Below are 55,540 nucleotides of genomic sequence, written 5' to 3'. Positions count from 1 at the left end.
TCCGCGACACGACCACCATCGCCAGCAGCACGACGAGGTAGGCCAGGAACCCGATCAGCAGCCCGACCCCGTACGCGCCGAACAGCGCGCTGCCCGCCGGGAACAGGGCGAGCACCGCTCCCGGCGCGCAGCAGGGCCAGTCGGGCGTCGCGGGTCGCCTCGCCGGCGGTCGCGCCGCGGGCGAGCAACGCGGGCAGCAGCCCGTCGGCGAACGCGCACGCCTGCTGCTCGCGCACGTCCACCTCGGTACCGACCACCCCCGCCGCGCCCGCCCAGAGCAGTCGGCCCACCAGCGGGAAGTCCTGGCCGACGCCCAGCGCGGCGGTGCTGCACCCGTTGAGCAGCACCAACGGCCGGGACCGCCACCGGCGGCGGAAGCCGCGGTCGAACTCGTACGAGGTCAGCGGGGTCTCGTCGAGGCGCAGCGCGACGTAGCCGACGCCGTTGGCGATGCCGCCGTGGCAGTACAGGTAGATCAGGCTCGGCTGGCTCGCGCGCAGCCCGTCCAGCAACGCCGCGCGGTGGTCGGCCTCCAGCCAGGAGACGCCGGGCAGCGCGTCCCGCACCCGGGTCAGGTGCGAGTCGAGTGCGGTGAACGCCGGGTCGGTCGCCCGCCCGAGCACCACCGCGGGCGGCGTCGGGTGCTCGGTCGGGCACGGGGGACGCGGTGCGGATCGCGTACCTCTGCGGCGGCATCCCGATCGCCTGGAGCGCCTACAAGATCACTGCGAGCGGCGGGACACGGTGTCCCGCCGCTCGTCGGTACGGGTCGCTAGACCTCGGCGTCCAGCATGTCCGCGGTCACCGCGGACTCGGTGTCGGGCATGCCCAGTTCCTTGGCCCGCTTGTCCGCCATCGCCAGCAGCCGCCGGATGCGGCCCGCCACCGCGTCCTTCGTCATCTGCGGCTCCGACAGCTGGCCCAGCTCCTCCAGCGACGCCTGGCGGTGCGCCAAGCGCAACTCGCCCGCCGCGGCCAGGTGGTCCGGCGCCTCGGCGCCCAGGATCTCCAGCGCGCGCTGCACCCTGGCCGCCGCCGCCACCGCCGCACGCGCCGAACGCCGCAGGTTGGCGTCGTCGAAGTTGGCCAGCCGGTTCGCCGTCGCCCGCACCTCGCGGCGCATCCGGCGCTCCTCCCACGCCAGCACGCTGTCGTGCGCGCCCAGCCTGGTCAGCATCGCGCCGATCGCGTCGCCATCCCTTATAACCACCCGCTCCGCGCCGCGCACCTCCCGCGACTTCGAGCCGATGCCCATCCGCCGCGCCGCGCCGACCAGCGCCAACGCCGCCTCCGGCCCCGGGCAGGTCACCTCCATCGAGGACGACCGCCCCGGCTCGGTCAGCGAGCCGTGCGCCAGGAACGCGCCGCGCCACGCCGCCTCGGCGTCGCACACCCCGCCCGACACCACCGGCGCGGGCAGCCCGCGCACCGGCCGACCGCGCGGGTCCAGCAGCCCGGTCTGCCGGGCCAGGCCCTCGCCGTCCTTGACCACGCGCACCACGAACCGGGTGCCCTTGCGCAAACCGCTGGACGTGACGGTGAACACGTCGGACTGGTGCCCGTACAGCTCGTGGATCTCCCGGCGCAGCCGCCGCGCCGTGGAGCCCAGGTCCAGCTCCGCCTCGACGACCACCCGCCCGCCGACGATGTGCAGGCCGCCCGCGAACCGCAGGAGCGAGGCGACCTCCGCGCGGCGGCAACAGGTCTTGGAGACGGCCAGCCTGCTCAGCTCGTCCTTCACCGCAGACGTCATCGCCACGGTGCCTCGCCTCCCCTGGTCGTACGATCTTCCTGGAGGGTTGTACTCGACGCCCCGCCGGTCCTGTCACCAGGGCCGGCCAACGCCCGCCGGATGCTCAACGCCAGCGCGGTCGGGTCGTGCCGGTCCGGCGCGCCCGCCACCGCGATCGGAGCGAGGTGCGCCGCGGCCCCGAGAGCTGCGGCGGCCCGGCCCAACCGGTCCGGAACCGGCACCGCGCCGACGTCCGCGATCACCGCGTCCACCCGCAGGGCGGGCGCGTGCTCGCACAGCACGTCGAGGTGCAGCTCCGGCGAGAAGCCTTCTGTTTCCCCCGGTTGGGGGACGAGGTTGAGCACCACGACCTTCCTGGCCGACGTCCGGATCAGCGCGTCGTGCAGCTCCGGCACCAGCAGGTGCGGCAGCACGCTGGTGAACCACGAGCCCGGCCCGAGCAGCACCACGTCCGCGCCGAGCACCGCCTCGACCGCCTGCGGGCAGCCGCGCGGCGCCTCACCCGGGCCGCCCGGACCGTAGAGCCGGATGCGCTGCACCCGGCCCGGCGTGGTGGCGATCGCGACCTGGCCGCGGATGCGGCGCACCACGTCGGCGTCCTCGTCCAGCCCGGTCACGTCGGCCTCGATCGACAACGGCTCGGTGCACATCGGCAGCACCCGGCCGCGCACGCCGAGCAGCCGTCCGGCCTCCTCCAGCACCGCGACCGGGTCGCCCAGCTGCTCCAGCAGACCGGCCAGCACCAGGTTGCCCACGGCGTGGCCGGCGAGCGCGCCGGTGCCGCCGAACCGGTGCTGGAACAGCCTCGCCCACAGCGCGCTGGACTCGTCCGGGCCGGCCAGCGCCACCATCGCCTTGCGCAGGTCACCGGGCGGCAGCAGGCCCAGCTCGCGGCGCAACCGCCCCGAGGAGCCGCCGTCGTCCGCGACCGTCACCACGGCCGTCACGTCGCCGGTCACCCTGCGCAGGGCGGTGAGGGTGGCGTGCAGCCCGTGCCCACCGCCCAGCGCTACCGCTTTCCAGCTCACTCGCGTCCCAGGTCCCGGTGCACGACCTTGACCGCCATGCCGTCCTCGCTGGCCAACCTGCCCGCCAGCTCCTCGGAGATGGCCACGCTGCGGTGCTTGCCGCCGGTGCAGCCGACCGCCAGCGTCAGGTACCGCTTGCCCTCGCGCCGGTAGCCGGCGCCGATGAGCCGCAGCAGCTCGTGGTAGCGGTCCAGGAACTCCTCCGCGCCCTCCTGCGTGAGCACGTAGTTGCGCACGTCGCCGTCCAGGCCGGTCTGCTCGCGCAGCTCCGGGATCCAGAACGGGTTGGGCAGGAACCGCACGTCCATCACCAGGTCGGCGTCCATCGGCAGGCCGTACTTGTAGCCGAACGACAGCACCGTGACGCGAGTGCGGGTGGCCGACTCGGTGCCGAACGTGTCCTCGATCTTGGCCCGCAGCTGGTGCACCGACAGCGCCGAGGTGTCCAGCACCAGGTCGGCCTCCTCACGCAGCGGCGTGAGCAGGATCCGCTCGTTCTCGATGCCGTCGGCCAGCCGCCCGTCGGCCTGCAACGGGTGGCCGCGCCGGACCGACTCGAACCGGCGGATCAGCACGTCGTCGGTGGCCTCCAGGAACAGCACCTTCGGCTTGTAGCCGCGCGCGTCCAGGTCCTTGATGACCGCCGCCAGGTCCTCGGTGAACGCGCGGCTGCGCACGTCCATCACCACCGCGACCCTGGTGATGGCGCCTCTGGCCTGCGCGCCCAGCTCCACCATGGTGGCGATCAGCTCGGGCGGCAGGTTGTCCACCACGAACCAACCGAGGTCTTCCAAGCACTTCGCGGCGGTGCTGCGGCCCGCTCCGGACAGGCCCGTCACCACCGCGACTTCGATGCCGGACTTCTCGCCGGCCGGTCCGCTCACTTGTGCTCCCGTCGGTGTTCGATTCCTGGCTCCGCCGTCAGTCGCCCGATTGTCGATGCCGTCGACGGTCCTTCGGTACCGGCCGCGCCCAGCGTCGCGTGCACGGCCTCCGCGGTGCGCCGGCCCACTCCGGGCACCACGCTGATCTCCTCGATGCTCGCCTCACGCAACTTCTTCAGTGAGCCGAAGTGCTTCAGCAGCGCGGCCTTGCGCGTCTGACCAAGACCCGGCACCTCGTCCAGCGCGGACGTCGTCATCCGCTTGGACCGCTTCTGCCGGTGGTAGGCGATCGCGAACCGGTGCGCCTCGTCGCGCACGCGCTGCAACAGGTACAGGGCTTCGCTGGTGCGCGGCAGGATCACCGGGTCGGGCTCGCCGGGCACCCAGACTTCCTCCAACCGCTTGGCCAGGCCGACCACCGCCACATCGGTGATGCCCAGCTCCGCCAGCACGTCGGAGGCTACCTGCGCCTGGGGCGCGCCGCCGTCCACGACCAGCAGGTTCGGCGCGTAGGCGAACTTGCGCGGCTTGCCCGTCTCCGGGTCGATGCCCGGCGTCGGGCCTTCGCGGTTCTCCTTGAGGTACGCCTGGAACCGCCGCCGCACCACCTCGGCGATCGAGCCGACGTCGCCCTGGTCGGCGCCCTCGCGGACGGCGAACCGGCGGTACTCGGACTTGCGCGCCAGGCCGTCCTCGAACACCACCAGCGAGGCCACCACGTCGGTGCCCTGCACGTGGCTGATGTCGGTGCACTCGATGCGCAGCGGCGCGGTGTCCAGGCCCAGCGCCTCCTGGAGCTCCTGCAGGGCCGCCGACCGGGCCGTCAGGTCGCCCGCGCGGCGCAGCTTGTGCTGCTGGAACGCCTCCTTGGCGTTGCGCTCCACCGTCTCCATGAGCGCCCGCTTGTCACCGCGCTGCGGCACGCGCAAGACCACCCGGCTGCCGCGCAGGTCCGACAGCCACTTCTCGACCGCCTCGGCGTCGTCGGGCAGTTCCGGCACCAGCACCTCGCGCGGCACCGGCGCCGACTCCACACCGCTGACCTGGGCGGACTCCACCTGCTCGCCGTAGAACTGGGTGACGAACTGGTCGACCAGGCCGGTCACGCCGGTCTCGTCCACCTTGTCGACCACCCAGCCGCGCTGGCCGCGCACCCGGCCGCCGCGCACGTGGAAGACCTGGACCGACACCTCCAGGTCGTCCTGCGCGAACGCGACCACATCGGCGTCCGTGCCGTCACCGAGGACCACCGCCTGCTTCTCCAAGGCGCGCTTGAGCGCGGCCTGGTCGTCGCGCAGGCGGGCGGCCTTCTCGAATTCGAGCTCCTCGGCGGCGGCCGTCATCTCGCGTTCGAGGCGACGCACCATCGAGTCGGTCCTGCCGGCGAGGAAGTCGCAGAAGTCCTCGACGATATCGCGGTGCTCGTCCGCGTCGACCCGGCCCACGCACGGCGCGGAGCACTTGTCGATGTAGCCGAGCAGGCAGGGGCGGCCGATCTGGCCGTGGCGCTTGAACACGCCGGCCGAGCAGGTGCGCGCGGGGAAGACGCGGAGCAGGAGGTCGAGGGTTTCGCGGATCGCCCAGGCGTGCGCGTAGGGGCCGAAGTAGCGCACGCCCTTGCGGCGCGGGCCGCGGTAGACGTGCAGGCGCGGGAACTCCTCGTTCAACGTCACGGCGAGGACGGGGTAGGACTTGTCGTCGCGGTAGCGGACGTTGAAGCGGGGGTCGAACTCCTTGATCCAGTTGTACTCCAACTGGAGCGCTTCGACCTCGGTCCCGACCACGGTCCACTCGACACTCGCCGCGGTCGTCACCATCTGCCGGGTGCGCGGGTGCAGGCCCGCGACGTCGGCGAAGTACGAGTTCAGCCGTTGACGCAGGCTCTTGGCCTTGCCGACGTAGACCACACGACCGCCGACGTCGCGGAACTTGTACACGCCGGGGGCTTCGGGGATGGTGCCTGTCGCAGGGCGATAGGTCGACGGATCGGCCACGGCCCCAGCCTACGTGCGGCCACCGACAATCCATCGCGAGGCCGACCCCGCCCCGGACCGACCAGGTCTGCTACCGGACGCGGCGGGAGCCGGGTGGTCGGTGGCGCGGGTGTTGCTCGCGTCGCCGACCGCCCGGCTCCCGCCGTGGTGCCGTTGACCGTGCGTCGGACTCGGCTGGTCAGGCCAGGACGATCTGGCCTCCTTCTACCTTGACCGCGACCTCGGTCAGACCCTTGGTCGCCGGGCCCTTCGTCACCGCGCCGTCGGAGGCGTTGAACTGGCTGCCGTGGTTGGGACAGGTGATCACGCCGGACTCGGGCGGTTCGACGGCGGTGCCGGCGTGTGGGCAGGCGGCGTCGTAGGCCTTGATCGTGTCGCCGGTGCGGACCAGCACCAGTGGTTTGCTGGTGGACGGGTTGCCGGCGATCAGGCCGCCGCCGTCGGGGACATCGGCGAGCGCCGCGATCGACGCGGGGCCGCTCGGGGTGCTGCCGCCGCTGGGGGTCGTACCGCCCCCGGTGGTGCCGGCGCCGGTCGTCGTCTCGCTGCTGCACGCGGCCAGGCCGCCGGGCACGGCAAGTGCGACGAGGATGCCGCACATCATCGAGCGACGGGACAGCCCTGCCTTCTCAACGGAACTCAAAACAGGTCCTCCGCTACGTGGTGGGGTAGTTGTTCGGGATTACACACGCAATACGACACCACCAGTAGGGGGGTTCATCACTCCGCGTTCTTCGGAACGTTCTTCAGGAAATCAACACGTCCGCCCCGGACACGATCACCGCGACCTCGGTCAGCCCCCGCGGCGAGGGCCCGGACAGCACCGCCCCCGACGCCGGGTCGAACGCGCTGCGGTGCGTGGGGCACGTGATCACGCCGGCCGCGGGCGGGTTCACCGTCGTGCCCTGGTGCGGGCAGGCCGGGTTGAACACCCGGACCTCCGACTCCGAAGGCCTGACCAGCAGCAACTGGCCGTCAACGCCGACGTCGACCAACGCCCCGGACCCCACCGGCACGTCGGCGAGCCCGGCGATGCGGTCCCCCGGACGGGCGGAACCGACGCCGGGCCGACGTGCGGGCGCACCGGTGCCGCAGGCGGTCACGGGCACGCAGGCGGTCAGGGCGAGCAGTCCGCACAGCAGCGTCCGTCGGTCCACCCGCCCATCCTCGCCTACTGGTCCTTCGTCACCGCCGTCCGGGCCAGCGCCAGCACCGCGGTGAACGGCGGGAACCAGTGCCGCGAGTGCGACGGCGGGTTGGCCCACCTGAGCGACCCGTAGCGGGTCATGGTGGGCGGCAGCGCGATGCGCTGCGGCGAGCGGACGAACTGGACCTCGGCGGGCGCCTTCAGGTGCGTGGGCAGCAGGGCGACCAGCTCGGCGAGGAAGATCCAGTGCTCCCGCGGGCCGGGTATGACGGTGACCGGACCCGCGAGCATCCTGGCCTTGAGGTCGGCCAGGACCCGCGAGCCGATCCGGGCCGGCATGGCGATCGCGGTGGTGGCCGGGCCGAGCGGCAGGAAGACGCCCTGCTCGGTGACGGACACCTTCCAGCCCAACAGCCGGTAGCCCGCGATCGCCTCGCCGAGTGCCTGCTGGTGCGCGCGATCACGTGGCCCGAAGCGCGGTCCGGTGTCTGCGGTGCTGGCGGCAGTGATACTCATCGGCGGAGGTCCCTCCCCGGTCGGGTGGAGCGGGCGGTGTGCGCGGGGCCGCGAGGTCGTCCCGGCACTGGCACACACGCAGCGTCCGACGATCCGGCGCGCCACACCACACCGTCGTCGGGTCGAATCCATGCACCGGATGGATTCCGCTCATCCGCCACACGGCGTCACGGGGCCTCCAACCGGGGGTCTACCGCGTCTTATGCAGCAAATGCATGGACTCCTGATCACATCTCTATACACTGGTGACCACGCTCAGTGACGGGAGCGAGCCATGGAACGGAAAGCTCGGAGAGCACCCAGTACCAGGCGCGTATGTCCGTTGTGCGGGGCGTTGATCGCCGCCGACAACACCGACCGGCTCTGCCAGCGTTGTCGCCGCAACGCGCGGACGGAGCTCTACGGACCGCCCGAGGTCACCGGGGACTTCTGGGATCACGAGGCGATGGCCCCCGCGTTCGCCGACCGGAACATGGGTGCCCTCCTCGCCGCCTACCGGCACCACCCCCAGCACGTCAGCCGCGTCACCCAAGACCGCATGGCGTCCTGGTTGGGGATCTCCCAGGCACAGCTGTCGCGGTACGAGACCGGTGAGAACCCGATCGACCGGATCGACCGCCTGCGCCACTTCGCGCAGGTGCTCGGCGTCCCGGCCGACCGGCTGTGGTTCGACCGCGTCGGAATCCCAAGCCAGGCGGGCCCCGATCGCGGTGCCCCGCCCGATGTGCTCGGCGCGGCGTGGGACGCGTCGAGCATTGCCAGATCGGTCGAGGAGACGGCGAGGAACGACTTGGCGATCAGCAGACGAGCGGCGCTCACCGGAGCCGCCGCGGTGGCGATGGGTCCCGCACTGGTCGAACCGTTGCAGCGGTGGCTCCACCCTTTGCAGCCCCTGTCCAAGTGGTCGTCCAGCGCGGCGATCAGCGAGGAGGAGTTGGCGGCGCTGCAGCGCGTCGCCGACGGGCTGCGCGGGTGGGGCGGACGAGGCGGGTACGGGTTGGCGCGCAAGGCGGTGCTCGGGCAGTTGGAGGAACTGGCCGAGCGGTTGTCGCGCGCACCGGCGGGGCCGACGACGGAACGGGCCTTCTTCATCGGGGCCGAACTGTCCAAGGTCGCGGCGAGCATGTCGTGGGACGCGGGCATGCACGACGCCGCGCAGCGGTACTACGTGCTCGGCGTGCGCATGGCGAAAGCGGGGCGCAACGATCCGTTCGCCGCGCTGTGCCTGGCGGCGATGGCACGGCAGATGTTCGACCTCGGCCGCCCCGAGGACGGATTGGAGCTGGTGCAGCTGGGCCAGTACGGCACCAGGCGCACCGCCACACCGACGTTGCAGGCGCTCCTGCTGACCCGCGAGGCGTGGGCCTACGCCCAGATGGGTCAGGTCCGGGAGTTCCACCGCGCGGTCGGGCAGGCGCAGGACAGCTTCGCGCAGCGGCGGCCGGGTTCGGACCCGTGGTGGCTGGACACGTTCGACGAGGCGGAGCTGGAAGGGGTCATCGGCGCCCGGATGCGGGACCTGGCCGGGCACGACCCCAAGCAGGCGCCGGGTGCCGAGCAGCACATCCGGCGGGCGCTGAGCCTGCGTGACCCGGCCCGGGTGCGCAACCGGGCGTTCGACGTCATCGGGTTGGCCCGCACGAAGATGGTGGCGGGCGAGCCCGAGGAGGCGTGCGGGCTGATCCAGGAGGTGCTGCCGACGGCGGCCGGCCTGGCGTCCGGGCGGGTGGTGCGGAAGCTGCAGGACTTCGCCAAGGAGGCCGAGCGGCACCGCGACCTGGCGGTCGTGCGGGACGCGCGGGAGGCGATCCGCGGAGTCCGGACGGCCTAGCGATGCGGGTGGGAATCACCGGGCACAGCAAGCTGGCGCCCGATTGCGTCGACGCCGTGCGCACGGAGATCCGTGCGGCGTTGGAGGCCGAGGCGGCGGGCGGGTCACCCCTGGTCGGGGTGACCTGCCTGGCGCCGGGCGCGGACCAGCTGTTCGCCCGGGTGGTGCTGGAGCTGGGCGGGCGGGTCGAGGTGGTGCTGCCCGCGATGGACTACCGGGAGAAGCTCAAACCGGAGAAACGGGCGGAGTACGACGAGCTGCTGGCGCGGGCGCACGTGGTGAGCGTGCTGCCCAACGAGCTGTCCGGGCGGCACGCGTACGTGATGGCGAACGAGCGGATGCTCGCGTCGGTCGAGCTGCTGATCGCGGTGTGGGACGGCCAACCGCCGGACGGGCGCGGCGGCACGGCGGACGTCGTGGAGACCGCGCGGGCGTCGGGCGTGCCGGTGGTGGTCGTGTGGCCGGAGGGCGCCAGCCGCGGCTAGCCGTAACGGGAAGCGGACCGTAGTTGTCCGCGATGGCCGGCAGACTTCGACACATGCTGGAAACCTCGGCTCGTCTGCTCAAGCTGCTGTCGTTGTTGCAGGTGCGCCGGGACTGGACCGGTGCGGACCTGGCGCAGCGGCTGGGTGTGGACGTGCGGACCGTGCGCCGGGACGTGGACAAGCTGCGCAACCTCGGCTACCCCGTGAACGCGTCACCGGGTGTGGCGGGCGGCTACCAGTTGGGTGCGGGGGCCGAGTTGCCGCCGCTGCTGTTGGACGACGACGAGGCCGTGGCGGTCGCGGTCGGGTTGCGGACGGCGGCGAACGGGACCGTGGCGGGCATCGAGGAGACGTCCGTGCGGGCGTTGGCCAAGCTGGAGCAGGTGCTGCCGTCCCGGCTGCGCCGTCGGGTGAACGCGCTGCAGGCGCACACCATCTCGCTGATGGGCGCCGTCACCCGGGTGGATCCGGCCACGCTCACCGCGATCGCCGGCGCGTGCCGCGACCACCAGCGGCTGCGGTTCCCGTACGCCGGGCGCGACGGCGGCACGCGGCGGCACGTGGAGCCGTTGGGCCTGGCCCACACCGGGCGGCGGTGGTACCTGGTGGCGTGGGACGTGGACAAGGCGGACTGGCGCACGTTCCGGGTGGACCGGATCGAGGAGGAGCCGACGCTCGGTGCCCGGTTCACGCCGCGTGAGCCGCCGGCGGAAGACCTGGCGTCGTACGTGTCGCGGCAGTTGTCCGTCGCGCCGTACACCCACCAGGCGCGGTTGGTGATGCACGCGCCGTACGACGTGGTGGCGTCCCGGACGTCGAAGACGTCGGTGCACCTGGAGCGGATCGACGACGAGCGGACGTTGCTGACCGTCGGCACGCCGTCGTTGGAGGAGCTGGGGCTGTGGATCGGGATGATCGGCGTCGACTTCGAGGTGGAGGGTCCGGAAGAGCTGAAACAGCACCTCCGGACCCTCGGCGAACGCTTCCTGCGGGCCTCCGGCCAGACCTGACCGGCGGGGTACGGGTTACGGGGTGCGGGCCAGGCGGTAGGCGGCGGCGCCGATGAGTTCCAGGGAGATCTGGAGGCGGTCGGTGCTCACGTTCTGCGCGATCGTGTCCTCGGGGGTGTGGTAGAGCGGTTCCAGCTCGTGCGGGCCGCCCTCGCCGCGCCAGCTGAAGTTCGCCGCGGCGATCTTGCGCTCGTGGAACGGCACGTGGTCGCTGCTGCCGCGCGGCACCGGGCCGTGCACCTGCGCGCCGTAACCCAGGCGGGCGGCGGCCGCGGCGACCTGCGCGGTGGTGGCGTTGTCGCCGCCGTCCACCGAGAGCAGCCAGTACGCGGTGGCGGGGCCGTGGCTGGTGGCGACCATGTCGTTCTGGAACACGCCCGCGATGCGCGTGGCCTCGGCGTCGGCCAGTTGGCTCACGTAGTAGCGCGACCCGAGCAGACCCTGCTCCTCCGAACCCCACAGCGCGAACCGCAACGCCTTGTGCGTCGGCAGGTAGCGCAGCACGCGGGCCAGTTCGAGGGTCAGCACGGTGCCGCTGCCGTCGTCGTTCGCGCCGGGCGAGCCGGGCACGCTGTCGTAGTGCGCGGTCACCATGACCACGCCGTTGTCCCGGCCGGGGAACGTGGCCGACCGGTCGGCGATCACGTTGTACGAGGTCAGGCCCGCGAAGTGGGTGGTGGCCACGCTCACCGTGACGGCACCGGCCGCCCGCAGCCGCTCCACGTGCACCTGCGCGATGCCCAGCACCGGCACGGTGACGTTCGCGGTCAACGTCGGCGAGAACGCGCCGGTCTTGCCCGCCGGCGCCACGGTCACCCGCCCGATCAGCACCGCCGCCGCGCCCAGCCCCACCGCGTCCAGCACCGCGGTGGACCCGGCCGGCACGTTCACCAGCAGCGCGATCTTCCCGGTCAGGTCCGCGGGCAGCGACGCGCCGTTGTCCAGGTCCACGACCGGGCCGGTGGCGGTCGCGCCGAGCGCGCCGAACCGGGACGCGCCCGCGTTCCAGGTGTCCGACCCGACGGTCAGCTTGGACAGGTACTTGTCGGGCACGGTGAACGGCTGGAGCGTCACCTGGTACCGCAGATCACGCAGCACGGACGCGAGGTAGTCGCGGGCCCGGTGCTCGGACTCGGTGCCGCCGATGCGCTGGCCGATCCGGTCGCTGAGCACCCGCATGTGCTCCATCGCCCGGCGCGCCCGCACCCGGCCCACCACCGGGTAGTCGCCCAGCGCCAGGTCCGGCGCGCCGGACGCGCCGAGCCGCTGTGCCCGGGCCGCCGGGTTCAGGCCGAGCGTGACCGCTCCCGCCACCGCCGCCGCACCGGTCAGGAGTGAACGTCTGCGCATGTGAGGGCCCCCCAAGGTCGTAGATCACCCGAACCTAGGCAGGGGTCCGCACCCCGACAAGGGTGCCGATGGCTGACACCGGTCCACCATCGGCACCACGACGATCAGGGGTTACGCGGACGCGTCACACCGGCTAGAGCGGTCGGTCGGTGGCGGCGCGGTGGAGTTCGCGGAGCGCGCGCACGGCGGCCACCGCGTGATCGCGGTCCACGGCCTGCACGGCCATGATCGACACGTACTCGTCGTCGGGCAGTTCCAGCCGGGCCCACGACGCGCCGTCGGGGAACGACACGTGCAGCACGTCCGTCCACGCGAACCGGTGCGCGGTCACCACGTTGCGCACCTCGACGCCCTCGGCGTCGGCACGCACCCGCGGCCGGGTCAGCAGGAGGACACCGCAGGCCAGCAGGACACCCAGGCAGATCATCGCGATCTGGTCGGAGGCCCGGAAGATCACACCGGTCGGCGTGTCCCCCAGCAGCAGCCCGACCACGGTGAACACCACGACCAGGAACACCGCGCTGATCCCGGCGACCAGCCGGATCTTCTTGGGGCGGAACTCGACGGCGGCCACGGCGGTCTTCACGACTCCGCTCGCAGCCCGCGCAGCACGAGCGCCGTGTCCAACGCCGCCACGCACGCCTCGAAACCCTTGTCCTCCACCGAGTCCGGGAACCCGGCACGGGCCAGCGCCTGGTCCTCGTCGTTGGTGGTGAGCACCCCGTTGCCGACCGGCGTCGAGGAATCGAGCGCGACCCTGGTCAACCCCGCGGTCACCGCGTCGCACACGTACTCGAAGTGCGGCGTGCCGCCCCGGATCACCACGCCCAGCGCCACCACGGCGTCGTGCGTGCGGGCCAGCTCCTGCGCCACCACCGGCAGCTCCACCGCGCCCGCGACCCGCACCACCGTGGGCGACGGGATACCGGCCTTCGAGGCCGTGGCCAACGCCCGCTCGACCAGGTTGTCGGTGATCCTGGTGTGCCAGCGCGTGGCCACCACGGCCAGCGTCAGCCCCGCCGCGTCGGGGACGGCGTCCTCGGGACGCCCTTCGCCGCTCATTCCGCTCCCTCCGTGGTCGACACCACCGCGCCGCCCTGGCTCAACGCCTCGTACTGCTCCAGCTGGTGCAGCTCGTGCCCCATCCGGTCGCGCTTGGTGCGCAGGTACCGCAGGTTCTCCGGGTTGGGCGAGATCGGCAGCGGCACCCGCTCCAGCACCTTGAGCCCGTAACCCTCCAGCCCCACCCGCTTGGCCGGGTTGTTGGTCAGCAGCCGCATCGACTTGATGCCCAGCGAGCACAGGATCTGCGCGCCGGTGCCGTAGTCGCGGGCGTCCGCGGGCAGGCCGAGGCCCAGGTTCGCGTCCACCGTGTCCGCGCCGTCGTCCTGCAGCTGGTAGGCCTGCAACTTGTGCATCAGGCCGATGCCGCGGCCCTCGTGCCCGCGCATGTAGAGCACGACACCGCGCCCCTGCGCGGCCACCACCTCCAGCGCCGCGTCCAGCTGGGGGCCGCAGTCGCAGCGCAGCGAGCCGAACACGTCGCCGGTCAGGCACTCGGAGTGCACCCGGACCAGCACGTCCTCGCCGTCCCCCAGCTCGCCGTAGACCATCGCGATGTGCTCGATGCCGTCGAGCTTGCTGTCGTAGCCGACCGCGGTGAACGTGCCGTGCGCGGTCGGGATGCGCGCCTCGGCGACCCGCTCCACCTGGGTCTCCATCCGCCGCCGGTAGGCGATCAGGTCGGCGATGGTGATCAGCACCAGGTCGTGCTTGCGGACGAACAGCTCCAGGTCGTCGCGTCGGGCCATCGTGCCGTCGGCGTTGGCGATCTCGCAGATCGCACCGGCCGGGCGCAGGCCCGCCATCCGGGCCAGGTCCACCGCCGCCTCGGTGTGGCCCGCGCGGCGCAGCACGCCGCCCTCCTTGGCGCGCAGCGGGAACACGTGGCCGGGACGCACCACGTCCCGTGCGGTCGTCGCGGGGTCGGCGAGCAACCGGATCGTGCGCGCGCGGTCGGTGGCGGAGATGCCCGTGGTGACGCCTTCACGGGCATCGACCGACACGGTGAACGCCGTGCCCATCCGCTCGGTGTTGTTCCCGACCATCAGGTCGATGCCCAGCCGGTCCAGCGCCTCGGGCTCCATCGGCGTGCACAGCAGGCCCCGGCACTCGGTCATGGTGAACGCGACCAGCTCCGGCGTGGCCTTCTCCGCGGCGAAGATGAGGTCGCCCTCGTTCTCGCGGTCCTCGTCGTCCACGACCACGACGGGCCGGCCCGCAGCGATGTCGGCTATGGCCCGTTCGATATCGGCGAAGTGGTTCACCGGGCCTCCTCGGCGCGGAGGTGGGTGCCCTGGGAATAGGGTGCGGTGAGCCGCTCGACGTACTTCGCCAGCACGTCCACCTCCAGGTTGACGTGGTCGCCCGGCGCGCGCCGGCCGAGGGTGGTCAGCTCCAGCGTGGTCGGGATGAGACTGACCGAGAACTCCTGCTCGGACACCGCCATGACGGTCAGCGACACGCCGTCCACGGTGATCGAGCCCTTCTCCACCACGTACCGCGCCAGCCCCGGCGGCAGTCCGATGTGGACGACCTCCCAGTGCTCGGACTTCTCCCGGGCCAGCACCACGCCGGTGCCGTCCACGTGGCCCTGCACGATGTGGCCGCCCAGGCGCTGGCCGACGGCGGCGGCGCGCTCCAGGTTGACCTTGTCGCCCTCGGTCACCTTGGCCAGACTGCTGCGGGTCAGCGTCTCGCGCATCACGTCCGCGGTGAACGCGCCTCCGGCGACGTCCACCACGGTGAGGCACACGCCGTTGACCGATATCGAATCGCCGTGTTTCGCGTCGCTGGTCACCAACGGGCCCGCGATGGTGACGCGGGCCGCATCCGGCAGATCGGCGACGGCGACGACCTCACCCAACTCCTCGACGATCCCGGTGAACACCGTTCCTCCTCTAGCGTCCGGCGCCGGATGGCATTACCGCGGAAACCCGTACGTCCGGTCCGCACATACTGACCTGCTCCACGACCAGTGCCACGGCGCCGGTGACGGTCGACACCCCGGCGTCCCGCAGTGCGGACGGGCCGTCGCCCAGGAACTTCGGGGCGAGGTAGGCGAGCACCCGGTCGATGCGGCCCGCTCCCGCGAACGCACCCGCCAGCGTAGGCCCGCCCTCCAGCAGCACGTCCACCACACCCCGCGCGGCCAGCGCGCCGAGCACCACGTCGGGGTCGTGCGTGCGCAGGTGCATGGTCTCCGCCTCGTCGTCCAGGACACGGGCCCCCGCCGGCAGGTCGCCGAGACCGACGACGACCCGCAGCGGCTGCCGGGTCACATCCTGCCCCGGACGCGTTCCCCGCGCGGTAAGTCTCGGGTCATCGGTGCGGACCGTGCCGGTGCCGACCATGATCGCGTCGATCTTCGTGCGCAGCTCGTGCACTTCGGCGCGGGACTGCTCGGAGCTGATCCAGCGGCTGGTGCCGTCGGCGGCGGCGACGCGGCCGTCCAGGGTGGCGGCGTACTTCCACGTCACGTGCGGGCGGCCGGTGCGGGCGTAGTGCAGCCAGGCGCGCAGCGGGCCGCGTTCGACCTCTTCGGCGAGCAGGCCGGACTCGACCCGGACGCCGGCCGCGCGCAGCACGTCCGCTCCCCCGGCCGCCTTCGGGTTCGGGTCCGCGACGGCGTGCACCACGCGTGCCACGCCCGCGTCGAGCAGCGCCTGCGTGCACGGCGGGGTGCGGCCGTGGTGGGCGCACGGCTCCAGCGTGACGAACGCGGTGCCGCCTCTGGCCCGGTCACCGGCCTGGGCGAGGGCCACGACCTCGGCGTGCGCCCCACCGGGCGGCCGGGTCGCGCCTTCGCCGACGGGTTCGCCGTCGGCGTCCAGGACCACGCAGCCGACCGGGGGGTTCGGGCTGGTGGTGCCGCGGACCCGTTCACTGGCCGCGATGGCCAGCGCCATCGCCTCGTCCGCGTTCACCGGGCCCGCGTCGCCTGCGCGCGCAGCCGCTCCAGGGCCGCACCGGGGTCCGCGGCGTCGTAGACGGCGGAACCGGCCACGAAGCAGTCCACGCCCGCCTCGGCCGCCTGCTCGATGGTGTCGGCGTTGATGCCGCCGTCGATCTCGATGACCAGCTTGAGGTGGCCGGTGTCGACCAGGCGGCGCGCGGCGCGCACCTTGTCCAGCACCTCGGCCATGAACGACTGGCCGCCGAAGCCCGGCTCCACCGACATGACCAGCAGCGTGTCGTAGTGCTTGAGCACCTCGACGTAGGGCTCCAGCGGGGTGCCCGGCTTGAGCGACAGGCCGGCCTTCGCGCCCGCCGCGCGCAGGTTCTTGGCCAGCTGCACCGGGTCGTTGGCGGCCTCGACGTGCACCGTCACGTTGTACGCGCCGGCCTCCGCGTACGGGATGGCCCAGCGGTCCGGGTCGTCGATCATGAGGTGGCAGTCCAGCGGCAGGTCGGTCGCCTTGCGCAGCGATTTCACCACCGGCAGGCCGATGGTCAGGTTCGGCACGAAGTGCGCGTCCATGACGTCCACGTGCAGCCAGTCGGCGGACGCCACGGCGGCGGCCTCGTCGGCGAGTCGGGCGAAATCGGCGGACAGGATGCTCGGGGCGATCATCGGCTGGACCACGGCTGGTGAGTCTAGGCTTCCTCGATTGCCCGGACCTCACGGGAGGCATGTTCCACCTCACCACCCCCAACGCCCGTCCGCCCGCTCCGACCTGCCTTTTTCCGACTACTCACGCAGGTAGTTCCCTCGCGGTGTGGTGGCCATTACGTTCGAGGCCGAGGGCAGCAACTGGGGAGCACTGGGGATGAATGCCGAATTCCGTCACAAGATCGCACTGGTCACGGGAGCCTGTTCACCGCTGGGCGCCGAGGTGGTCGAGTCGCTGGCCAGGCAGGGCGCGCTGGTCGCGGCCGTGGACAGCGACGGGGCGAGACTCGCGGACCTGGTCGAACGGCTCCAGGACCAGCGGCTGCGGCTCGCCGGGCGGCAGATCGACGTGACGTCGAGCGCGGCCGTGGACGCGTTGGTCGACCAGGTGGAGCGCGAGTTCGGCGCGATCGACGCGCTGGTGGCGATGGCGGGCGCGCTGCGGCCCGGTCCGGCGCTGTCCATCACGGACGAGGACTGGGCGCACAGCTTCGCGGTGAACGTGGACGGCGTGTTCAACGTCTCGCGGGCGGTCGCGTCGCGCATGGTCGGGCGCGGTCGCGGGACGATCGTGATGGTGCCCGCGCACGTCGTGGCGGTGCCCCGGTCGGGCATCGCGGCGTACGCGGCGTCACGGGCGGCGGCGGTGGCCTACACCGAGTGCCTGGCCGTGGAGGTCGCGCCACACGGGGTGCACTGCGCGGTGGTCGCGCCGGCGGACGTGCGGCGGGTGGCCGACGAGGTGCGGTTCCTCCTCGCGGACACCGTGTCGGACCCGATGTCGGACGCCCTCGGGGCGTGAAATCGCGGGCGTGAAGTCGCGGGCCTGAAGTCGCGAGCGTGAAGTCGCGGTTGGTCAGACCGTCGAGGTCTCGGCGGTCTCCTGCTCGTGCGCCAACCGCGCCAGCTCCACCCGCGAGCTGATCCCGAGCTTCTTGAAGATGCCCCGCAGGTGGTAGTTCACCGTGTGCGGTGACACGAACAGCTGCTTGGCCACCTGCCGGTTGGTCATCCCGGCCCCGACCAGCCGGGCGATATCGCGCTCCGGCTCCGACAGCCGCCCCCAGTCCTCGCCCGCGGCGGCCGCGGCGGTCCGCCCGGCGCGCCGGCGCAACCGGACCACCTCGCCGTCCGCGCCCATCCGCTCGAAGATCCGCAACGCCAGCGTGGCGTGCGCCGACGCCCGGTCCGGCTGCCCGGTCTCGGTGAGCAGCGCGGCCAGGTCCTCGTTCGCGTTCGCCTTGGCCCACGGGTGGCTGTGCCGTCCCGCCGCCGCCAGCAGCTCCTCCGCGTCGCGGTCCAGCAACGCCCGCGCGTGCCCGGCGGACACCGCCACGGCGTCGAAACCGGGGTTGTCGGCGGCCAGCCGCTCGGCCGCGCCGACCACGTCACCGGCCAGCCCGCTGTCGCCCACCGCCGACGCCTGCCGCACCAGCCACGGCGCGGCGCCCGGCTCCTCGATGAGCATCCGGCGAACGCCGTCGAGGTCGGCCATCCGTTCGCGGGCCAGTTCGGCGGCCCGCCCCGGCCCGCCCTGGGCCTGGGCCAGCAGCAGCTCCACCCAGTCGTACTGGCCGGAGTGCAGCACCGCCTCGCCCGCCGCCAGATCGGCCCGGTAGCGCCGCACGTGCTCGGCGGCCGCGGCAACCTCGCCCCGGTGCAACGCCACCGTCGCCAGCACGGTCGAGGCCAACGGCACCAGGATGCGCAGACCCCGATCACGGGCGGCGGACAGACCGCGGCGGGCCGCGACCAGCGCCTGGGCCAGCTTCCCGGCCTGCGTGAGCACCCTGGCCCGCGCGATCGTCCGGGCCGTCGGCGCGCCGGTGGTCACCGCTTCGTCATCGTCGTCGGGGACGTCGTCGCGCACCAGGCGTTCGGCGTTCTCGAACTCGCCCAGCGCCGACAGCTTCAACGCGAACGACACCGCCGCCTGCGACTGCCACCACGCGGTGGGCCGGTCGAGTTCCCAGCGAGTCGACTCGCGGCCCCAGTACATGCCCTCGGCGAGGTTCCCGGCGTTCCACTCCAGGCACGAGTGGACGGTCGCGGCCATCACCACGTCCGCGTCGCTGGGCTCCCGGTCGCGCGCGCTCAGCACGGACAGCGCGTGCGCGCCCGCCTGGCTGCCGGTGGCGAAGTACAGCGACAGCAGCCGTCCGGCCGAGGCCAGCCGGCGCAGCGGCTCGGACTCGCCGGTGCCGGCCAGCACGTGCTCCATCTCGGACGCCGCATCGGCGGGCCGGCCGTCGGCCAGCAGGATGCCCGCCAGCACCACGTGCAGCTCGGCGGCGGCGCCGGCGCGCACCCGTCGCGCCAGGCTGCCGCGGGCCAGCGCGATGGCGGAGCCCAGCTTGCCGCCGGCGGCCAGCGTGCGGACACCGTGCACGGCGAGCGTGCCCGGGTCCTCGACTTCGTGCTGCGCGGGCTTCTCCGGCGCGTCGCGCAACGGCGTGTGCAGCACCGCCGCGTCGTGCCGCAGGGCGTACAGCACCGACTCGGGCATCGACTCCACGACCGCCCGCCACACCAGGTCGGAGCCGAACTCCAGCCGTTCGTCGATGCACACCACCAGCCCGGAGGCCAGCACCTCGTCCACCGCCGGCAGCAACGCGGCCGCGGTCTCGCTCATCATCGTGGCCACCTCGTGCAGCAGGAACGACCTGCCGATCACGGCGGCCACCCGCAGCACCTGGGTGGCCTTGGCGGACAGCACGTCGACCTGCCCGCGCACCAGGCTGCTCACCCGGCGCGGCAGCCACCCGCCGCGCAGCCGGGCCACACCGTCGCGCACCTCCAGCTGCCCCTCCTCGCGCAGCCCGGTGACCAGTTCGGCGACCAGGCGCGGGTTGCCTCGGGCGGCAGCGATGAACGACGCCAGGTCCCAGTGCGGTGTCGCGTGGAGCAGGTCGGTGACCATCCGCTCGATCACGTCTTCGCCCACCGGGCCGAGCGGCAGCACGTCGCCGTGCGCGGTCAGGGCGCGCTGCACCTCGACGCCGGCCAGGGCGCCGGACAACGCGACCAGCGCGGTCACCCGCCGTTTCCGCAGACGGGGCAGCAGCGCGAGCAGGGCGGCCGGGTCCTTGTGCGCCTGGTCGACCGCGATCAGCGCGCGTGCGCCGCGATCGACCTCGGCCCGGTCCAGCGCCCGCCCCACGTCGACCGACGCCGCCAGCTGCTCACCGGAGACCAGGACGACGGTATGACCGCGGTCACGGGCGGCGTCCACCGCCTCGTGCAGCAGGAGTGTCTTGCCGGAGCACGGCGGGCCGTCGATGGCCAACAGGCCACCGGGTGCGGACAGGAAGCGGAGAACCGAAGCCCATTCACGATCCCGGCCGTACAATTTCGACACAATCAAGACTGCTACGTGTCTCGACTGGCTGTCAATTCAGCCGCACGCGTTGTTCGAGCGGTTTTCACCGAATGCGACGAATGGCGCAACCCGATCGAGAACACGCGTCACCGACGCCGGATCGGCCGCGAACACCACTCCGGCGGAACGCAACACCGCCAAGTGGCCCTGATAAGCGGGATGTGCTGCCTGGTCCTCGGACACCTGCGGCAGCACCACCATCGGGGTGCGGCGGCCCAACGCCTCGCACAACACCGTCAGCGCCTGGTTGTCGCCGATGCCGAGGGCGAGCTTGGCCAGCGAATTCGCCGTCGCGGGCGCGAACACGAACGCGTCCGGCACCGGGTGCGGCTTCGGTTCGGTCGGCAGCCGCGGCGTCCAGCGCACCGGCAGGTCCGTGGTGGCGGCGAGCGCCGCCAGCTGCGGCTCCAGCCAGCGGGCGACGGTCGGGGTCAGCGTGACGGCCAGCCGCCAACCCCGTCCGGCCAACGGCCGGGCGAGGTCGTCGACCAGCCACTGCTCCACCCCGCCCGCCGCGGACGCGACCAGACCGAGCACCGTCACACGGGCCGCCGCAGCACGGCGCAGAACATCGCGTCCGTCCCGTGCTTGTGCGGCCACAGCTGCACCTGCGGCCCGTCACCCAGATCGGGCACGCCGGGGAAGAACTCGCGCGCGTCCACCCACTCCGCCTCGGTGCGGCGGGCCACGTCGGCGACCACGCCCACCGTCTCGGACAGGTGCGGCGTGCACACCACGTACGCCACCACGCCACCCGGCCGGACCAGGGTCAACGCCGCGGTGAGCAACTCGCGCTGCAACCGGGCCAGCGGCGCGACGTCCGACGGCTGCCGCCGCCACCGCGCCTCCGGCCGCCGGCGCAACGCGCCCAGCCCGGTGCACGGCGCGTCCACCAGCACCCGGTCGAACCCGCCCTCCTCCAGGCCGGACTCGCGGCCGTCGGCGACGTGCACGGTCATCGGCACGTCACCGGCCGCCTTGCGGATCAGCTCCGCCCGGTGCGGCGCCTTCTCGACCGCGTCCAACGTCGCGCCGGACAGCGACGCGAGGGCGCCCAGCATCACGGCCTTGCCACCGGGGCCCGCGCACAGGTCGAGCCACCGCTCGTCACGGCCTTCCAGCGGCACCCGGGTCAACGCCACCGCGCACAGCTGGCTGCCCTCGTCCTGCACCGTCGCCAGCCGCTCGCGCACCGCTTCCAAGTCGCCCGGGTCACCCGAGCCCGCCTCCAGGTGCACCCCGTACGGCGAGAACGGCGCGATGTCGCCGCCGGTCATCGCGGCCAGCTCCTCCGCGCTGCACTCGCCGGGCCGGGCGGCCAGGTGCACGGCCGGGCGCATGTCGTCGGCGGCCAGCGCGTCGCGCAACGGCTCACCGCGACTGCCCAGGGCCTCGGCGAACGCCTGCGCGATCCACCTCGGGTGGGCGTGGGCCATGGCCAGGTAGCCGATCGGGTCGGTGTCCTCGTCCGGCGCGACCTCCTCCACCCAGCTCGCCTCGTCCTGCCCGGTGACCCGGCGCAGCACGGCGTTGGCGAACCCGGCCGCGCCCGAACCGCGGTCGGCACGCACCAGGTCCACCGTGGAGGCGACCGCGGCGTGCGCCGGGATGCGGGTGCGCAGCAGCTGGTAGGCGCCGAGCCGCAGCGCGTCCAGCACCGCGCCGTCCACTTCGGACAGCGGCCGGTCGGCGCACGCGGCCAGCACGGCGTCCAGCAGGCCCTGCGCGCGCAGCGAGCCGTAGGTCAGCTCGGTGGCCAGGGCCGCGTCACGGCCGGTGATCTTGCGTTCCCGCAGGATGCCGGGCAGCACGAGGTTGGCGTAGGCGTCACGCTGGCGCACCGCGCGCAGGGTGTCCAACGCGGCCTGGCGCGCCGGGTCCTCCGCCGGCGGCCGGGCCGGGCTGCCGGTGCGCCCGCGCGGCGGGTGGGCCCGCTGCGGTCGGGATGGACGGGAAGACCTCTGGGTCATGAAATCCGCTCCCCCGCCTCGATCCGGACGCCGCGCGCCCAGTCGGTCGCCGACATCCGCTTCTTGCCCTGTGCCTGCACGTCGCCCAGCACCACCGGGTCGGTGGCCGTGCCGACGAGCACGCGTTTGCGCTCCACCCGGATCTCACCGGGCGCGAGGGGTTCCTCGGACTCGGCCGGGACGACCGGGCCGAGTTTGAGCCGTTCACCGCGGAACTCCGCCCACGCGCCGGGGTCCGGCGTCACCGCGCGGGCCACCCGGTCGATCGCGGCGGCGGGCATGCCGAAGTCCAGCCGGGCGTCGTCCACGGTCACCTTCGGCGCGTAGCTGACGCCCTGGTCGGGCTGCTCCACCGCGCGCAGCGTGCCGTCCTCGATGCCGTCCACAGTGGACAGCAGCAGCTTCGCGCCGGACTCGGCGAGCCGACCGAGCAGCTCACCTGCCGTGTCCCGCGCGCGCACCTGCTCGGTGACCACGCCGTACACCGGGCCCGCGTCCAGCTCCTTGACGATGCGGAACGTGGTCGCGCCGGTGATGTCGTCGCCGTGCCGCACGGACGCCTGCACGGGCGCCGCGCCCCGCCAGGCGGGCAGCACCGAGAAGTGCAGGTTCACCCAACCGTGGGTCGGGATGGACAGAGCGGACTCGGGCAGCAGTGCGCCGTAGGCCACCACCGGGCACAGGTCCGGCTCCAGCTCCTTCAACCGGGCCTGGAACACCGGGTCGCTCGCCTTGGCCGGCGTCAGCACCTCGATGCCGCGCTCGTCGGCCAACGCCGCGACCGGGGACCGCTCCACCCGACGACCACGCCCGGCCGGCGCGTCCGGCCGGGTCACGACGGCAACGACCTCGTGCCGCTCGGAGTCCAGCAGCGCCCGCAGCGACGGCAGCGCGACCTCGGGCGTGCCCGCGAAGACCAGCCGCATGTCAGACCCCTCCGTACGGCAGGTGGGGACTCGGTCGAGCCGGCCGGGTTTTCTGGACGAACACGCACTCTCCTCGCATCGGAGCCGTCTGCCTCTGCCGAGGCGACGATCAGACCGCAGACAGCAAGTCTAGGAGAGTGCCGCCAGGCCGGCTTACCCCACGCGATCAGCCACCGAACAGGGGGTGGGGCGATTGCTTGATCGCGGGGACGCCGCCGTCGAACCAGGACTGCTGGCGGATGGCTTTCATGGCGTCCTTGCGGGTCTGGTCGTCCAGGCGGTCCAGGAAGAGCACGCCGTCGAGGTGGTCGGTCTCGTGCTGGATGCAGCGCGCCAGCAAGTCGGTGCCCTCGACCTCGATCGGCTCGCCGTGCATGTTCCAGCCCTTGGCCACGACGTGGAGGTGGCGGCGGCAGTCCCACGACAGGCCGGGGATGGACAGGCAGCCTTCCGGGCCGTCCTGCTGCTCGTCGCCCACGACGTCGAACGTCGGGTTGACCAGGTGCCCCGCGAAACCGTCGCAGTGGTAGGTGAACACGCGCAGGCCCACGCCCAGCTGGGGCGCCGCCAGCCCGGCGCCGCCCGCCTCGCTCATCGTGTCCCACAGGTCCTTGACCAGCTTGCGCAGCTCCGCGTCGAAGTCGCTGACCTCGACGGCGGGCGTCCGCAGCACCGGGTCGCCGAACAGCCGGATCGGTTGGACGGTCACGCGCACTCCTCGCCATCGGCGGAGACGATGATCAGACAGCAGCCTGGGAAGCTCCAGTCTACGAAAGCGGTCTCAGTGCTCCAGGTCACGGCCGAGGAACGTGACCCCGACCAGCGCGGCCAGGAAGTGGCCCAGGAAGCGCGCGGTGGTGGTGGCCGTGGTGGTGACGACCGCCGGAACCCTGGTCGCGGCGGTCGTCGTGGTCATGGTGATCGCGGTCATGTCGTGCTCCTCCGGTCGTCGTCGTGTCTCCAGGATGTCGTCGGCGGGCGTAAGCGGGCGTCGGCTCGGAGTAGCGGACCGATCTCATCCCCCGGAATGAGATCGGCTGCAACGCCGGGGGTGGCTGCGGCTACCTACTGGCATGACTGCTGCGACATCGAGCCGGCAGGGGGCAGCACCGGTGCCAGACACCGACGCGGAGCTGTGGGCGCGCGGGGACAAGGCCTCGTTCGCCGCGCTGTTCGACCGGCACGCCGAGGCGGTGTGGAACCACGCCTACCGGCTGACGGCGTCGTGGTCGCTCGCCGAGGACCTGACCTCCGCCACGTTCCTGGCCGCCTGGCGGCGCCGGTCCGACATCACCCTGGTCCGGGACAGCGCCCTGCCGTGGCTCTACACCGTGGCGGGCAACCTGGCGCGCACCGAGTTCCGCCGGCTCGGCCGGTTCAGACGGGCGTTACGCCGGGTGCCCGACGACGACGTGGTGCCCGACCACGCCGAACGCGTCATCGCGGCGGTCGACGACGACCGCGCGTTGCGCCGCGTGCTGGACGTGGTGGGTTCCCTGCCCAAGGCCGAACGGGAAGCCGTGGAGCTGTGCCTGCTGGGCGAGCTGTCCACGGCCGAAGCCGCCCAAGTCCTCGGTGTCGCCGAGGTGAGCGTGCGCTCGCGGATCTCGCGGGCCCGCGCCCGACTGCGTGCTGTGGAGGAGCGATGAGCCAGCCGGAGACGATCGTGCCGGACCTGCCGCCGCGCCGCCCGCTGCCGCCCGACGTGCGGGAACGGATGCGTCGACGGGTCGTGGGCGGCGGTGCCGTGCGCACGCCGCTGGCCGCCGCGGCGGCCGTCGCCGTGCTGGCGGCAGGTGGGGCGATCGTGGCCCAGTCCACCCAGGGCGACGACACGATCGCCGTCGCGCCGCCGACCACCACGTCCTCGACCGCCGCGCCGTCCCCACGCGACGTGTCCGTCATCGCGGTCGCGCCCAGAGCGACCGAGGACGACGCGGCGCGGTGCGGGTTCGCCGTGACGGAGGTGCGGTTCACCATCGGCCTGCCCGGCCGCCGGATCCTCGCGGCGGCCAACGACCGGTTCTGCGAGATCACGCACACGGAAGTCTCCCGCAACAAACCCGAGGCGGGGACGTTCCCGCTGGCAGGCGGGGCGGCGTCGCTGCTGTGGCGGGCGGGCACCGGTGTGCTCATCGGCCGGATGCCGGCCGGGACCAGCGACGTGAAGCTGACCGTGGCCCTGCCGAGCGGCGGCCCGGTGGTGTCGATGCCGGTCTCGGTCGTGGAGGACCTGTTCCTGATCCCGCAGTCGGCCGTGCGGATGTCGGTGGTGTTCACCACGGCGTCCGGGCCGCTCTCCGGGGAGATCGACATCGAGGCGCTCCCCCGCCCGGACGTGTGGTCGCAGTCCCGCCAGGAGTGGCCGCCGGGCGACCGGGTCGTGGCGCGGTGTCTGGACCTGACGATGCGGGACGGCGTGGACTGGGTGGGCGACCCGCTGAAGTGGCGTCCCGGCGCGTTCTCGGGCGCCGGTGTCGACGCGTGGCTGGCGATCCACGACCAGGCCGGGGTCACCGCGTACTGCCACGTCTATCACGGTGAGGCGGCCACCGCGCGGCCCGGTGACACGTCGCCCCAGGACGGCGCGCTGGTCAAGGTCCGCTGGTCGGATGGTCGCGGCATCGATCCGACCAGCGCGCAGGTGGCCCTCGGCGGCACGGTGGACACGGCGAAGGTCGGTGGCCTGGAGATCGTCGACGCGCAGGGGCAGACCGTGCCGGCCGTCCTGGTGGAGGGGACCTTCGTCGCCCGACTGGACGACCAGCCGCCGTTGGACGCGCGGCGCGGCCTCACCAAGGGCTTCCAGATCCGGGTGCTCGACCACGGGAACCAGGTCGTCGAGACGGTCACCCTGGAATGAGAAGCGCGGTCCCACCCGTCCGGGGGTCGGGTGGGACCGCGCTTCAGGACGTCACGGGGACGACCAGACGACCCTGGCTGCACCACCGCCGCGCCTGGACGTCTCGGCTGCCGCACGCCAGCGGCCGTCGGGGAGGCGTTCGACCGCGGTGACCGCGCCGATCTCGTTGGTCGAGGCGAAGGTGTGGCCCAGGCCGCGCAACGCCTCGGCTTCCGCGGTGCCGAGGAACGCGACCTCGGCCTGCGTGTTGGTGCCGTTGCGCTGGGACGCGCGCGGTGCGGCGATGGCGTCGACCAGGCGCAGGCCCCGGTCCAGCCGCTGGGTCAGCACCTGGAGGACGGTGGTGATGATGCTCGCGCCGCCCGGTGAGCCCAAGGCCAGCACCGGCTTGCCGTGGTGCAGCACGATGGTCGGCGACATGGACGAGCGCGGGCGCTTGCCGGCGTCGGGCAGGTTCGGGTCCGGCACGCCCGGCGTCACCGGGGTGAAGGAGAAGTCGGTCAGCTCGTTGTTGAGCAGGAACCCGCGGCCCGGCACCACGATGCCGCTGCCGCCCTCCTGCTCGATGGTCAACGTGTAGGCGACCATGTTGCCCCAGCGGTCGGCCACCGTGAGGTGCGTGGTGTCCGTGCCCTCGTACGGGGTGGCGGCGGGCGCTCCGACCGTCGCGCACGGGACCGGGTTGCGCGGATCGCCGGGGGCGACGGGGCTGGTCATGGCCTGGGTCGGGGAGATGAGGCAGGCCCGGCTGTCGGCGAAGCGCTGCGACAGCAACTCCTGGGTAGGCACGTCGCTGAACGTCGGATCGCCCACCCACCGGTTGCGGTCGGCGAAGGACAGCCGGCTGGCCTCCAGGAACCGGTGCAGGTACTGGACCTGGGTTTCCTTCGACAGGTCGGTCGTCTCCAGGATGTTCAACGCCTCGCCGACGGTCGTGCCGCCGGACGACGGCGGGGCCATGCTGAACACGTCGAGGTCGCGGTACCGGGTGCGGGTGGGTTCGCGCAGCGGGGCGTTGTACCCGCCGAGGTCGGACATGGTCATGTCGCCGGGCCGGACGTTGCGGGTCACGCCGGGCGCGACCGGTGGCTGCCGGACGGCTTGGACCACGTCGCGGCCGACGTCACCGCGGTAGAGCGCGTTCACGCCGTCCTCGCGCAGCTCACGGTAGGTGTCGGCGAGGTCGGGGTTGCGGAAGGTGCTGCCGATCGCCGGCGGGGTGCCGTCGGGCAGGTAGAGCGCGCGGGTCGAGGTGAAGTCGGCGAACCGGGCGGCGTTGTCGGTGACCTGGCGGTTGAACGTGGCGTCGACGGTGAAGCCGCGCCGGGCCAGGTCCTCGGCGGGCCGGACGGTCTTGTCCAGCGACCACGTGCCCCACCGCTGCAACGCCCGCTGCCACGTCCGCGGCGTGCCCGGCACGCCCACCGACAAACCGCTGGTCACGGCCTCGGGGAACGGGATCGGGCTGCCGTTCTCGACGAACAGGTTCTCGTCGGCGGAGGCGGGCGCCGTCTCCCTGCCGTCCAGGGTGGACACCTTCTTGGTGTGGGCGTCGTAGTGGACGAAGAACCCGCCACCGCCGATGCCCGCCGAGAACGGATCGGTGACGCCCAACGCGGCGGCCACCGCGACCGCGGCGTCCACGGCGTTGCCGCCGCGGCGCAGGACGTCGATGCCGATCTGCGAGGCGTCGGGATCGACGCTGGAGACCACCCCGCCGGCACCCACCGCCTCGGGGACGCGGGGCGCTTCGGTGGCGGCTTGGGCGGTGGCGGGCAGGAGCGGTGCGATGAGGAGTGATGCGAGGACGCTGGCGACAGTCGACCGGAGCATCGTTCCCTTCTACTCCTCGCCGGCGGAAACCAGAACCACCCACTGGCCTGGTTCCACCCACAAACGGGGAGTCGAGGCGCGCTAGAGGACCTCCAGCGGGTCCAGTTTCACCCGGACGACGTCCGGTTCCTTCCGGGCGCTCCGCACGGCCAGCACGTCGGCCAGGATCGTGGCCAGGGCCCGGCCTTCCGCTCGGGACACCCGCACCAGGGCGCGTTCCTTGTCCTCGGACAGCGGTACCGGGCCCAGGATTTCCCCCGTTCGCGGCAGGGTCAGTTCCTCCAGGACGCCGGCCAGGGCGTCCGGGGAGCCGTCCACCGTCGCCATCCGCACGGCCGGCGGGAAGCCCAGTTCCGCTCTGGCCGCCAACTCCTGCCGGGCGTGCCACACCGGGTCCCAGCGGACCAGGGCCTGGACCGGGGCCAGCGCGGAATCGGCCACCACGACCACCCGGCCCGCCGCGTGGACCAAGGCCGCCGCGGTCATCCAGCGGCGCAGCGTTTCCTCCGCGGCCCGCAGGTCGGCCCGGCCCAGCAGGGCCCAGCCGTCCAGGAGCAGGGCCGCTCCGTAGCCCCCTTCGGCCACCGGTTCCGCGCCCGGGGTAGCCACCACCAGGGATCGGCCGTTCGGGACCGCGGACAGCACCTCGTCGCCGCCCGACGTGCGGACCGGGACCCCGCTGAACGCGCGTCCCAGCTCTTCCGCGGTGCGGCGGGCGCCGATGATCTGGCCGCGCAGCCTGCGGGAACCGCAGTTCGGGCAGCGGTACGCCGCTTCGGTCGCGCCGCACCACCGGCAGTACGCGGGCCTGGGCACACCGTCCTGGGTGCCGCCCGGCAGCGCCAACGGCCCCGCGCAACGGCGGCACCGCGCCGGGGCCCGGCATTGGCCGCAGGCCAGGGCGGGCACGTAGCCGCGCCGGGGCACCTGGATGAGGACCGGGGTGTCGGCGGTCAGGGCGGCGCGGGCCGCGTCGAAGGCGATCGACGGGAGCCGGGCCGATCTCGCCGCCGCGTCCTTCACCTCCTGCCACTCGTTGTCGCCCACGGCCGCCACCCGCGGCGCCACCGCCCGCAGCGTGTCGCGGGCCGCCACCACCTCGTGCGCCCAGCCGCTGTCGACCAGCAGTTGGGCTTCGGCGGTCCGGGCGAAGCCGCCGATCAGCAGGGACGCGCCGGTCAGGTGCGAGCGCTGCACCAGCACGTCGCGGACGTTCGGGTACGGCATCCTCGGCTCGGCGTGCAGGTCGTCGCCGTCGTCCCACACCGCCACCAGGCCCAGGTCGTGCACCGGCGCGAAGGACGCCCCGCGCGTGCCGAGCACCACCCGCACCGCACCGCGCCGCACGGCCAGCCACCGCTTGTACCGCTCGGACGGCCCGAGGTCGGCCGACAGCGTCACCACGCCCGCCTCGCCCACCAGCGCCGCGCACGCCTGCTGCAGCCGGGCCAGGTCGCGGTGGTCGGGCACGACCACCAGCGCGCCCTTGCCGGTACTGGCCACCGACGCCGCCGCCTCGGCCAGCCGGGCGGGCCAGTCCTCGGCGGGCAGCGCCTGCCACACCGCCCGCGCGGCCCGGCCGGAGCGCAGCGCGTCCAGCAGGTTCGGGCCGAACGGGTAGCGCGACCACCCCTCGTCCGACGGCGGCTCGGGCAGCGGAGCCGGTTCGGCCGACGGCTTGGCCTCGACGCGCGCGTGCCGGGGTGGGATCGCCATCCGCAGCACGTCGATCAGCGACCCCGCGTACCGGTCGGCCACCACCCGCGCCAGCTCCGCGACCTCGGGCGACAGCACCGGCTCGGGCGAGATCACCCGGTCCAGGAAGGTCAGCTTGCGGCCGTACTCCGACGACTCGACCCGCTCCAGCAGGTAGCCGTCCACCAACTGCCCGGCGAACCGCACCCGGACCCGGCAGCCGGGCACCGCGTCCGCGTCCTGCTCGGTGGACACCTGGTAGTCGAACGGCCGGTCCAGGTGCGCCAGCGGCACGTCCACGCACACGCGGGCAACCGGCAGCGAGGCGGCGGGAACCTGCTCACCGCGCCTGGTAGTCGCCTTGCCCGCCACGAGTGGAGGTCTACCAGAGACCGGGGTGGCCGCTCGCGACCCGGGTGGTGGTCGGATGGGCTGGTTCGTCGGACGTGCGGTCACGACACCAGTATCGAACACGTGTTCGAGCCAGGCAAGATCACGAACGGGTGATCACCCGGACACGCTCTCCCGCCCGTTCTCCACGTGCCCCGCCAACCTGCGGTGGAACCCGTCGCAGGACACCGCCAGGTCGTACCAGCCGTGCCGGAACGCGGTCAGCCACGGCAGCAGCCGCCGCTTCCCCGGCCGCACGGTCACCTTGAAGTCCCGCCCGTCGCCCACCACGGAGAACGTCACGTCCGACGTCCCCGAGTTCGCCAACGTCACCGACAACACCCGGCTGTGCCCGTGCACCGCCGACTCCACCGCCACCGACTCGTCCCGGACCCCGCCGAACTCGCGCCGGAACCCGTTCGGCCCCACCACGGTGAACCGGTACCGCTCGCCGAACGGCACCGCGACGTCGACCGAGGACCGCACGTCGAAGTGCACCGGGAACTCGAACTCCCCCGCGTACGGGTACAGCGCCAGGTGCACGCTCTCGTCCCCCGAGTTCCGCAGCGCCAACCGCACCTCCCCGCCGACCACCACCCCGCACGCGTCCGGCTGGTACGGCAGCGGACGGGCCGGCCGCACCCCCGGCTCCTGCTCCGGCATCCGCCGTGCCCGCCGGACGAAGTCGAACGCCGAGGTCAAGTCGCCGCACACGGTCCGCTGCCAGGCGCTGATCTCCGGCGCCGACACCCCGAGCCACCGCTCCAGGAACCGGGTCGTGGACGAGTGGTCGAACACCTGGGAGTCCACGTACCCGCCGACCGACCACGGCGACACCACCACCATCGGCACCCGCGGCCCCAACCCCAGCGGCAAGTCCCCCGCGTGCTCGTCGGCCGCCTCACGCGGCGGCCGCGGCGACCGTGGCGGCCGCACGTGGTCGAAGTACCCGTCGTTCTCGTCGTAGGTGATGAACAACGCGGTCGAGTCCCACACCTCCGGCACCGACGCCAACGCGTCCAGCACCTGGTAGGTCAGCGAAGCGCTCGCGGCCGGCGAGGACGCGCCGGGGTGCTCGGAGTCCACCGGGGAAGGCACCAGGTACGACACCTCAGGCAGCCGGCCGGCCTCGACATCGGCCCGGAACGACGCCGTCGACTCCCCCCACTCCTGATAGACCCGCCACGACTTCCCGGCGTCCCGGAGGCGCTCGGCGTAGGTCGTCCACGAACGGCCGGCGTGGGTGGATTCGGAGTAGTCGCGGTTCGGGCCGGTGGAGGTGGGCGCCGAGCAGTGGTAGGCGTCGCACACCGTGAAGGTGTCCGCGAGTTCGTAGTGGAACGGCAGCACTCCGTTCCGGTCGAACGACCGGTTCTCCAGCACGAGCAGCACGACGTGCTCGATGGCCGACAGCCCACCCGGGCGCGGCTGTCGGGTCAACGCCTCGTGCACCGACGGCGGCAGCAGGGAGCCCGCCACGGCGGCGGTGAGCAGCGTGCGACGCGAACCCGACATGACGTGCTGTCTAACGCCCGCGGGTGAACTCAGGAGGTCTTGCGGACCAAGCCGGTGAAGCCGGCGACGAACAACGTCGCGAAGGCCCACGCCAACATCTGCAGCAACCACGTCGAGATCACCACGGCCTGGCCGAGGCCGCTGGACGTGACGACCTGGCAGCGCACGCCTTCGGGTTTCGCCAGCGGCGTCACGGCGTTCAGCGCGTGCCCGATCTGATCGACCGTGGAACACGACCGCACCAGCCCGGCCGGCCCGGCCACCCCGGCGACCAGTCCGACCGCCACGGCCAGCGTGCCGAGCAGCCACAGCAGCGCGACGGCGGGCCGGTAGCCGTACCCGACCGTCGCCCCGGTGATCCGGTGCCACACCCGGCCCCACCTGGTCAGCCGGCCGCGGCGGAGCAGGTCCCGCTGCTGCGCGACCCGGATGCGCCGCACGTCGCGCTCGTTGCCGGCCGCCTGGCACGCGGCGGCGAGTTGGCCGTAGGGCTGGCTGGCGTACACCGGCGTCCGCCGGGCCAGCATGTCCAGCCACTCGTCCACCGTCGCGTCGCGCGGCGGGCCCGCGTAGGTCAGGCCGTCCAACTCGACCTGGCCGTCGAGGCAGTCTGGCGGGAACAGCACCTCCATACCGGCCCGGACCTGTTTCACGTCCAGCGCGACCGCCCCGGCGAACTCACCGCCGCGCAGCACCAGCTGCCCGCCGATGCGGGCCCCGCGGATGCGCACCGCCGCGTACCGGTCGGACCCGGTGGTGGCCCGGAAGCCGCCGCTGAGGAACACGCTGTCGTCCACCTGCATGTCCACCCCGAGCAACGCCGAATCACGCTCGGAGTGCAGGTGCGCGCCGCGGCAGTCGAGGTTCCCGCCCAGCCGCGCGCCGTCGAACCGGACCGTGCCGGACGCCCGGACGTCGCCGAGGTACACGTGGCTGCCGGTGCGCAGTTTCACCGCGTGCACGGTGTAGGAGCGTTCGGATCGCAAGTGCGACCCGGACAGGCTGACGTGGCTGCCGATCGACGCTTCACCCAGGTCGAGGGCCCAGTCGTCGCCTTCGACAGCCAGCCGGGCGTTCTTCATCAGCAGGTAGTGGTCCAGCTTCAGCCACGGCGCCGACACGGCCGGCGCGACCAGGCCGCTCAGGTCCAGCGACGTGAGCCGCGCCCGGTCCAGCAGCACGGGTTCGTCGACCCGGCAGTCCCGCAGGACCAGCGGTCGCGAGACCACGATGTCGGACAGGTCCACCTGCCCCGAAACACGCGCGCCGCTGATCCGGAGACCACGCTGATCGAGTTCATCGGTCAGCAGGTCCCGGATCAGCGACGCGGGTAGTTCGGCGCCGTCGAAGTCGACGGCCTCACCGTGGAGCAGGCGGTCGGCTAGACCGTCACGCACCTGCGGCGGAGCGCAGGTCGTTCGCGCGGTCCGTGCTCTCCCAGGGGAGTTCGACGTCGGTGCGGCCGAAGTGGCCGTACGCGGCGGTCGGGCCGTAGATCGGGCGCAGCAGGTCCAGGTCGCGGATGATCGCGGCCGGGCGCAGGTCGAAGACCTCGCTGATGGCCTGCTGGATCTTCGTCGGGTCCACCGTCTCGGTGCCGAAGGTCTCCACGAACAGACCCACCGGGGCGGCCTTGCCGATGGCGTACGCCACCTGCACCTCGATGCGCGTGGCCAGACCCGCGGCCACCGCGTTCTTCGCCACCCAGCGCATCGCGTACGCCGCGGACCGGTCCACCTTCGACGGGTCCTTGCCGGAGAACGCGCCGCCGCCGTGCCGGGCCATGCCGCCGTAGGTGTCCACGATGATCTTGCGGCCGGTCAGGCCCGCGTCGCCCATCGGACCGCCGATGACGAACCGGCCGGTCGGGTTGACCAGCAGCCGCACGTCGGTGGTGTCCAGGCCGAGCGCCGCGACCTCCGGGGCCACCACGTGCTCGCGCACGTCGACACCCAGCAGCTTCTCCAGGTCGATCCCGTCCGCGTGCTGCGTGGACACCACCACGGTGTCCAGCCGCACGGGCTGGTCGCCCGCGTACTCGATGGTGACCTGCGTCTTGCCGTCCGGCCGCAGGTAGGGGACCGTGCCGTCCTTGCGGACCGCGGTCAGCCGGCGCGACAGCCGGTGCGCCAGCGCGATCGGCAGCGGCATCAGCTCGGGGGTGTCCGTGCAGGCGTAGCCGAACATCAGGCCCTGGTCGCCCGCGCCCTGCTTGGCGATCTCGTCCTCGGTGCCCTCGACCCGCTTCTCGAACGCGGTGTCCACGCCCTGCGCGATGTCCGGCGACTGCGAGCCGATCGCGACGTTCACGCCGCACGAGTACCCGTCGAAGCCCTTGGCCGACGAGTCGTAGCCGATCTCGACGATCTTGTCCCGCACGATCGACGGGATGTCCGCGTAGGCCTCGGTGGTGACCTCGCCCGCCACGTGCACCTGACCGGTGGTGACCATCGTCTCCACCGCGACGCGCGACCGCGGGTCCTTGGCCAGCAGCGCGTCGAGGATCGAGTCGCTGATGGCATCGCAGATCTTGTCCGGGTGCCCCTCGGTCACCGACTCACTGGTGAACAGCCTGCTGCTGTGCTGGCTCACGACACTCCCTAACTGTCCGATCTGCGAATGGGTGAAGCTTACTCAGCGTTCGGCACGCACGGTCACCGATCGACGGTCGGAGCTACGGCATCCCACAGTGCGGACGCCAGTTGCGCCTTCGAACCGTGCGGGATGGGCGTCTCCGCCCCGTCGGCGGACAACAGCCAACCGGCGTTGTCCTCGACCTCGAACGCGCGACCGTCACCGACGGCGTTGACCACGAGCCAGTCGCAGCCCTTGCGCTTGAGCTTCGCGCGACCGTACTCGATCACGCTGGTCTCGCCGTCGCCGGTCTCGGCGGCGAACCCCACGACGACCTGCCCGGGTCGCCGCGCGGCGACCAGTTCGGCCAGGATGTCCGGGTTGCGGGTGAGCGCGACCGGGTCGGGGTCGCGGTCGGTCTTCTTGATCTTGTGCTGGACCAGGTCCAGCGGTCGGAAGTCCGCGACGGCCGCGGCCATCACGATCACGTCCGCCGCGGCGGCGACCGAGTGCATCGCGTCCCGCAGTTCCAGCGCCGAGCCGACGCGCACGACGTCCACGCCGGCGGGTGCGACCAGGTCCGCGGTGTGCGCGGCGACGAGCGTCACCCGTGCGCCGCGCTGGGCGGCCACGCGGGCGAGCGCGAAGCCCTGCCGGCCGGACGAGCGGTTGCCCAGGAAGCGCACCGGGTCCAGCGGCTCACGGGTGCCGCCGGCCGACACGGCCACGTGCGCGCCTTCCAGATCGCGCGGCAGCGCGTCGGGGCGCGCCAGCAGCAACCGGGCCAGCTCGACGATCTCGGCGGGCTCGGGCAGCCTGCCCTTGCCGGTGTCCTTGCCGGTCAGCCTGCCGCTGGCCGGTTCGGCGACGATCACGCCGCGGGAGCGCAGCAGCGCCACGTTGGCCTGCGTCGCCGGGTGCTCCCACATCTCGGTGTGCATCGCCGGGACGAGCAGGACCGGGCAGCGCGCGGTCAGCAGCGTGTTGGTGAGCAGGTCGTCGGCCAAGCCGCCGGCCGCCTTGGCGATCAGGTTCGCCGTGGCGGGCGCGACGACGACCAGGTCGGCGGTCTGCCCCAGCTTCACGTGCGGCACCGACGGCACGTCCTCGAACACGCCGGTCTGCACGGGCTGACCGGACAGCGCCTCGAACGTGGCCGCGCCGACGAACTCCAGCGCGCCCTCCGTTGGCACCACGCGCACGGCGTGGCCGGACTCGGTGAGCCGGCGCAGTACCTCGCACGCCTTGTACGCGGCGATGCCCCCGCCCACGCCCAGGATCACCCTGGGACGGTCGGGGGCGTCAACGGCCTCGGTCACTCGCCCTCGGTGTGCTCAAGGAGACCCGCGTGGATCTCCCGGAGCGCGATCGACAGCGGCTTCTCGCGCGGGCCCGGCTCGACCAGCGGGCCGACGTACTCCAGCAGGCCCTCACCGAGCTGCGCGTAGTAGTCGTTGATCTGACGCGCCCGCTTGGCCGCGTAGATCACCAGCGCGTACTTCGAGCTGACCTGCTCCAGCAGGTCGTCGATCGGGGGGTTGGTGATGCCCTCCGGAGTACCCGCCAGCGGGCCCAGCTCGGCGTGAGTGGTCACTCGTCAACGCTCCTGCGGTTGTGTGTCTGCTGCGGAGTCGTCCCGTGCCTCGCGACGCGCGTGTTCACGCGTCGGGCACCGGGCCGACCACCAAGTTTAGCAAGCTCGTGGCGGCGGACTTCACGTCGTCGTTCACCACGACCTCGTCGAACTCCGGCTCGGCCGCCAGTTCCTCCCTGGCGATCTCCAGCCGGCGGGCCACCACGGCGGGGTCCTCGGTGCCGCGACCGGTCAGCCGGCGGACCAGGTCATCCCACGACGGCGGGGCCAGCATGACCAGCTGGGCCTCCGGCATCGCGATCCGGACCTGCCGCGCGCCCTGCAACTCGATCTCCAGCAGGGACGGCGTGCCCGCCGCCAGCGCCCGCTCCACCGGCGCCCTGGGGGTGCCGTAGCAGTTGCCCGCGAACTCGGCGTGCTCCAGGAACTCGCCGTTGGCGACCATCTTGCGGAACTCGGAGCCGTCCACGAAGTGGTAGTGGACCCCGTCGATCTCGCCCGGCCTCGGCTTCCGGGTGGTCACCGAGACGCTGAAGTGGATCTCCGGGCCCATCCGGCGCAGCTCGGCCAGCACGCTGGACTTGCCGACGCCCGACGGCCCGGACAGAACGGTGAGGCGGGGCCGGGCGCGTACGCCCGACCCCACCCCGGTGCCATCACTCACTCGCCGCTGAACTCGGTGAGCAGCGCCTTGCGCTGCCGCTCACCCAGGCCGCGCAGCCGCCGACTCGGAGCGATCTCAAGGCGCTCCATGATCTGCTGCGCACGCACCTTGCCGACGCCCGGAAGCGCCTCGAGCAGCGCGGACACCTTCATCTTGCCAAGGACCTCGTCGCTCTCAGCGGCCTTCAGCACGTCGGTCAGGTTCGTGCCGCCACGCTTGAGGCGCTCCTTGAGCTCAGCCCGAGTGCGACGAGCGGCAGCAGCCTTCTCCAGCGCTGCGGCCCGCTGCTCCTCGGTAAGCTGGGGAAGGGCCACGATTTCCTCCGTGGTGTGGGAATTTCAATTCTGGATCGGTGCCGCGACCGTACCGAGCGCAATTGCCTGGGTACAACGTGGGTCCCAGTCAGGTGAAACTTTTCAGCGCTGGAGTGGTTGCGGCGGGTGGTAGTAGTACCAACACCCTCCGACAAGTCCATCACCGCCACCGGTAACGCCTTGCGCACGTCCTGTGTGGTATGCGCTCGACGGGGGATGGACCAGCCGGTTGCCAGGACCGTACCAGGGACCGTTTGCGCAGGTGAGCGGACGGCGCGATGCGTGTCGCGATTTGACGGTGATCACATCTCCAGCGAACGGTGAACCGCCTCCACCGCGGACCGCAGTGCTGCGGCCTCGGGGCCGTGCCTGAGCACGTCCCGCGAGGACGTCGGGAGCACTCCGCGCAGCTCGGAACCGAACAGCGCGCGCAGGTCCGCGACCGTCGCGCCCTGGGCCCCGAAACCGGGCGCCAGGATGGGTCCGTGCAGGTCAGAGAGGTCTACGCCGAGTTCGTCCAGGGTCGCGCCGACCACCAGACCGACGTCGCCGAACGGCTCGGCGCCGGCGTTCGCGCGGGCCGCCGCGTCCACGATCGACTGCGCGACCGAGCGCCCGTCGGAGCCCACCGCGCGCTGCACGGAGGCGCCCTCCGGATTCGAAGTCAACGCGAGCACGAATATTCCGCGACCACTCGCGGCGGCCGCTTCCAGCGCCGGATCCAGCGAGCCGAACCCGAGGTACGGCGACACGGTGACCGCGTCGCCCGCCAGCGGTGAGCCCTCCGTGAGGTACGCCGCCGCGTACGCGGCCATGGTCGAGCCGATGTCTCCGCGCTTGGCGTCGACCAGCACCAGCGTGCCGCTGTCCCTGAGGTCCGCGATGACGCGTTCGAGCACCGCCACGCCCCGCGCGCCGTACGCCTCGAAGAACGCGGACTGGGGCTTGACCACCGCGACCCGGCCGCCGAACGCCTCCACGCAGGTCAGCGCGAAGCGCTCCAGCCCCGCGGCGTCCTGGGAGAGCCCCCAGGACGCCAGCAGGCCCGGATGCGGGTCGATGCCCACGCAGAGCGGTCCGTGCTCGGAGATCGCCTTGTGCAGCCGCGCCCCGAACCTCATCCCTCACCTCGTAGCGCCGCCTGGAGGGCCTGGAGGGGCCGCACGCCGATGTCGCCGCGGATGGCGGCCTCGATGCCGTGCACGGCCGCCGCCGCGCCCTGGATCGTGGTGACGCACGGGATGTCCTTGGCCACGGCCGCGGTGCGGATCTCGTAGCCGTCGATGCGCGGCCCGTTGTTGCCGTACGGCGTGTTGATGATCATGTCCACGGTGCCCGCGAGGATGGCGTCGACGATGCTGTCGGGGCCCTCGAAGTGCTTGCGGACGACCGTGCACGGGATGCCGTTGCGGCGCAGCACCTCGGCCGTGCCCGCGGTGGCCAGCACCTCGAAGCCCAGGTCGGCGAGCCGCTTGACCGGGAAGATCATGGCCCGCTTGTCCCGGTTGGCCACCGACACGAACACCCGGCCCGACGTGGGCAGGGAGCCGTAGGAGGCGGTCTGGGACTTGGCGTAGGCCATGCCGAACGACACGTCGATGCCCATGACCTCGCCGGTCGACTTCATCTCCGGGCCGAGCAGCGAGTCCACGCCCTTGCCCTCCGGCGTGCGGAACCGGTGGAACGGCAGCACGGCCTCCTTGACCGCGACCGGGGCGTGCGCGGGCAGCTTCGCGCCGTCGCCGGTCTTGGGCAGCATGCCCTCCCCGCGCAACTGGGCGACGGTCGCGCCGAGCATGATCCGGGCGGCGGCCTTGGCCAGCGGCACCGCCGTGGCCTTGGAGACGAACGGGACCGTGCGCGAGGCGCGCGGGTTGGCCTCCAGGACGTAGAGCACGTCGTCCTTCAGCGCGTACTGCACGTTGAGCAGGCCGCGCACGCCGATGCCCTCGGCGATGGCCAGGGTGGACCGCTGGACCGCCTCGACGTCGGACTCGCCCAGGGTGATGGGCGGCAGGGCGCACGCCGAGTCGCCGGAGTGCACGCCGGCCTCCTCGATGTGCTCCATCACGCCGCCGATGAACACCTCGGAGCCGTCGTAGAGGGCGTCCACGTCGATCTCGATGGCGTCGTCGAGGAACCGGTCGACCAGCACCGGGTGCTCCGGGCTGACCTCGGTCGCGCGCTGGATGTAGCTGCGCAGCGTCTCCTCGTCGTAGACGATCTCCATGCCGCGCCCGCCCAGCACGTACGACGGCCGCACCAGCACCGGGTAGCCGATCTCGTCCGCGATGGCCTTGGCCTGCGCGAACGACGTCGCCATGCCGTACTTCGGGGCGGGCAGCCCGGCGTCGACGAGCACCTGGCCGAACGCGCCGCGCTCCTCGGCGAGGTGGATGGCGTGCGGCGGGGTGCCCACGATCGGCACGCCCGCGTCCTGGAGCCGCTGCGCCAGGCCCAACGGCGTCTGGCCGCCGAGCTGCACGATCACGCCCACGACCGTGCCCGAGCGCTGCTCGGAGTGGAACACCTCCAGCACGTCCTCGAACGTCAGCGGCTCGAAGTACAGCCGGTCCGAGGTGTCGTAGTCGGTGGAGACGGTCTCCGGGTTGCAGTTGACCATCACCGTCTCGTACCCGGCCTCGCGCAGCGCCATGGCCGCGTGCACGCACGAGTAGTCGAACTCGATGCCCTGCCCGATCCGGTTCGGACCCGAGCCGAGGATCAACACCTTCGGCTTGTCCGGCTGGGCGGCGACCTCGGTCTCGGCGTCGGGGTCCAGCTCGTAGGCCGAGTAGTGGTACGGGGTCTTGGCGGCGAACTCCGCGGCGCAGGTGTCCACCGTCTTGTACACCGGCCGCACGCCCAAGCGGTGGCGCAGGGTGCGGACGCCGTCCTCACCGGCCAGCTCCGAGCGCAGCGCGGCCACCTGCCGGTCGGACAGGCCGGCCCGCTTCGCCTTGCGCAGCAGGCGTTCGTCCAGCACCGGCGCGTCCTCGATCTCGGCGCGCAGCCCGACCAGCCACGCCATCTGCTCGATGAACCACGGGTCGATGCCCGACGCCTGGTGCACCTGCTCGATGCTCGCGCCCATGCGCAGCGCGCGGTCCACCGTGTACAGCCGGCCGTCGTGACCCTTGCGCAGGGCGTCCAGAGTGGACTCCAGCGTCTCGTCCGGATCGGGGACGGTCCAGAAGCCGGCGGCCTTGGTTTCCATGGAGCGCAACGCCTTGCCGAGCGCCTCCACGAAGCTGCGGCCGATGGACATGGCCTCGCCGACCGACTTCATGGTGGTGGTGAGGGTGCTGTCCGCGCCGGGGAACTTCTCGAACGCGAACCGCGGCACCTTCACCACGACGTAGTCCAGCGTCGGCTCGAAACTGGCCGGCGTTTCCCCGGTGATGTCATTCCGGATCTCGTCCAGCGTGTAGCCGATGGCGAGTTTCGCGGCGATCTTGGCGATCGGGAAACCGGTCGCTTTCGACGCCAGCGCGGACGAGCGCGACACCCGCGGGTTCATTTCGATGACGACCATGCGGCCGTTCTCGGGGTTGATGGCGAACTGGATGTTGCAGCCGCCGGTGTCCACCCCGACCTCGCGGATGACCGCGATGCCGACGTCGCGCATGTGCTGGAACTCGCGGTCGGTGAGGGTCATCGCCGGGGCCACGGTCACCGAGTCGCCGGTGTGCACGCCCATCGGGTCGATGTTCTCGATGGAGCAGACCACGACCACGTTGTCGTTGCGGTCGCGCATCAGCTCCAGCTCGTACTCCTTCCAGCCGAGCACGCTCTCCTCGATCAGCACCTCGGTGACCGGGGACTCGGCCAGGCCGGTCGCGGCCAGCCGCTCCAGCTCCTCGGGGGTGTGCGCCATGCCCGAGCCCAGGCCGCCCATGGTGAACGACGGCCGGATGACCACCGGCAGACCGAGGTCGGCGACGGTCGCGCGGACGTCGTCCATGGTCTTGCAGACCGCGCTGCGCGGCACCTCGGCGCCGATCCGGCGCACCAGGTCCTTGAAGATCTGCCGGTCCTCGCCGCGCTGGATGGCGTCGATGTCCGCGCCGATCAGCTCGACGTCGTACTTCTCCAGCACACCGCGCTCGTGCAGCGCGATGGCCGTGTTCAGCGCGGTCTGGCCGCCGAGGGTGGCCAGGATGGCGTCCGGGCGCTCGGCCGCGATGACCTTCTCCACGAACTCCGCGGTGATCGGCTCGACGTAGGTGGCGTCGGCGAACTCCGGGTCCGTCATGATCGTCGCCGGGTTGGAGTTGACCAGGGAGACCCGCAGGCCCTCCTCGCGCAGCACCCGGCACGCCTGGGTGCCGGAGTAGTCGAACTCGCAGGCCTGGCCGATGACGATCGGGCCGGAGCCGATGACCAGCACGTGCTTGAGATCAGTCCTCTTCGGCATCAGCGGCCCTCTTCCCAGCTCATCATCGTCACGAACTCGTCGAACAGGGGGGCGGCGTCGTGCGGACCGGCCGCCGCCTCCGGGTGGTACTGCACGCTGAACGCGGGCACCTCCAGGGCGCGGACGCCCTCGACCGTGCCGTCGTTGGGGCAGTAGTGGCTCAGCAGCACGCGGCCGAAGTCGGAGGTGAACTCCTCCCCCGGCTCGCCCTCCAGCGCGAACCCGTGGTTCTGCGAGGTGATCGCCACCTTGCCGGTCGACACGTCGATGACCGGGATGTTGATGCCCCGGTGGCCGTAGCGCATCTTGTAGGTGTCCCGACCCAGGGCGCGGCCGAGGATCTGGTTGCCGAAGCAGATGCCGAACAGCGGGATGCGCCGGTCCAGCACGCCGCGGGTCAGCTCCACCGCGTGCGCCTGGGTGGCCGGGTCGCCGGGGCCGTTGGACAGGAACACGCCGTCCGGCTTGATCGAGACCAGGTCGTCGACGGTGGAGGTCAGCGGCAGGACGTGCACCTCGATGCCGCGGGCGGCCATCATCCGCGGGGTGTTGGACTTGATGCCCAGGTCCAGCGCGGCCACGGTGAACCGGCGTTCGCCGACGGCCTCGACCACGTACGGCTCAGCCGTGGTGACGTCGCCGGCCAGGTCGGCGCCCTTCATCCCGGGCGCGCTGCGGACGCGTTCCAGCATCTGCTCGGCGTCGCCCAGGTCGTCACCGGAGAACACGCCCGCGCGCATCGCGCCCTGCTCGCGCAGGTGGCGGGTGAGCATCCGGGTGTCGATGCCCGCGATGCCGACGACGCCCTGCCGGACCAGCTCGTCGTCCAGGCCGCGGACCGAACGCCAGTTGGACGGCACCCGTGCCGGGTCGCGCACCACGTACCCGGCGACCCAGATGCGGCCGGACTCGTCGTCCTCGTCGTTCCAGCCGGTGTTGCCGATCTGCGGCGCGGTCTGCACCACGATCTGGCGGTGGTAGGACGGGTCGGTCAGGGTCTCCTGGTAGCCGGTCATGCCGGTGGAGAACACCACCTCGCCCAGGCTCGCGCCGACCGCGCCGTAGGCCTCTCCGCGGAACACGCGACCGTCTTCCAGCACCAGTGCCGCGTTCGTCATGAGTCGCCTCCCAGTGCTTGCACCCACTGCTCGTACACGTCCTTGTCGTCTCCCCGGAAACCGGTGTCGAACACCTGGTCGCCGAACTCCCAGCGCACGACCAGCAGGCCGTCCGCGGTCATCACCTTGCCCGCGAGGCCGCGCGCCGTGCGGGCGCTGCGGACCTGTGCCTTCGGGATCCACAGCGCGCTCGCGCCGCTGCGCTCCACCAGCACACCGTTCGCGGTGAGTCTGAGCGTTGCCTCGGCGCGGTGGCCGATGTCGCCGACCGCGACCCGGTCCTGCCAGTCGTCGCCGATCGTGGTGCCGACGTACACGCCGGTCGTCTCCAGCATCGTCGCGCCGGTCTCGGCGGGCGGCCGGGGGAACTCCGGCAGCACCTCGGCCTGTCTGCGGGCACGGCGCTGCCAGCCGTGCCACATGCCGTACAGGCACAGCGCCAGGATGGCCAGCACGGCCAGGGACAACAACACGCGGGTCATGCCGGAATCCTTCCGCCGACCGCCGTCACGCGCCCGCGCAGCAGGGTCGCGACCACCGCGCCGGGCAGCTCCATGCCTTCGAAGGGGGTGTTGGCCGCGATGCTGGCGAACTGCGCGCCGCGCACCGTCCAGGTGGCGTCCGGGTCGACCAGGGTGAGGTTGGCGGGCTCGCCGACCTCGATCGGACGGCCCTGGTCGGGCAGGCCGGCGATCTCGGCGGGCCGCTCGCTCATCACCCGCGCCACACCGCGCCAGTCCAGCAGGCCGGTCTTCACCATCGCCTCGACCACGATCGACAGCGCCGTCTGCAGGCCGAGCATGCCGGGCCGGGCCGCGGACCACTCGCAGTCCTTGTCCTGCACGGCGTGCGGCGCGTGGTCGGTGGCCACGCAGTCGATGACGCCCTCCGCCAACGCCTCACGCAGCTTCCGCACGTCCTGGGCGGTGCGCAGGGGCGGGTTGACCTTGTTGACCGGGTCGTAGGTCTCCAGCCGCTCGTCGGTCAGCAGCAGGTGGTGCGGGGTGACCTCGGCGGACACCTGCGTGCCGCGGGCCTTGGCCCACTTGAGCACGTCGGCCGTGCCGGTGGTGGACACGTGGCAGACGTGCAGCCGGGCGCCCGCGTGCAGCGCCAGCAGGCAGTCCCGCGCCACGATCGACTCCTCGGCGGCGGCGGGCCAGCCCTGCAGCCCCAGCCGGGACGCCTGCTCGCCCTCGTGCGCCTGCGCGCCCACCGTCAGCCGGGGCTCCTCCGCGTGCTGCGCGACGACCACGTCCAGCGCCTTGCTGTACTCCAACGCGCGCCGCATGATCAGCGGGTCGTGCACGCAGTGGCCGTCGTCGGAGAACACCCGCACGCCCGCCTTGGCCATGGTGCCCAGCTCGGCGAGCTTCACGCCCTCCAGGCCCACGGTGACCGCGCCGACCGGGTGCACGTCGACCAGGCCGACCTCGCGGCCACGCCGGGCGACGTGCCCGACCACGACCGCGTTGTCCGCGACCGGGTCCGTGTTGGCCATGGCGAAGACCGCCGTGTAGCCGCCCAGCGCGGCGGCGGCCGAGCCGGTGGCGATGGTCTCGGTGTCCTCGCGGCCGGGTTCGCGCAGGTGGGTGTGCAGATCGACGAACCCGGGCAGCAGAACCGCGCCGTTCCCGTCCACGACTTCAGCGTCTTCTTCGACGATCCCGATCTGGGCGATCACGCCGTCGCGGATCAGCACATCGACCGGGTCACCCTCGCCGTACGGTCGTACTCCCTTGAGGATCAAGGGGCTCACGCGGTTTCCTCCTCATGGGCAAGCAGGTGGTAGAGCACGGCCATCCGCACGTGCACGCCGTTGCGCACCTGGTCGGTGATGGCGGCACGGGGCGAGTCGGCGACTGCCGAGGCGATCTCCATGCCGCGCAGCATCGGACCGGGGTGCAGCACGACCGCGTGCTCGGGCAGCAGGTTCAGCCGGTTCTCGTTCAGCCCGTAGGCGATGGAGTACTCGCGGGCCGACGGGAAGAAACCACCGTGCATCCGCTCGGCCTGCACTCGAAGCAGCATCACGGCGTCGAGGCTGGGCAGCTCGGCGTCCAGCTCGTGCGAGACGGTCACCGGCCAGTTCTCCACCCCGACCGGCAGCAGGGTCGGCGGCGCGACCAGCGTGACGTCCGCGCCCAGCGCGGTGAGCAGGTGCACGTTGGACCGCGCGACCCGGCTGTGCAGCACGTCGCCGACGATCGCGATCCGGCGGTCGCGCAGGTCGCCGAGGCGTTCCCGCAGGGTGGCCGCGTCCAGCAGGGCCTGGGTGGGGTGCTCGTGCATACCGTCGCCCGCGTTGACGACCGACGTGCCGGCCTCCTTGAGCCAGCCCGCCAGCCGGTGCGCCGCGCCGGACGCCGGGTGCCGCACGATGACGCAGTCCGCGCCCGCCGCGGCCAGGGTCAGCGCGGTGTCGCGCAGCGACTCGCCCTTGCTCACGCTGGAGCCGGAGGCCGAGACGTTGACCACGTCCGCGCTCATCCACTTGCCCGCGATCTCGAAGCTGACCCGGGTGCGGGTGGAGTTCTCGAAGAACATCGTGATGACCGTGCGACCGCGCAACGTGGGCAGTTTGCGCACTTCACGGCCTTCGAGGGCCTGTTTGAGGCCGGCCGCGGTGTCCAGGATGGCGGTCGCCTGCGCCGGGTCGATGCCCTCGGTGCTGAGCAGGTGCTTCACCGCAGCACCACCCCGTCCCGCTGGTCGAACTCCGCCAGCAGCACGTGGACCTCCTCGGTGCGGGCCGTGGGCACGTTCTTGCCCACGTAGTCCGCGCGGATCGGCAGCTCCCGGTGGCCGCGGTCGACCAGGACGGCCAGCTGGACCGCGCGCGGGCGGCCGTGGTCGCGCAGGGCGTCGAGCGCGGCGCGGATCGTGCGACCGGAGAACAGCACGTCGTCCACCAGGACCACGAGCTTGTCGTCGATGCCGCCCTCGGGCAACTTGGTCGCCTCCAGCGGGCGGGTGGGGCCGCGGCGCAGGTCGTCCCGGTAGAGGGTGACGTCCAGCGTGCCGGTCGGCACCTCGACACCGGCGAACTCGGCGATCCGCTGGGCCAGCCGGCGGGCCAGTGGGGCACCCCGGCTCGGAATCCCCATCAGGACTACTGCGGGTGCGCTGGGTGCACCGAGAGCGGTCTTCTCGATGATCTGATGAGCCATTCGGGCGACAGTGCGCGCGACGTCGCCGGCCGACAGGAGCTCGCGCTCCCCGGCCGGGTCCGTCGCACCACGTTGACGTGGCGCCACGGTTGGACCTCCTTCCCCGCCTCGCTGGACGGGTCCTTAAAGGACGTCGGACACCCGGCTGCGACCGGGCTGACCAGGACCGTATCAGGCGCGGACGGTCAATCTTCCGGGTGGTGTGCGTGGTCTCGCCCACCTGTCCTGTCGAGATCAGCTTGACCTGGTGACCACGGAGAGCAATCATTACTCTGCGTATTGATCTAAGCCTCCCCGCGGCAGTCCCCTACCGGCTGACGGGGCGAATGAACGGAGAACCGCCACATGGGCGACTACGCCAAGGCGCTGGGGGCAAAGCTCCGCGCGATCCGCCAGCAGCAGGGCTTGTCTTTGCACGGCGTCGAGCAGAAGTCCGGCGGTCGATGGAAGGCCGTGGTCGTCGGCTCGTACGAGCGCGGCGACCGTGCCGTGACCGTGCAGAAGCTCGCCGAGCTGGCCGACTTCTACGGCGTCCCGGTGGCCGAGCTGCTGCCGGAGGGCCGGGTGCCGTCCGGGGCGGAGCCCGCCACGAAGATCGTCATCAACCTGGAACGGCTGCAACAGCTGCCCGCGGAGAAGGTCGGGCCGCTCGCCCGGTACGCGGCCACCATCCAGAGCCAGCGCGGTGACTACAACGGCAAGGTGCTGTCCATCCGGACCGAGGACCTGCGGTCGCTGGCCATCATCTACGACATGACTCCGGGCGAGCTGACCGAGCAGCTCATCGACTGGGGTGTGCTGCCTCCCGAGGCCCGTCCGGCCAAGGAAGACTGACAGGCGGAAGGGCCACCCGCCGGTTCGGACGGGTGGCCCCTCTCTCGACCGCTCACCTGCCGCGCAGGTCGTCGGGTGGCTAGAGGACGGCCCTGAGCTGGTCCGCGATGACCGCGATCCGGCCCAGCACACCGTTGACGAACCGCGGCGAGTCGTCCGTGGACAGGCCCTTGGCCAGCTCCACCGCCTCGTCGATGGCGACCGCGTCGGGCACGTCCGCCGCCCACAGCAGCTCGTAGAGCCCGATCCGCAGCACCGCCCGGTCCACCGCGGGCATGCGCTGCAGCGTCCAGCCCTCCGCGTGCTCGGAGATGAGGTCGTCGATGCGCGCGCGGTGTGCCGTGACGCCTTCCACGAGGGCGATCGTGTAGTCGTTCACCGGCGGCACGTCCGTCGACCCGACCCGGTCCGCGAGCAGCGTCACCGGATCGGTACCGCGCAGGTCCGCTTCGTAGAGGACGTCGACCGCGCGTTTGCGCGCCTTGCTCCGTGCGCCCATCTCAGCCGTTCACTCGGCCGAGGTAACGGCCGTCGCGGGTGTCGACCTTGATCTTCTCGCCGGTGGTGACGAACAGCGGGACCTGGATCTCCGCGCCGGTCTCCAGCGTGGCGGGCTTGGTGCCGCCGGTGGAGCGGTCGCCCTGCAGGCCCGGGTCGGTGTGCTGGATCACGAGCTCGACCGAGGTCGGGAGCTCGATGTAGAGCGCGACGCCCTCGTGCATGGCGACGATCGCTTCCTGGTTCTCCAGCATGTAGTTCGCCGCGTCGCCGACCGTCTCGGCCGGGATGCTGATCTGGTCGTAGGTGTCGCCGTCCATGAAGACGAAGTCGGCGCCGTCCTTGTACAGGTAGGTCATGCCGCGCTTGTCGACGGTGGCCGTCTCGACCTTGGTGCCCGCGTTGAAGGTCCGGTCCACGACCTTGCCGGACAGCACGTGCTTCAACGTGGTGCGCACGAAGGCGCCACCCTTGCCCGGCTTGACGTGCTGGAACGCGGTGACGGTCCACAGCTGGCCGTCGAGGTTCAGCACCAGGCCGTTCTTCAGGTCGTTGGTGGTGGCCACGGTGGTGGGCTCTCCTGTTGCGTGTGTGAGGGCGACGTCGGCGGGGCCGACGATCCGATCATCGGAGCTCGATGAGCTCTTTTGCGGTCAAGGTGAGGAGCTCCGGGGCGCCTTCGCGCACCACGAGCGTGTCCTCGATGCGGACACCACCCTTCCCGGCCAGGTACACACCGGGTTCGACGGTGACCGCCATACCGGGAAGAAGTGTACCGTCACCCGCCTTCGACAACGCTGGAGCCTCGTGGATCTCCAGGCCGACGCCGTGCCCGAGACCGTGCACGAACTGCTCGCCGTACCCGGCGTTCTCGATCACGCCGCGCGCCGCCGCGTCCACGTCCGAGACGCGGGCGCCGACCTCCAGCGCGGCCCGCCCGGCCTTCTGCGCGGCCGCGACCAGCTGGTACAGGTCGCGCTGCCAGTCCGCGGCCCGGCCGACGACCAGGGTGCGGGTCATGTCCGAGTGGTAGCCATCGACCAGCGCGCCGAAGTCGAGCTTCACGAAGTCGCCGTCCTTGACCGCCGCGTCCGTGGGCCGGTGGTGCGGCACGGCGGTGTTCGCGCCCGTCGCCACGATCGACTCGAACGACGGGCCCGCGGCGCCGTGGTCGAGCATCCGGCTCTCCAACTCGCGGGCGATGTCCTTCTCGGTGCGGCCCGGCCGCAGGCCGCCGTGCTCGACCAGGCCCGCCAGCGCCCGGTCGGCCGCCGCGCACGCCATCCTCAGCGCCTCGATCTCGGCGTCGTCCTTGACCAGCCGCAGCTGCTCGACCAAGTCGGAGGCCCGGACCAGCTCGACGCCGTCGGCCGCCTCGGTCAGCGCGTCGAGGCCGTCCACGGTCACGTGCCTGCTCTCGAAGCCGACCCGCTCCGCGCCCGCCTTTGCCGCCCGGCCCGCCAGCGCCACGTCGCACGGCCGGTCGACGACCCGTTCCAGGTCGGGCACCTGCGCCGCGGCCTGGGTGAGGTACCGGCCGTCGGTGCAGAACACCGAGGTGTCGTCCGAGTCGGCGTGCACCAGCAGCGCCGCGTTCGACCCGGTGAACCCGGTGAGGTAGCGGATGTTGAGCAGGTTCGTCACCAGCAGGGCGTCCAGGTCCCGTTCCCGGAGCGTGGCGCGCAGGGCGGCGCGGCGAGTGGAGTGCGGCATATCAGCAGCCTAGAGCCCGGTGGGCCACCTCACAGTGCCACTCGAAGGGGTGAAACTCGCTCGATGGTGTGACGTCGTCGGTCACCCCTAGGGTGGGCCGTATGCGCGCGTGGCTGGTCCGGGGGTTCTGGATGGGGTTGTTCCACGGCGGGGTGCAGACCGGCACCTCGGCGGTGAGCGTCTACAGCCCCGAGGCCGCCTCGTCGATCCGGTACATCGCGATCGGGCTGGTCGTCGTCATCGGTGTGCTGTGGGGCGCGCTGGACGCGTGGCGGCAGCTCGACGGGCGCGGCATGGTGTGGTTCTTCGCCGCGCTGGTGGCCGGCCCGCTGGCCGGGATCGCGGGCGTGGCCGGCCGCTCGCTGGTGGACCAGACCGGCCTCGAATCGCTCGGGCCCGCGCTGACCGGCGGTGCGGCGTTCACCGCGTTGCTGGTCATGGCGACGGCCGGGATCGGGATGGGCATCGGCAACGTGCTCCCCCAGCCCGAGGAGTCACAGCCCGACGGGTCGCGTTGACGCGGCCACCAACTCCACTTCGAAACCGTCCGTGTTCACCAGATACCCCGCGTAGTGATCCGGACCGCCGGCGTGGGGGTATTTGTCGGCGAAGAGCGGCGACCACCCGTGCTCGGTCGCGGCGGTGACCAGCCGGTCCACCCCGGCCCGGTCCGCGACGTGGAACGCCAGGTGGTTCAGGCCGGTGCCGAGGCGGTGGTGGGCGTCCATCGCGGGCGAGTGCTCGACCACCACGTAGGTGGGGCCGAGCCGCCAGCTCACGCCCGCCGGCCAGCGCTGGTACTCGACCCAGCCCAGTTCGCCGAGCAGCCAGCCGATGCTCCGCTCGGCGCGGGCCAGGTCGGGCACCCACAGTTCGACGTGGTGCAGGTGACCCGCGGTCATCCCGCGAGCACCGGCGTCACAGCAGGATGCTCCCGCCCGACTTCGGTTTCGGCTCGGCCGCCACCGCGGAGTACGCCGCCGCGATCAGCGCCGGGTCCGGGCCCTCCAGCCGACCGGGCTTGGCCAGGCCGTCGAGCACCACGAACCGCAGCACGCCCGACCTGGTCTTCTTGTCCGTGCGCATGCCTTCCATGAGCTGGCCGAGCGCGTCCGGGTCGTAGCCGGTCGGCAGGCCGAGCGAGGTGAGGATCGAGCGGTGGCGGTCGGCGGTCTCGTCGTCCAGCCGGCCCGCGAGGCGGGCCAGTTCGGCGGCGAACACCAAGCCGACGCTGACCGCCGCGCCGTGCCGCCAGCGGAACCGCTCGCGGCGCTCGATGGCGTGCGCGAGGGTGTGGCCGTAGTTCAGGATCTCCCGCAGGTCCGATTCGCGCAGGTCGGTCGACACCACGTCGGCCTTGACCTGGATCTTTCGCCGGACCAGTTCCTCGATCACGTCGCCGGTCGGGTCCAGCGCGGCGTTCGGGTCGGCCTCGATCAGGTCGAGGATCACCGGGTCGGCGATGAAACCGCCCTTGACCACCTCGGCCATGCCCGCGACGAGTTCGTTGCGCGGCAAGGTCTCCAGCGTGGCCAGGTCGACCAGGACGGCGGTCGGCTCGTAGAACGTGCCGACCAGGTTCTTGCCCGCGTCGGTGTTGATGCCGGTCTTGCCGCCGACCGCGGCGTCCACCATGCCCAGCAGGGTGGTCGGCACGTGGACCAGCTTCACCCCGCGCATCCAGGTGGAGGCGACGAACCCGGCCAGGTCGGTCACCGCGCCGCCGCCGAGGCCGATCACCACGTCGGTGCGGCCCAGGCCGATGCGGCCGAACACGTCCCAGCAGTACCCGGCGACGCGCAGGTCCTTGCCGTCCTCGGCGTCGGGCACCTCGACGCGGTGCGCGTCGATCCCGGCCTCGGCCAGCGCCTCGCGGACCGCCTCGGCGGTCTCGGTCAGCGTGGGTGTGTGGACGATCGCCGCCCTGTCCGTGCCCTTCAGGGTCTCGACCAGGTCACCGAGCAGGCCGCGGCCCACCACCACGTCGTACGGTCGTTCCGCGGCCACGCGGATCCGCACCGGCTCGCCCATCACCACTCCCCTCGTCGGGTCACCATTCGACCACGGTCGCTTCGAGCACGTTGCCGCCCCACACCCCGGCCAGCACGTCGGCCTGGTACTTGATCGCTCTGCGCGCGGCGCCCTTGACCTTCGACCAGCCGCTGACCTGGAACGTCACCGTGCGGCCGCTGAACTCGTACCGCCACGCACCGGCCACCCGGCCGTGCAGGACGAGCGCGCCGGGGCTGCCGACCGGCCGCCACACCCGCTTGGCCACGTCCGGGTCGGCGACCAGGTGGCGCGGGCCGAGCAGGTACGGGTCGCGCGGGAACAGCAGCAGCCCGGCGGGCGGGTCCGGCGCGTCGCGAACGTCCTCGTGCACGAGCAGCCGCTTGCCGTCGACCTTGACCGGGCGCAGCTCGGGCCAGACGTCCTGCGGGCCCGCGCCCAGCCACTTCCCCGCGTCCGCCTTCGCGAACGGACCGACGAGCCGGGCGTAGTCGCGCAACAGGGTCGGCTCGCCGGGCTCTTCGGTGTTCGGTTTGGCGTTGGGCCTGCGGAAGGTGAGCTTCGCGCCGTAGTGCTCCAGTTCGATGCCCGCGAGGAGCGTGCCCAGCCGGAAGAGGTTCTCGATGACGTGCTCGGTCTTGCAGCGGGGGCAGTACGGCCTGGCGATCTCGGGCAGCAGCGGGCTGATCGCGGCGGACAGCTCACCCTTGGTGGCCGTGTCACCGGGGAACTCGCGGTGCATCAGGTCCACGACCAGGTCGACGTGCTCCAGGTCGGGCACCGGGAACGCCCCGCACCACGCCGCCAACTGCTCCCGCGTGCGTGGTCGGAGCTGCCGGCGCAACGCGGGCAGGTCTTCGCGGTGGTGCAGGTGCGGCGCGCCGCGCACGCTGAGCACGCGCGTCAGGTCCTCGGTGCCCTCGCGGCGGCCTCGGATGCCCAACGCCGTCGCGCCCGTCTTGGCCGGGCTGTCCGCGATGCCGAGCGCGAGCACGGCCTGGTCGGTGGGCTGGTCACCGTGCAGGCCCTGCACCGCCGCGCGGTGCGCGAGGACCCGGGCGCCGGTCAGTTCCACGGAGTCATTCTCGCGCCGGTCAGGTCCACCGGGCGAGCACGGCCTCGACCACCTGCTCCGGCGCCAGGGCGTCGGTGACCACCTCGATGGTGGCGACTTCCCGGTACAGCGGCAGGCGGGCGTCCAGCAGTGACTTGAACGTCGCGCGCGGGTTCACGCCGGCCAGCAGGGGGCGTGCGCCGGACATGCCGGTGCGCTTCACGCCCTCGGCCATGCCGACGTTGAGGAACAGCACGGTGTGGCCGGCGAGGCGTTCGCGGGTGGTCGCGGACAGCACCGCGCCGCCGCCGAGCGCCAGCACGCCTTCGTGGCTCTTCAGGCCGAGCGCGACGGCTTCCTCCTCCAGCGCGCGGAACGCGGGCTCGCCGTCGCCGGTGAAGATGTCCGCGATCGACCGGCCCTCGGCGGCCACGATGTCGTCGTCGGTGTCGCGGAAGTCGACGCCCAGGCGGTCGGCGAGCAGCCGGCCGACCGTCGTCTTACCCGCCCCCGGCGGACCGAGGACCACGAGCTTCGGAGTCACAGCCCCTCCCAACGGGCTTCCAGGGCCTCCACGTAAGCGGCCACGTTGCGCTTGGTCTCGGTGATCGAGTCGCCGCCGAACTTCTCCAGCGCCGTCTCGGCCAGCACGAGCGCCACCACGGACTCCAGCACCACGCCCGCGCGCGGCACCGCGCACACGTCGGAGCGCTGGTGGATCGCCACCGCGGGCTCGCCGGTTCGGACGTCCACAGTGGACAGAGCGCGCGGGACCGTCGAGATCGGCTTCATGGCGACGCGGACGCGCAGCGGCTCGCCGTTGGTGATGCCGCCCTCCAGGCCGCCGGCCCGGTTGGAGCGCCGCGTGACGCCCTTCGGCCCGGTGCCCCGGTCGATCTCGTCGTGCGCCTGGGTGCCCCACCGCTCGGCGGTGGTGAAGCCGTCGCCGATCTCCACGCCCTTCATCGCCTGCACGCCCATCAGCGCGCCGGCCAGCCGGGCGTCGAGGCGACGGTCCCAGTGCACGTGCGAGCCGATGCCCGGCGGCAGACCGTAGGCGATGACCTCGATCACGCCGCCGGCCGTGTCGCCCGCCTCCTTGACCGCCTCGACCTCGGCCACCATCGCCTCGGTGCCGCGCGCGTCGAAGGCCCGGACCGGGCTGGCGTCGACGGCGGCCAGGTCGCCGGGACCGGGCACCGCCGCGTCGGCGGGGGTCTTGGCCTTGCCGATGGACACGACGTGGCTGATCACGTCCACGTCGAAGACCTGCTTGAGGAAGTGCCGGGCGACCGTGCCGAGCGCGGTGCGGGACGCCGTCTCGCGGGCGCTGGCGCGTTCCAGCACGGGCCGGGCCTCGTCGAAGCCGAACTTCTGCATGCCGGGCAGGTCGGCGTGACCGGGGCGGGGCCTGGTCAGCGCCTCGTTGCGACCCGTGGGCTTGAGCAGGCTCGGGTCGACCGGGTCGGCCGACATCACCGTCTGCCACTTGGGCCACTCGGTGTTGCCGATCCGGACCGCGATCGGGCCACCCTGGGTGAGCCCGTGCCGGACACCGCCCAGGATCTCGACCTCGTCGGCCTCGAACCCCATGCGAGGACTCCGGCCGAAGCCGAGTCGGCGGCGCTCCAGTTGAGCGGTCAGGTCGGCAGTGGTGACCTCGACCCCGGCGACCATGCCTTCCAGCACGGCGACGAGGGCCGGTCCATGAGACTCCCCAGCGGTGATCCAGCGCAGCACGGGCGAATCCTTTCACAGCGTTAACAGCCCCGAGTCCCCAGGTGAACGAGCGTGGGCCCGTCCCGCCGGGTGGACGGTCACCGCTCGCCGACCACGCCCCGCAACGCGTCGACCAGCCCGGTGGCCGCGATGTCGAACGACCGGTGTGACGAGTCGGCCAGGTTCAGCCGCACCGGCTCACCGAGACGGTCGAGCACCACGGCCAGCCCCACGCCGGTGAACCGGTGCCAGTGCGGAACCGGGTGCGCGCCGTGGCCAGCCGTGACATCGGCCACCTCATGCCCACGCCCGGTGACCTCGTCGCGCCCATCAAGGAAGGCGCGAAGGAACTCAACAAGCAGTTCCTCGCCGACGACAACCAGAAGTGGAACGAACATGACCGTCCGCAGTAAGCGCTCCCGCCGTCTGCGCGCTCTGCTCGGTTGCTTCGGCGGCATCGGCTTGGCGGTGATCGGTCCGATGGTGGTGCTCATGAAGAAGGGCGGGAAAGAGCCCGAAGAGACACCCTCAGCCGGCTGACACCGCCACCAGCCACGTGCCGGCCAGGAGCCCTGGTCCGTGGGGCACGCCGTCCGGCCGCCACCACAGGCCGACGAACAGCGTGATGGTGCTCGCCAGCAGCGCGCCCACCGGTAAGGCGAGCCAGGAGACCGACGCGAGCACCGCGCCCAGTGAGCCGGCCAGCTTGACATCGCCTCCTCCCATCGCGGACGGCACCAGCAGGCGTATGAGCAGGTGGAAGCCGCCGAAGAGGACGCAACCCGCCAGCGCACGCCCCAGGTCGGCGCCGCACAGCCACAGCGCCAGGCCGATCGCCGGGTACGCGGGCAGCGTCAGGGCGTCCGGTAGCCGTTGGTGCCGGAGGTCGGTCGCGACCAGCAGCACCCCCAGCCACGCCAGCAGCAGCGGCACGGGGAGCCAGTGCGGTGGCGCGAGTGCCCAGGCCACGAACCACAACGCGGCTGTCGGCACTGCGCACCACAGCCAGCCGACGTTCGCGCCGCGCGGCAGGTGGCGGAGGAGGCCGGCGCCCAGAGCACCGGCGAGGAAACCCGAGATGACCATGGACCCAGCGTCGTCGCGGGACACGCGCAGCGCAACGAGAAGTGCGGGTGAACGGTCCATTCACCCGCACTCGCCCGTCACCGGAAGATCAACGCTGCCAGGAGAACAGCGCGTCACCCGCCACCACCGGACCACCGGCCTGGTCCAGCAACACCTCCGGCGCCGCGTCCAACGCGATCACCGGGCAGATCGGGGAAAATCCCGCCGCCTCGACCTCGGCCGGGTCCCACGTCACCACGGGCTGCCCCGCGCGCACGGTCTCGCCCTTGACCACGTGCAACGTGAAGCCCTCGCCCTTGCGCTTCACCGTGTCGATCCCGAGGTGCACCAACACCGCCGCGCCCTCCGAAGTGGCCACGACGAACGCGTGCGGGTGCAGCGTCACCACCGTCCCGTCCACCGGGGACACCACCTCGGCGCTCACCCGATCGGGTTCCACCGCCACTCCCGGACCGACCATCGCCTGCGCGAACACCGGGTCCGGCACCTCGGTGAGCGGCACCACACGACCGCTGACCGGGCTGGTCACGCGCAGCGTCACAGGAGGTCCTCGATATCGCTGGCGATGGTGTCGGCCTCGGGGCCCACGACCACCTGGACGACGTTGCCCGAACGCATCACGCCATGCGCGCCCAGACCCTTCAAAGCCTTCTCGTCCACCAAAGAACCGTCTTCCAGCTCACAGCGCAGGCGCGTGATGCACGGCTCGATCTCCACGATGTTGTCCGCACCGCCGAGCGCGGCGAGGATGCGCTCCGCCTTGTCATCCGCCACTTCAAGTCCTCTCTCGACACCTGGCCTGAGGGTGCCACCGCTCGGGCACGGTCCCGTAACGGCGGTTGACACCCGGTCGGCGCGCGGAGCATCCTCCCCGCACCAACTGGTCTAGACCGGAAAGTACCAATCCCGGTTTACCGACGCGAGCACGGGGAGGTGTCATGAACCGCACCGAGATCGTCGACGGGCCCAAGCCCAAGCACGCCCAACTGCGCGACATCCTGCGGCGCATGGCCGAGCAGGAGCTCCCGCCGGGCTCCCCGATCCCGTCCGAGCGCGACCTGGCCCAGCAGTACGGGGTCTCCCGCATCACGGTCCGCGCCGCGGTCGGGCAACTCGTCGCCGAAGGTCTCCTGACCAGGGCGAAAGGCCGGGGCACGTTCACCGCCCGGCGTCGGCTGGACGTCCAGCTGTACCTGGAGTCCTTCACCGACGACATGCGTCGGCGCGGGCTGACCCCCGCGACCGAGGTGCTGGCGTGCGCCGAGGAGGTGCCGCCACCGGAGGCGGCCACCGCGCTCGGCCTGCGTCCGCACGAACCGGCGTGCAAGCTCGTCCGCCTGCGCCGGGCGGACGGCGTGCCGCTGGCCGTCGAACGTGGCTGGTACAACCCCCGGGTCGTGCCCCACCTCGACCGGCACGACCTCACCACCTCGCTCTACACCCTCATCGCCGACAGCTACGGCGTGCAGCTCGACCACGCGGGCCAGACCGTGTGGGCCGAGGGCGCCGATCCCGATACAGCGAAGCTGCTGGG

General features: G+C 72.3%; 60 protein-coding genes (2 of these 60 only partly in view). 11 read left to right on the top strand and 49 right to left on the bottom strand.

The window, feature by feature from the left end:
• The 8 genes from ALI22I_RS13135 to ALI22I_RS13100 all read right to left on the bottom strand — a co-directional run.
• Positions 1-626: the 5' portion of a CHAT domain-containing protein gene (locus tag ALI22I_RS13135; RefSeq protein ID WP_077005757.1), read on the bottom strand. It extends 64 nt beyond the left edge of the window; only the first 626 of its 690 coding nucleotides appear in the window; the start codon lies at positions 624-626; the stop codon falls past the left edge of the window.
• 146 nt (positions 627-772) lie between these two features.
• Complete coding sequence (whiA, locus tag ALI22I_RS13130) at positions 773-1,759, bottom strand: DNA-binding protein WhiA (protein ID WP_077005756.1); 987 nt, start codon at positions 1,757-1,759, stop codon at positions 773-775.
• The gene (locus tag ALI22I_RS13125; RefSeq protein ID WP_077005755.1) at positions 1,750-2,781 is read right to left on the bottom strand and encodes a gluconeogenesis factor YvcK family protein; all 1,032 of its coding nucleotides are present in this window, start codon (positions 2,779-2,781) and stop codon (positions 1,750-1,752) included. The genes whiA and ALI22I_RS13125 overlap by 10 nt, the downstream gene beginning before the upstream one ends.
• Positions 2,778-3,635: an RNase adapter RapZ gene (gene rapZ / locus ALI22I_RS13120; protein ID WP_077005814.1), complete on the bottom strand. Its 858-nt coding sequence runs from the start codon at positions 3,633-3,635 to the stop codon at positions 2,778-2,780. The genes ALI22I_RS13125 and rapZ overlap by 4 nt, the downstream gene beginning before the upstream one ends.
• Positions 3,636-3,661: 26 nt before the next feature.
• Complete coding sequence (gene uvrC, locus ALI22I_RS13115; RefSeq protein WP_077005754.1) at positions 3,662-5,659, bottom strand: excinuclease ABC subunit UvrC; 1,998 nt, start codon at positions 5,657-5,659, stop codon at positions 3,662-3,664.
• Positions 5,660-5,837: 178 nt separating this feature from the next.
• Positions 5,838-6,302, bottom strand: coding sequence for a Rieske (2Fe-2S) protein (locus ALI22I_RS13110; RefSeq protein ID WP_077005753.1), 465 nt, complete (start codon positions 6,300-6,302; stop codon positions 5,838-5,840).
• Positions 6,303-6,405: 103 nt separating this feature from the next.
• Positions 6,406-6,816 carry a Rieske (2Fe-2S) protein gene (locus tag ALI22I_RS13105; RefSeq protein ID WP_077005752.1) on the bottom strand — a complete coding sequence of 137 codons (411 nt, stop codon included), beginning with the start codon at positions 6,814-6,816 and terminating at the stop codon, positions 6,406-6,408.
• 14 nt (positions 6,817-6,830) lie between these two features.
• Complete coding sequence (locus ALI22I_RS13100) at positions 6,831-7,322, bottom strand: hypothetical protein (RefSeq protein ID WP_077005751.1); 492 nt, start codon at positions 7,320-7,322, stop codon at positions 6,831-6,833.
• A gap of 274 nt (positions 7,323-7,596) precedes the next feature.
• On the opposite strand from ALI22I_RS13100, the gene ALI22I_RS54640 reads away from it, so the two are divergent.
• The 3 genes from ALI22I_RS54640 to ALI22I_RS13085 are packed head-to-tail and all read left to right on the top strand — an operon-like array spanning position 7,597 to position 10,648.
• Positions 7,597-9,153 (top strand): helix-turn-helix domain-containing protein, encoded by a 1,557-nt coding sequence (locus ALI22I_RS54640; RefSeq protein ID WP_077005750.1) that lies wholly within the window; start codon positions 7,597-7,599, stop codon positions 9,151-9,153.
• 2 nt (positions 9,154-9,155) lie between these two features.
• The gene (locus ALI22I_RS13090) at positions 9,156-9,638 is read left to right on the top strand and encodes a hypothetical protein (RefSeq protein ID WP_077005749.1); all 483 of its coding nucleotides are present in this window, start codon (positions 9,156-9,158) and stop codon (positions 9,636-9,638) included.
• Positions 9,639-9,691: 53 nt separating this feature from the next.
• The gene (locus ALI22I_RS13085) at positions 9,692-10,648 is read left to right on the top strand and encodes a helix-turn-helix transcriptional regulator (RefSeq protein WP_077005748.1); all 957 of its coding nucleotides are present in this window, start codon (positions 9,692-9,694) and stop codon (positions 10,646-10,648) included.
• A gap of 15 nt (positions 10,649-10,663) precedes the next feature.
• Here ALI22I_RS13085 and ALI22I_RS13080 read toward each other — a convergent pair whose 3' ends face one another.
• The 7 genes from ALI22I_RS13080 to rpe form a co-directional block, all read right to left on the bottom strand.
• Positions 10,664-11,998, bottom strand: a complete 1,335-nt coding sequence (locus tag ALI22I_RS13080; protein WP_143532164.1) for a M28 family peptidase — start codon at positions 11,996-11,998, stop codon at positions 10,664-10,666.
• A gap of 133 nt (positions 11,999-12,131) precedes the next feature.
• Positions 12,132-12,572, bottom strand: a complete 441-nt coding sequence (locus ALI22I_RS13075) for a PH domain-containing protein (RefSeq protein WP_143532171.1) — start codon at positions 12,570-12,572, stop codon at positions 12,132-12,134.
• 8 nt (positions 12,573-12,580) lie between these two features.
• Complete coding sequence (gene ribH, locus ALI22I_RS13070) at positions 12,581-13,060, bottom strand: 6,7-dimethyl-8-ribityllumazine synthase (RefSeq protein WP_077005745.1); 480 nt, start codon at positions 13,058-13,060, stop codon at positions 12,581-12,583.
• Positions 13,057-14,325 carry a bifunctional 3,4-dihydroxy-2-butanone-4-phosphate synthase/GTP cyclohydrolase II gene (locus ALI22I_RS13065; protein WP_077005744.1) on the bottom strand — a complete coding sequence of 423 codons (1,269 nt, stop codon included), beginning with the start codon at positions 14,323-14,325 and terminating at the stop codon, positions 13,057-13,059. The genes ribH and ALI22I_RS13065 overlap by 4 nt, the downstream gene beginning before the upstream one ends.
• Complete coding sequence (locus tag ALI22I_RS13060; protein ID WP_077005743.1) at positions 14,322-14,948, bottom strand: riboflavin synthase; 627 nt, start codon at positions 14,946-14,948, stop codon at positions 14,322-14,324. The genes ALI22I_RS13065 and ALI22I_RS13060 overlap by 4 nt, the downstream gene beginning before the upstream one ends.
• A gap of 10 nt (positions 14,949-14,958) precedes the next feature.
• Positions 14,959-15,966 carry a bifunctional diaminohydroxyphosphoribosylaminopyrimidine deaminase/5-amino-6-(5-phosphoribosylamino)uracil reductase RibD gene (ribD, locus tag ALI22I_RS13055; RefSeq protein ID WP_077005813.1) on the bottom strand — a complete coding sequence of 336 codons (1,008 nt, stop codon included), beginning with the start codon at positions 15,964-15,966 and terminating at the stop codon, positions 14,959-14,961.
• Positions 15,967-15,980: 14 nt separating this feature from the next.
• On the bottom strand, positions 15,981-16,631 hold the full coding sequence (gene rpe, locus ALI22I_RS13050) for a ribulose-phosphate 3-epimerase (RefSeq protein ID WP_077005812.1): 651 nt from the start codon (positions 16,629-16,631) through the stop codon (positions 15,981-15,983).
• A 196-nt stretch (positions 16,632-16,827) separates the two neighbouring features.
• Here rpe and ALI22I_RS13045 point away from each other — a divergent pair, with 196 nt between their 5' ends.
• Positions 16,828-17,472, top strand: coding sequence for an SDR family NAD(P)-dependent oxidoreductase (locus tag ALI22I_RS13045; protein WP_143532163.1), 645 nt, complete (start codon positions 16,828-16,830; stop codon positions 17,470-17,472).
• 54 nt (positions 17,473-17,526) lie between these two features.
• Here ALI22I_RS13045 and ALI22I_RS13040 read toward each other — a convergent pair whose 3' ends face one another.
• From ALI22I_RS13040 to ALI22I_RS50745, 6 genes are all read right to left on the bottom strand, one after another.
• A complete protein-coding gene (locus tag ALI22I_RS13040) occupies positions 17,527-19,956 on the bottom strand; it encodes a helix-turn-helix transcriptional regulator (RefSeq protein WP_179118213.1) in 2,430 nt (809 codons plus the stop codon).
• 108 nt (positions 19,957-20,064) lie between these two features.
• Positions 20,065-20,592 (bottom strand): flavoprotein, encoded by a 528-nt coding sequence (locus ALI22I_RS13035; protein WP_077005740.1) that lies wholly within the window; start codon positions 20,590-20,592, stop codon positions 20,065-20,067.
• A complete protein-coding gene (locus ALI22I_RS13030) occupies positions 20,589-22,019 on the bottom strand; it encodes an RsmB/NOP family class I SAM-dependent RNA methyltransferase (protein ID WP_077005739.1) in 1,431 nt (476 codons plus the stop codon). Before ALI22I_RS13030 ends, ALI22I_RS13035 begins: the two co-directional genes overlap by 4 nt.
• On the bottom strand, positions 22,016-22,945 hold the full coding sequence (gene fmt / locus ALI22I_RS13025) for a methionyl-tRNA formyltransferase (RefSeq protein WP_077005738.1): 930 nt from the start codon (positions 22,943-22,945) through the stop codon (positions 22,016-22,018). Before fmt ends, ALI22I_RS13030 begins: the two co-directional genes overlap by 4 nt.
• 166 nt (positions 22,946-23,111) lie before the next feature.
• Positions 23,112-23,654 (bottom strand): peptide deformylase, encoded by a 543-nt coding sequence (gene def / locus ALI22I_RS13020; RefSeq protein ID WP_077005737.1) that lies wholly within the window; start codon positions 23,652-23,654, stop codon positions 23,112-23,114.
• Between the two features lie 72 nt (positions 23,655-23,726).
• Positions 23,727-23,876: a hypothetical protein gene (locus tag ALI22I_RS50745; protein ID WP_179118212.1), complete on the bottom strand. Its 150-nt coding sequence runs from the start codon at positions 23,874-23,876 to the stop codon at positions 23,727-23,729.
• 142 nt (positions 23,877-24,018) lie between these two features.
• Between ALI22I_RS50745 and ALI22I_RS13015 the strand changes: the two genes are divergently transcribed.
• Both ALI22I_RS13015 and ALI22I_RS13010 read left to right on the top strand, forming a co-directional pair.
• On the top strand, positions 24,019-24,594 hold the full coding sequence (locus tag ALI22I_RS13015; protein ID WP_077005736.1) for an RNA polymerase sigma factor: 576 nt from the start codon (positions 24,019-24,021) through the stop codon (positions 24,592-24,594).
• Entirely contained in the window at positions 24,591-25,808 is a 1,218-nt protein-coding gene (locus ALI22I_RS13010) for a hypothetical protein (protein ID WP_077005735.1), read from the top strand. Before ALI22I_RS13015 ends, ALI22I_RS13010 begins: the two co-directional genes overlap by 4 nt.
• A gap of 51 nt (positions 25,809-25,859) precedes the next feature.
• Here the strand turns inward: ALI22I_RS13010 and ggt are convergent, their stop codons facing one another.
• The 16 genes from ggt to pyrR form a co-directional block, all read right to left on the bottom strand.
• Entirely contained in the window at positions 25,860-27,641 is a 1,782-nt protein-coding gene (gene ggt / locus ALI22I_RS13005) for a gamma-glutamyltransferase (RefSeq protein WP_077005734.1), read from the bottom strand.
• Between the two features lie 81 nt (positions 27,642-27,722).
• Positions 27,723-29,708 carry a primosomal protein N' gene (locus tag ALI22I_RS13000; RefSeq protein ID WP_077005733.1) on the bottom strand — a complete coding sequence of 662 codons (1,986 nt, stop codon included), beginning with the start codon at positions 29,706-29,708 and terminating at the stop codon, positions 27,723-27,725.
• A gap of 135 nt (positions 29,709-29,843) precedes the next feature.
• Positions 29,844-31,241 carry an alkaline phosphatase family protein gene (locus tag ALI22I_RS12995; protein WP_077005732.1) on the bottom strand — a complete coding sequence of 466 codons (1,398 nt, stop codon included), beginning with the start codon at positions 31,239-31,241 and terminating at the stop codon, positions 29,844-29,846.
• A gap of 29 nt (positions 31,242-31,270) precedes the next feature.
• Positions 31,271-32,638 (bottom strand): hypothetical protein, encoded by a 1,368-nt coding sequence (locus ALI22I_RS12990; RefSeq protein WP_077005731.1) that lies wholly within the window; start codon positions 32,636-32,638, stop codon positions 31,271-31,273.
• Positions 32,631-33,833: a methionine adenosyltransferase gene (gene metK, locus ALI22I_RS12985; protein WP_077005730.1), complete on the bottom strand. Its 1,203-nt coding sequence runs from the start codon at positions 33,831-33,833 to the stop codon at positions 32,631-32,633. The genes ALI22I_RS12990 and metK overlap by 8 nt, the downstream gene beginning before the upstream one ends.
• Before the next feature lie 62 nt (positions 33,834-33,895).
• Complete coding sequence (coaBC, locus tag ALI22I_RS12980; protein ID WP_077005729.1) at positions 33,896-35,134, bottom strand: bifunctional phosphopantothenoylcysteine decarboxylase/phosphopantothenate--cysteine ligase CoaBC; 1,239 nt, start codon at positions 35,132-35,134, stop codon at positions 33,896-33,898.
• Positions 35,131-35,409 carry a DNA-directed RNA polymerase subunit omega gene (gene rpoZ, locus ALI22I_RS12975; RefSeq protein ID WP_077005728.1) on the bottom strand — a complete coding sequence of 93 codons (279 nt, stop codon included), beginning with the start codon at positions 35,407-35,409 and terminating at the stop codon, positions 35,131-35,133. The genes coaBC and rpoZ overlap by 4 nt, the downstream gene beginning before the upstream one ends.
• A gap of 64 nt (positions 35,410-35,473) precedes the next feature.
• Entirely contained in the window at positions 35,474-36,073 is a 600-nt protein-coding gene (gene gmk / locus ALI22I_RS12970) for a guanylate kinase (protein WP_077005727.1), read from the bottom strand.
• Positions 36,070-36,387, bottom strand: a complete 318-nt coding sequence (mihF, locus tag ALI22I_RS12965) for an integration host factor, actinobacterial type (RefSeq protein WP_077005726.1) — start codon at positions 36,385-36,387, stop codon at positions 36,070-36,072. The genes gmk and mihF overlap by 4 nt, the downstream gene beginning before the upstream one ends.
• A 302-nt stretch (positions 36,388-36,689) precedes the next feature.
• A complete protein-coding gene (gene pyrF / locus ALI22I_RS12960; protein ID WP_077005725.1) occupies positions 36,690-37,508 on the bottom strand; it encodes an orotidine-5'-phosphate decarboxylase in 819 nt (272 codons plus the stop codon).
• Complete coding sequence (carB, locus tag ALI22I_RS12955; RefSeq protein WP_077005724.1) at positions 37,505-40,804, bottom strand: carbamoyl-phosphate synthase large subunit; 3,300 nt, start codon at positions 40,802-40,804, stop codon at positions 37,505-37,507. The genes pyrF and carB overlap by 4 nt, the downstream gene beginning before the upstream one ends.
• The gene (gene carA / locus ALI22I_RS12950; RefSeq protein ID WP_077005723.1) at positions 40,804-41,922 is read right to left on the bottom strand and encodes a glutamine-hydrolyzing carbamoyl-phosphate synthase small subunit; all 1,119 of its coding nucleotides are present in this window, start codon (positions 41,920-41,922) and stop codon (positions 40,804-40,806) included. The genes carB and carA overlap by 1 nt, the downstream gene beginning before the upstream one ends.
• Positions 41,919-42,404, bottom strand: coding sequence for a PH-like domain-containing protein (locus ALI22I_RS12945; RefSeq protein WP_077005722.1), 486 nt, complete (start codon positions 42,402-42,404; stop codon positions 41,919-41,921). The genes carA and ALI22I_RS12945 overlap by 4 nt, the downstream gene beginning before the upstream one ends.
• Complete coding sequence (locus ALI22I_RS12940) at positions 42,401-43,681, bottom strand: dihydroorotase (protein WP_077005721.1); 1,281 nt, start codon at positions 43,679-43,681, stop codon at positions 42,401-42,403. The genes ALI22I_RS12945 and ALI22I_RS12940 overlap by 4 nt, the downstream gene beginning before the upstream one ends.
• Positions 43,678-44,610: an aspartate carbamoyltransferase catalytic subunit gene (locus ALI22I_RS12935; protein WP_077005720.1), complete on the bottom strand. Its 933-nt coding sequence runs from the start codon at positions 44,608-44,610 to the stop codon at positions 43,678-43,680. The genes ALI22I_RS12940 and ALI22I_RS12935 overlap by 4 nt, the downstream gene beginning before the upstream one ends.
• On the bottom strand, positions 44,607-45,179 hold the full coding sequence (pyrR, locus tag ALI22I_RS12930) for a bifunctional pyr operon transcriptional regulator/uracil phosphoribosyltransferase PyrR (protein WP_077005719.1): 573 nt from the start codon (positions 45,177-45,179) through the stop codon (positions 44,607-44,609). The genes ALI22I_RS12935 and pyrR overlap by 4 nt, the downstream gene beginning before the upstream one ends.
• Before the next feature lie 258 nt (positions 45,180-45,437).
• On the opposite strand from pyrR, the gene bldD reads away from it, so the two are divergent.
• Positions 45,438-45,926, top strand: a complete 489-nt coding sequence (bldD, locus tag ALI22I_RS12925) for a transcriptional regulator BldD (protein WP_015103676.1) — start codon at positions 45,438-45,440, stop codon at positions 45,924-45,926.
• Between the two features lie 79 nt (positions 45,927-46,005).
• On the opposite strand, the gene nusB is transcribed toward bldD, so the two are convergent.
• The 3 genes from nusB to ALI22I_RS12910 are packed head-to-tail and all read right to left on the bottom strand — an operon-like array spanning position 46,006 to position 48,137.
• Complete coding sequence (nusB, locus tag ALI22I_RS12920; RefSeq protein WP_077005718.1) at positions 46,006-46,425, bottom strand: transcription antitermination factor NusB; 420 nt, start codon at positions 46,423-46,425, stop codon at positions 46,006-46,008.
• Between the two features lies 1 nt (position 46,426).
• Positions 46,427-46,990 carry an elongation factor P gene (gene efp, locus ALI22I_RS12915; RefSeq protein WP_033440715.1) on the bottom strand — a complete coding sequence of 188 codons (564 nt, stop codon included), beginning with the start codon at positions 46,988-46,990 and terminating at the stop codon, positions 46,427-46,429.
• Between the two features lie 58 nt (positions 46,991-47,048).
• Positions 47,049-48,137, bottom strand: a complete 1,089-nt coding sequence (locus ALI22I_RS12910) for a M24 family metallopeptidase (RefSeq protein WP_077005717.1) — start codon at positions 48,135-48,137, stop codon at positions 47,049-47,051.
• A gap of 101 nt (positions 48,138-48,238) precedes the next feature.
• On the opposite strand from ALI22I_RS12910, the gene ALI22I_RS12905 reads away from it, so the two are divergent.
• Positions 48,239-48,655 (top strand): B-4DMT family transporter, encoded by a 417-nt coding sequence (locus ALI22I_RS12905; protein WP_083751677.1) that lies wholly within the window; start codon positions 48,239-48,241, stop codon positions 48,653-48,655.
• Here the strand turns inward: ALI22I_RS12905 and ALI22I_RS12900 are convergent.
• From ALI22I_RS12900 to ALI22I_RS54635, 6 genes are all read right to left on the bottom strand, one after another.
• Complete coding sequence (locus tag ALI22I_RS12900) at positions 48,632-49,039, bottom strand: VOC family protein (RefSeq protein ID WP_077005716.1); 408 nt, start codon at positions 49,037-49,039, stop codon at positions 48,632-48,634. The two genes, ALI22I_RS12905 and ALI22I_RS12900, sit on opposite strands and share 24 nt — an antisense overlap.
• 16 nt (positions 49,040-49,055) lie before the next feature.
• Positions 49,056-50,168, bottom strand: a complete 1,113-nt coding sequence (gene aroB, locus ALI22I_RS12895) for a 3-dehydroquinate synthase (RefSeq protein ID WP_077005810.1) — start codon at positions 50,166-50,168, stop codon at positions 49,056-49,058.
• Positions 50,169-50,187: 19 nt separating this feature from the next.
• The gene (locus ALI22I_RS12890; protein WP_077005715.1) at positions 50,188-51,222 is read right to left on the bottom strand and encodes a DNA glycosylase AlkZ-like family protein; all 1,035 of its coding nucleotides are present in this window, start codon (positions 51,220-51,222) and stop codon (positions 50,188-50,190) included.
• A 19-nt stretch (positions 51,223-51,241) separates the two neighbouring features.
• Positions 51,242-51,745, bottom strand: coding sequence for a shikimate kinase (locus ALI22I_RS12885; protein ID WP_077005714.1), 504 nt, complete (start codon positions 51,743-51,745; stop codon positions 51,242-51,244).
• Positions 51,742-52,941 carry a chorismate synthase gene (gene aroC, locus ALI22I_RS12880; RefSeq protein ID WP_077005713.1) on the bottom strand — a complete coding sequence of 400 codons (1,200 nt, stop codon included), beginning with the start codon at positions 52,939-52,941 and terminating at the stop codon, positions 51,742-51,744. The genes ALI22I_RS12885 and aroC overlap by 4 nt, the downstream gene beginning before the upstream one ends.
• A gap of 77 nt (positions 52,942-53,018) precedes the next feature.
• Positions 53,019-53,153, bottom strand: coding sequence for a hypothetical protein (locus tag ALI22I_RS54635; protein WP_274522788.1), 135 nt, complete (start codon positions 53,151-53,153; stop codon positions 53,019-53,021).
• A 39-nt stretch (positions 53,154-53,192) separates the two neighbouring features.
• Here ALI22I_RS54635 and ALI22I_RS50740 point away from each other — a divergent pair, with 39 nt between their 5' ends.
• Positions 53,193-53,333 (top strand): hypothetical protein, encoded by a 141-nt coding sequence (locus ALI22I_RS50740; RefSeq protein ID WP_179118211.1) that lies wholly within the window; start codon positions 53,193-53,195, stop codon positions 53,331-53,333.
• Complete coding sequence (locus ALI22I_RS50735; RefSeq protein WP_179118210.1) at positions 53,317-53,460, top strand: hypothetical protein; 144 nt, start codon at positions 53,317-53,319, stop codon at positions 53,458-53,460. The genes ALI22I_RS50740 and ALI22I_RS50735 overlap by 17 nt, the downstream gene beginning before the upstream one ends.
• Here the strand turns inward: ALI22I_RS50735 and ALI22I_RS12870 are convergent.
• The 3 genes from ALI22I_RS12870 to ALI22I_RS12860 form a co-directional block, all read right to left on the bottom strand.
• Positions 53,449-54,006: a prepilin peptidase gene (locus ALI22I_RS12870; RefSeq protein ID WP_077005711.1), complete on the bottom strand. Its 558-nt coding sequence runs from the start codon at positions 54,004-54,006 to the stop codon at positions 53,449-53,451. The genes ALI22I_RS50735 and ALI22I_RS12870 overlap by 12 nt on opposite strands.
• 88 nt (positions 54,007-54,094) lie before the next feature.
• On the bottom strand, positions 54,095-54,547 hold the full coding sequence (locus tag ALI22I_RS12865) for a PTS sugar transporter subunit IIA (protein ID WP_077005710.1): 453 nt from the start codon (positions 54,545-54,547) through the stop codon (positions 54,095-54,097).
• Positions 54,544-54,780 (bottom strand): glucose PTS transporter subunit EIIB, encoded by a 237-nt coding sequence (locus ALI22I_RS12860; RefSeq protein ID WP_053721653.1) that lies wholly within the window; start codon positions 54,778-54,780, stop codon positions 54,544-54,546. The genes ALI22I_RS12865 and ALI22I_RS12860 overlap by 4 nt, the downstream gene beginning before the upstream one ends.
• Positions 54,781-54,944: 164 nt before the next feature.
• On the opposite strand from ALI22I_RS12860, the gene ALI22I_RS12855 reads away from it, so the two are divergent.
• On the top strand, positions 54,945-55,540 hold the 5' portion of the coding sequence (locus ALI22I_RS12855; protein ID WP_077005709.1) for a GntR family transcriptional regulator. Its footprint extends 175 nt past the window's final position; the window shows 596 of its 771 coding nt (coding positions 1-596); it begins with the start codon at positions 54,945-54,947; its stop codon lies beyond the right edge, outside the window.

This window comes from Saccharothrix sp. ALI-22-I (genome assembly GCF_001984175.1).
Lineage (GTDB): Bacteria > Actinomycetota > Actinomycetes > Mycobacteriales > Pseudonocardiaceae > Actinosynnema.
Note: the sequence above shows the minus strand (reverse complement) of the source record. Positions and strands in the feature narration are given on the sequence as shown.

Coding starts and splice junctions, on each gene's coding strand:
- ALI22I_RS12945 (WP_077005722.1), bottom strand. CDS start 42,404: ATGACCCGCGTGTTGTTGTCCCTGGCCGTGCTGGCCATCCTGGCGCTG.
- nusB (WP_077005718.1), bottom strand. CDS start 46,425: ATGGGCGCACGGAGCAAGGCGCGCAAACGCGCGGTCGACGTCCTCTAC.
- ALI22I_RS12870 (WP_077005711.1), bottom strand. CDS start 54,006: ATGGTCATCTCGGGTTTCCTCGCCGGTGCTCTGGGCGCCGGCCTCCTC.
- ALI22I_RS13085 (WP_077005748.1), top strand. CDS start 9,692: ATGCTGGAAACCTCGGCTCGTCTGCTCAAGCTGCTGTCGTTGTTGCAG.
- ALI22I_RS12995 (WP_077005732.1), bottom strand. CDS start 31,241: ATGTCGGGTTCGCGTCGCACGCTGCTCACCGCCGCCGTGGCGGGCTCC.
- rpe (WP_077005812.1), bottom strand. CDS start 16,631: ATGATCGCCCCGAGCATCCTGTCCGCCGATTTCGCCCGACTCGCCGAC.
- ribH (WP_077005745.1), bottom strand. CDS start 13,060: ATGAGCGGCGAAGGGCGTCCCGAGGACGCCGTCCCCGACGCGGCGGGG.
- ALI22I_RS13030 (WP_077005739.1), bottom strand. CDS start 22,019: ATGACCCAGAGGTCTTCCCGTCCATCCCGACCGCAGCGGGCCCACCCG.
- ALI22I_RS50735 (WP_179118210.1), top strand. CDS start 53,317: ATGACCGTCCGCAGTAAGCGCTCCCGCCGTCTGCGCGCTCTGCTCGGT.
- pyrF (WP_077005725.1), bottom strand. CDS start 37,508: ATGAGGTTCGGGGCGCGGCTGCACAAGGCGATCTCCGAGCACGGACCG.
- ALI22I_RS54640 (WP_077005750.1), top strand. CDS start 7,597: ATGGAACGGAAAGCTCGGAGAGCACCCAGTACCAGGCGCGTATGTCCG.
- ALI22I_RS12910 (WP_077005717.1), bottom strand. CDS start 48,137: ATGCCGCACTCCACTCGCCGCGCCGCCCTGCGCGCCACGCTCCGGGAA.
- aroB (WP_077005810.1), bottom strand. CDS start 50,168: ATGGGCGAGCCGGTGCGGATCCGCGTGGCCGCGGAACGACCGTACGAC.
- carB (WP_077005724.1), bottom strand. CDS start 40,804: ATGCCGAAGAGGACTGATCTCAAGCACGTGCTGGTCATCGGCTCCGGC.
- bldD (WP_015103676.1), top strand. CDS start 45,438: ATGGGCGACTACGCCAAGGCGCTGGGGGCAAAGCTCCGCGCGATCCGC.
- ALI22I_RS12900 (WP_077005716.1), bottom strand. CDS start 49,039: ATGACCGCGGGTCACCTGCACCACGTCGAACTGTGGGTGCCCGACCTG.
- ALI22I_RS13090 (WP_077005749.1), top strand. CDS start 9,156: ATGCGGGTGGGAATCACCGGGCACAGCAAGCTGGCGCCCGATTGCGTC.
- fmt (WP_077005738.1), bottom strand. CDS start 22,945: ATGCGGCTGGTCTTCGCGGGCACGCCCGAGGTCGCGCTGCCGTCGCTG.
- ALI22I_RS12905 (WP_083751677.1), top strand. CDS start 48,239: ATGCGCGCGTGGCTGGTCCGGGGGTTCTGGATGGGGTTGTTCCACGGC.
- ggt (WP_077005734.1), bottom strand. CDS start 27,641: ATGCTCCGGTCGACTGTCGCCAGCGTCCTCGCATCACTCCTCATCGCA.
- ALI22I_RS13015 (WP_077005736.1), top strand. CDS start 24,019: ATGACTGCTGCGACATCGAGCCGGCAGGGGGCAGCACCGGTGCCAGAC.
- carA (WP_077005723.1), bottom strand. CDS start 41,922: ATGACGAACGCGGCACTGGTGCTGGAAGACGGTCGCGTGTTCCGCGGA.
- ALI22I_RS13080 (WP_143532164.1), bottom strand. CDS start 11,998: ATGCGCAGACGTTCACTCCTGACCGGTGCGGCGGCGGTGGCGGGAGCG.
- ALI22I_RS50745 (WP_179118212.1), bottom strand. CDS start 23,876: ATGACCGCGATCACCATGACCACGACGACCGCCGCGACCAGGGTTCCG.
- ALI22I_RS13100 (WP_077005751.1), bottom strand. CDS start 7,322: ATGAGTATCACTGCCGCCAGCACCGCAGACACCGGACCGCGCTTCGGG.
- ribD (WP_077005813.1), bottom strand. CDS start 15,966: ATGGCGCTGGCCATCGCGGCCAGTGAACGGGTCCGCGGCACCACCAGC.
- ALI22I_RS13045 (WP_143532163.1), top strand. CDS start 16,828: ATGAATGCCGAATTCCGTCACAAGATCGCACTGGTCACGGGAGCCTGT.
- ALI22I_RS13010 (WP_077005735.1), top strand. CDS start 24,591: ATGAGCCAGCCGGAGACGATCGTGCCGGACCTGCCGCCGCGCCGCCCG.